This window comes from Pseudomonas fluorescens, from assembly GCF_902497855.1.
GTDB classification, from domain to species: Bacteria; Pseudomonadota; Gammaproteobacteria; order Pseudomonadales; family Pseudomonadaceae; genus Aquipseudomonas; species Aquipseudomonas fluorescens_BI.
In genome coordinates this window covers 1-57671 of record NZ_CABVHU010000025.1, presented here as the reverse complement: position 1 = coordinate 57671, position 57671 = coordinate 1, and the positions used below count along the sequence as shown (strand labels likewise).

General features: G+C 61.3%; 47 protein-coding genes and 1 pseudogene (1 of these 48 running past the window's edge). 30 read left to right on the top strand and 18 right to left on the bottom strand.

All coding sequences use genetic code 11. The features are described 5' to 3' along the window. The 3 genes from F8N96_RS32085 to tpx all read right to left on the bottom strand — a co-directional run. Positions 1-2373: the 5' portion of an MdtB/MuxB family multidrug efflux RND transporter permease subunit gene (locus F8N96_RS32085; RefSeq protein WP_150801185.1), read on the bottom strand. Its footprint begins 732 nt before the window's first position; only the first 2373 of its 3105 coding nucleotides appear in the window; it begins with the start codon at positions 2371-2373; its stop codon lies off the left edge, out of view. Continuing rightward, complete coding sequence (locus tag F8N96_RS32080; protein ID WP_150801184.1) at positions 2370-3686, bottom strand: MdtA/MuxA family multidrug efflux RND transporter periplasmic adaptor subunit; 1317 nt, start codon at positions 3684-3686, stop codon at positions 2370-2372. The genes F8N96_RS32085 and F8N96_RS32080 overlap by 4 nt, the downstream gene beginning before the upstream one ends. 178 nt (positions 3687-3864) lie before the next feature. Beyond that, a complete protein-coding gene (tpx, locus tag F8N96_RS32075) occupies positions 3865-4365 on the bottom strand; it encodes a thiol peroxidase (RefSeq protein WP_150801183.1) in 501 nt (166 codons plus the stop codon). 405 nt (positions 4366-4770) lie between these two features. On the opposite strand from tpx, the gene F8N96_RS32070 reads away from it, so the two are divergent. Continuing rightward, positions 4771-5196, top strand: coding sequence for a YciI family protein (locus F8N96_RS32070; protein ID WP_150801182.1), 426 nt, complete (start codon positions 4771-4773; stop codon positions 5194-5196). Positions 5197-5303: 107 nt separating this feature from the next. Here the strand turns inward: F8N96_RS32070 and F8N96_RS35615 are convergent, their stop codons facing one another. The 4 genes from F8N96_RS35615 to F8N96_RS32055 form a co-directional block, all read right to left on the bottom strand. Next, a complete protein-coding gene (locus tag F8N96_RS35615) occupies positions 5304-5387 on the bottom strand; it encodes an S-type pyocin domain-containing protein (RefSeq protein WP_263596468.1) in 84 nt (27 codons plus the stop codon). Between the two features lie 120 nt (positions 5388-5507). After that, complete coding sequence (locus F8N96_RS32065) at positions 5508-6851, bottom strand: bacteriocin immunity protein (RefSeq protein WP_224794155.1); 1344 nt, start codon at positions 6849-6851, stop codon at positions 5508-5510. 76 nt (positions 6852-6927) lie between these two features. Beyond that, complete coding sequence (locus F8N96_RS35955) at positions 6928-7389, bottom strand: hypothetical protein (protein WP_412071834.1); 462 nt, start codon at positions 7387-7389, stop codon at positions 6928-6930. Between the two features lie 245 nt (positions 7390-7634). Next, on the bottom strand, positions 7635-9923 hold the full coding sequence (locus F8N96_RS32055; protein WP_150801181.1) for an S-type pyocin domain-containing protein: 2289 nt from the start codon (positions 9921-9923) through the stop codon (positions 7635-7637). Positions 9924-10225: 302 nt separating this feature from the next. On the opposite strand from F8N96_RS32055, the gene F8N96_RS32050 reads away from it, so the two are divergent. The 12 genes from F8N96_RS32050 to F8N96_RS31995 all read left to right on the top strand — a co-directional run bounded on the left by F8N96_RS32050 (position 10226) and on the right by F8N96_RS31995 (position 24210). Then, positions 10226-11017, top strand: a complete 792-nt coding sequence (locus F8N96_RS32050) for a hypothetical protein (RefSeq protein ID WP_150801180.1) — start codon at positions 10226-10228, stop codon at positions 11015-11017. 11 nt (positions 11018-11028) lie between these two features. Further along, positions 11029-11295 carry a hypothetical protein gene (locus F8N96_RS32045; RefSeq protein WP_224789617.1) on the top strand — a complete coding sequence of 89 codons (267 nt, stop codon included), beginning with the start codon at positions 11029-11031 and terminating at the stop codon, positions 11293-11295. Between the two features lie 12 nt (positions 11296-11307). Continuing rightward, complete coding sequence (locus tag F8N96_RS32040; RefSeq protein ID WP_150801179.1) at positions 11308-12261, top strand: transporter; 954 nt, start codon at positions 11308-11310, stop codon at positions 12259-12261. Positions 12262-12320: 59 nt separating this feature from the next. Beyond that, positions 12321-13301, top strand: a complete 981-nt coding sequence (locus F8N96_RS32035; RefSeq protein WP_150801178.1) for an AAA family ATPase — start codon at positions 12321-12323, stop codon at positions 13299-13301. Next, positions 13298-14146: a DUF58 domain-containing protein gene (locus F8N96_RS32030; RefSeq protein ID WP_150801177.1), complete on the top strand. Its 849-nt coding sequence runs from the start codon at positions 13298-13300 to the stop codon at positions 14144-14146. The genes F8N96_RS32035 and F8N96_RS32030 overlap by 4 nt, the downstream gene beginning before the upstream one ends. Next, positions 14143-14733, top strand: a complete 591-nt coding sequence (locus tag F8N96_RS32025) for a DUF4381 domain-containing protein (protein ID WP_150801176.1) — start codon at positions 14143-14145, stop codon at positions 14731-14733. Before F8N96_RS32030 ends, F8N96_RS32025 begins: the two co-directional genes overlap by 4 nt. Next, on the top strand, positions 14720-15712 hold the full coding sequence (locus F8N96_RS32020; RefSeq protein ID WP_150801175.1) for a vWA domain-containing protein: 993 nt from the start codon (positions 14720-14722) through the stop codon (positions 15710-15712). Before F8N96_RS32025 ends, F8N96_RS32020 begins: the two co-directional genes overlap by 14 nt. A 1-nt stretch (position 15713) precedes the next feature. Next, entirely contained in the window at positions 15714-17294 is a 1581-nt protein-coding gene (locus F8N96_RS32015) for a VWA domain-containing protein (RefSeq protein WP_150801174.1), read from the top strand. Next, positions 17291-18820 (top strand): BatD family protein, encoded by a 1530-nt coding sequence (locus F8N96_RS32010; protein WP_150801173.1) that lies wholly within the window; start codon positions 17291-17293, stop codon positions 18818-18820. The genes F8N96_RS32015 and F8N96_RS32010 overlap by 4 nt, the downstream gene beginning before the upstream one ends. Then, the gene (locus F8N96_RS32005) at positions 18817-19845 is read left to right on the top strand and encodes an HAD family hydrolase (RefSeq protein ID WP_150801172.1); all 1029 of its coding nucleotides are present in this window, start codon (positions 18817-18819) and stop codon (positions 19843-19845) included. Before F8N96_RS32010 ends, F8N96_RS32005 begins: the two co-directional genes overlap by 4 nt. 70 nt (positions 19846-19915) lie before the next feature. Then, positions 19916-21496 (top strand): arylsulfatase, encoded by a 1581-nt coding sequence (locus F8N96_RS32000; RefSeq protein WP_150801171.1) that lies wholly within the window; start codon positions 19916-19918, stop codon positions 21494-21496. Between the two features lie 200 nt (positions 21497-21696). Beyond that, entirely contained in the window at positions 21697-24210 is a 2514-nt protein-coding gene (locus F8N96_RS31995) for a fused MFS/spermidine synthase (RefSeq protein ID WP_150801170.1), read from the top strand. A gap of 135 nt (positions 24211-24345) precedes the next feature. Here the strand turns inward: F8N96_RS31995 and F8N96_RS31990 are convergent, their stop codons facing one another. Then, positions 24346-25017 carry a DUF3313 domain-containing protein gene (locus F8N96_RS31990; RefSeq protein ID WP_150801169.1) on the bottom strand — a complete coding sequence of 224 codons (672 nt, stop codon included), beginning with the start codon at positions 25015-25017 and terminating at the stop codon, positions 24346-24348. Positions 25018-25230: 213 nt separating this feature from the next. On the opposite strand from F8N96_RS31990, the gene F8N96_RS31985 reads away from it, so the two are divergent. From F8N96_RS31985 to F8N96_RS31970, 3 genes are all read left to right on the top strand, one after another. Next, positions 25231-27576, top strand: a complete 2346-nt coding sequence (locus F8N96_RS31985; protein ID WP_150801168.1) for a tetratricopeptide repeat protein — start codon at positions 25231-25233, stop codon at positions 27574-27576. 230 nt (positions 27577-27806) lie between these two features. Continuing rightward, on the top strand, positions 27807-29234 hold the full coding sequence (gene ccoN / locus F8N96_RS31975) for a cytochrome-c oxidase, cbb3-type subunit I (protein ID WP_150801167.1): 1428 nt from the start codon (positions 27807-27809) through the stop codon (positions 29232-29234). A gap of 15 nt (positions 29235-29249) precedes the next feature. Beyond that, positions 29250-29471 (top strand): cbb3-type cytochrome c oxidase subunit 3, encoded by a 222-nt coding sequence (locus F8N96_RS31970; RefSeq protein WP_150801166.1) that lies wholly within the window; start codon positions 29250-29252, stop codon positions 29469-29471. A 184-nt stretch (positions 29472-29655) separates the two neighbouring features. On the opposite strand, the gene F8N96_RS31960 is transcribed toward F8N96_RS31970, so the two are convergent. The 3 genes from F8N96_RS31960 to F8N96_RS31950 form a co-directional block, all read right to left on the bottom strand. Beyond that, positions 29656-30150 (bottom strand): hypothetical protein, encoded by a 495-nt coding sequence (locus F8N96_RS31960; RefSeq protein WP_150801165.1) that lies wholly within the window; start codon positions 30148-30150, stop codon positions 29656-29658. 248 nt (positions 30151-30398) lie between these two features. Further along, entirely contained in the window at positions 30399-31379 is a 981-nt protein-coding gene (locus F8N96_RS31955; RefSeq protein ID WP_150801164.1) for a LysR family transcriptional regulator, read from the bottom strand. Between the two features lie 75 nt (positions 31380-31454). Beyond that, positions 31455-31895, bottom strand: coding sequence for a carboxymuconolactone decarboxylase family protein (locus F8N96_RS31950; RefSeq protein WP_150801163.1), 441 nt, complete (start codon positions 31893-31895; stop codon positions 31455-31457). 206 nt (positions 31896-32101) lie between these two features. Here F8N96_RS31950 and F8N96_RS31945 point away from each other — a divergent pair, with 206 nt between their 5' ends. From F8N96_RS31945 to F8N96_RS31930, 4 genes are all read left to right on the top strand, one after another. Beyond that, positions 32102-33535, top strand: a complete 1434-nt coding sequence (locus F8N96_RS31945; protein WP_150801162.1) for a PLP-dependent aminotransferase family protein — start codon at positions 32102-32104, stop codon at positions 33533-33535. A 123-nt stretch (positions 33536-33658) separates the two neighbouring features. After that, positions 33659-33952 (top strand): antibiotic biosynthesis monooxygenase family protein, encoded by a 294-nt coding sequence (locus F8N96_RS31940; RefSeq protein ID WP_150768171.1) that lies wholly within the window; start codon positions 33659-33661, stop codon positions 33950-33952. A gap of 191 nt (positions 33953-34143) precedes the next feature. Further along, entirely contained in the window at positions 34144-34563 is a 420-nt protein-coding gene (locus F8N96_RS31935; RefSeq protein ID WP_150801161.1) for a cupin domain-containing protein, read from the top strand. A gap of 229 nt (positions 34564-34792) precedes the next feature. Continuing rightward, a complete protein-coding gene (locus F8N96_RS31930) occupies positions 34793-35503 on the top strand; it encodes an ATPase (RefSeq protein ID WP_150801160.1) in 711 nt (236 codons plus the stop codon). 187 nt (positions 35504-35690) lie between these two features. Here F8N96_RS31930 and F8N96_RS31920 read toward each other — a convergent pair whose 3' ends face one another. Further along, positions 35691-40592, bottom strand: coding sequence for an NAD-glutamate dehydrogenase (locus F8N96_RS31920; protein ID WP_150801159.1), 4902 nt, complete (start codon positions 40590-40592; stop codon positions 35691-35693). A gap of 504 nt (positions 40593-41096) precedes the next feature. Between F8N96_RS31920 and F8N96_RS31915 the strand changes: the two genes are divergently transcribed. From F8N96_RS31915 to F8N96_RS31870, 10 genes are all read left to right on the top strand, one after another. Beyond that, positions 41097-41450 (top strand): hypothetical protein, encoded by a 354-nt coding sequence (locus F8N96_RS31915; RefSeq protein WP_150801158.1) that lies wholly within the window; start codon positions 41097-41099, stop codon positions 41448-41450. 284 nt (positions 41451-41734) lie between these two features. After that, positions 41735-42694: an AAA family ATPase gene (locus tag F8N96_RS31910; RefSeq protein WP_008150800.1), complete on the top strand. Its 960-nt coding sequence runs from the start codon at positions 41735-41737 to the stop codon at positions 42692-42694. A 5-nt stretch (positions 42695-42699) separates the two neighbouring features. Then, positions 42700-43644, top strand: coding sequence for a DUF58 domain-containing protein (locus F8N96_RS31905; protein WP_150801197.1), 945 nt, complete (start codon positions 42700-42702; stop codon positions 43642-43644). Next, positions 43641-44135: a DUF4381 domain-containing protein gene (locus F8N96_RS31900; RefSeq protein WP_150801157.1), complete on the top strand. Its 495-nt coding sequence runs from the start codon at positions 43641-43643 to the stop codon at positions 44133-44135. Before F8N96_RS31905 ends, F8N96_RS31900 begins: the two co-directional genes overlap by 4 nt. Beyond that, positions 44128-45207, top strand: coding sequence for a vWA domain-containing protein (locus tag F8N96_RS31895; RefSeq protein ID WP_150801156.1), 1080 nt, complete (start codon positions 44128-44130; stop codon positions 45205-45207). The genes F8N96_RS31900 and F8N96_RS31895 overlap by 8 nt, the downstream gene beginning before the upstream one ends. Beyond that, complete coding sequence (locus tag F8N96_RS31890) at positions 45204-46943, top strand: tetratricopeptide repeat protein (protein WP_150801155.1); 1740 nt, start codon at positions 45204-45206, stop codon at positions 46941-46943. Before F8N96_RS31895 ends, F8N96_RS31890 begins: the two co-directional genes overlap by 4 nt. Then, positions 46940-48574 carry a BatD family protein gene (locus F8N96_RS31885; RefSeq protein ID WP_150801154.1) on the top strand — a complete coding sequence of 545 codons (1635 nt, stop codon included), beginning with the start codon at positions 46940-46942 and terminating at the stop codon, positions 48572-48574. The genes F8N96_RS31890 and F8N96_RS31885 overlap by 4 nt, the downstream gene beginning before the upstream one ends. A gap of 158 nt (positions 48575-48732) precedes the next feature. After that, positions 48733-49977, top strand: coding sequence for an exonuclease SbcCD subunit D C-terminal domain-containing protein (locus tag F8N96_RS31880; RefSeq protein ID WP_150801153.1), 1245 nt, complete (start codon positions 48733-48735; stop codon positions 49975-49977). Next, positions 49974-53615, top strand: a complete 3642-nt coding sequence (locus tag F8N96_RS31875) for an SbcC/MukB-like Walker B domain-containing protein (protein ID WP_150801152.1) — start codon at positions 49974-49976, stop codon at positions 53613-53615. Before F8N96_RS31880 ends, F8N96_RS31875 begins: the two co-directional genes overlap by 4 nt. Further along, positions 53612-54208, top strand: coding sequence for a glutathione S-transferase (locus F8N96_RS31870; RefSeq protein ID WP_150801151.1), 597 nt, complete (start codon positions 53612-53614; stop codon positions 54206-54208). Before F8N96_RS31875 ends, F8N96_RS31870 begins: the two co-directional genes overlap by 4 nt. Positions 54209-54327: 119 nt before the next feature. On the opposite strand, the gene F8N96_RS31865 is transcribed toward F8N96_RS31870, so the two are convergent. From F8N96_RS31865 to F8N96_RS31840, 6 genes and pseudogenes are all read right to left on the bottom strand, one after another. Then, positions 54328-54585 carry a hypothetical protein gene (locus tag F8N96_RS31865; protein WP_150801150.1) on the bottom strand — a complete coding sequence of 86 codons (258 nt, stop codon included), beginning with the start codon at positions 54583-54585 and terminating at the stop codon, positions 54328-54330. Beyond that, on the bottom strand, positions 54582-54794 hold the full coding sequence (locus tag F8N96_RS31860; RefSeq protein ID WP_150801149.1) for a hypothetical protein: 213 nt from the start codon (positions 54792-54794) through the stop codon (positions 54582-54584). Before F8N96_RS31860 ends, F8N96_RS31865 begins: the two co-directional genes overlap by 4 nt. 324 nt (positions 54795-55118) lie before the next feature. Further along, positions 55119-55298 carry a hypothetical protein gene (locus F8N96_RS31855; RefSeq protein ID WP_150801148.1) on the bottom strand — a complete coding sequence of 60 codons (180 nt, stop codon included), beginning with the start codon at positions 55296-55298 and terminating at the stop codon, positions 55119-55121. A gap of 155 nt (positions 55299-55453) precedes the next feature. Beyond that, complete coding sequence (locus tag F8N96_RS31850) at positions 55454-56623, bottom strand: lactonase family protein (protein WP_150801147.1); 1170 nt, start codon at positions 56621-56623, stop codon at positions 55454-55456. Beyond that, positions 56616-56912 carry a DUF5629 family protein gene (locus tag F8N96_RS31845; protein ID WP_150801146.1) on the bottom strand — a complete coding sequence of 99 codons (297 nt, stop codon included), beginning with the start codon at positions 56910-56912 and terminating at the stop codon, positions 56616-56618. Before F8N96_RS31845 ends, F8N96_RS31850 begins: the two co-directional genes overlap by 8 nt. Before the next feature lie 199 nt (positions 56913-57111). Next, positions 57112-57671: pseudogene (locus F8N96_RS31840) on the bottom strand (aldehyde dehydrogenase (NADP(+))); the annotation flags it as partial.

Here is a 57671-nt window from a genome sequence, read left to right as displayed (position 1 = left end):
TTCAAGGCGCGCGAGGCTGGACAGGCGCACTTGCCCGCCATCGGTGGTCTTGACGTGAATCTGGTTGAGCGCGTCCGGGCCGATCTTCTCGCCGGCCTGTGATTGCAGGACCACCCGGTACTGGCTGGCCTGGGTGTAGATGGTGGAAATCTGCCGCTGGCCAAAGGCGTCGTACAGCGCGTCGGTGATGTTCGACACCGATACCCCGACCCGCGACGCCGCGTCGCGATCGATCACCAGGTACACCTGCAAGCCTTTGTCCTGCAAGTCGCTGGCGACGTCGGTCAGCTCCGGCCTTTGGGCCAGGGCGTCCACCAGGCGGCCACTCCACAGGCTCAGCAACTCCGAGTCCGGCGATGACATGCTGAATTGGTACTGGGTGCGGCTGACCCGGTCTTCGATGGTCAAATCCTGCACCGGCTGCATGAACAGGCGAATACCGGTCAGCTTGTCCAGCTCGGGTTGCAGGCGCGCAATCACTTCGGTGGCGCTCAGGTCACGGTTGTTGTGGGACTTGAGGTTGATCAGCAACCGGCCGCTGTTGAGCGTCGAGTTATCGCCGTCGACGCCGATGTAGGACGACAGGCTCTCCACTGCCGGGTCGGCAAGGATCACCTTGGCCAGTTCCTGTTGCCGCTCGCTCATGGCCGCAAAGGAAATCGACTGCGGCGCCTCGGAAATGCCCTGGATCACCCCGGTGTCCTGCACCGGGAAGAAACCCTTGGGCACCACCATGTACAGGAACACCGTCAGTGCTAAAGTGCCGATGGCCACCAGCAACGTCAGCGGTTGGTGCTTGAGAACCCACTTTAACTTGCGCCCGTAAGCCGCGATCATCCAATCAATTGTTGCGCCACTGGCCCGGTAGAAACGGCCCTGCTCTTCCTCCTTGGGTTCACGCTTGAGCAGCCGTGCGCACATCATCGGCGTCAAGGTCAGGGACACCACCAGCGAAATGAGGATGGCCACCGCCAGGGTGATCGCAAATTCGCGGAAAAGGCGCCCCACCACGTCCGCCATGAACAACAGCGGAATCAGTACCGCGATCAGCGACAGGGTCAGGGACACCAGGGTGAATCCGATCTGCTTGGCGCCCTTGAGCGCCGCGTTCAACGGGCTGTCGCCCTCTTCGATGTAGCGGGAGATGTTCTCCAGCATCACGATCGCATCGTCCACCACGAAACCGGTGGCGATGGTCAGGGCCATCAGGGTCAGGTTGTTGACCGAGAAACCGGCGAGGTACATCACGCCAAAGGTACCGATCAACGACAGCGGCACGGCCACCGACGGAATGATCGTGGCGCTGGCGCGGCGCAGGAACAGGAAGGTCACCATCACCACCAGGGCGATGGCGATCAGCAATTCGTGCTGCACGTCGGTGACGGAGGCGCGGATGGTCTGGGTGCGGTCGGTGAGCACCACCACATCGAGGCCGGCCGGCAGGTTGTCGGTGATGCTCGGCAGCAAGGCCTTGATCCGATCGACCACCTCGATGACATTGGCGCCGGGCTGGCGCTGAATGTTCAGCAAGACCGCCTGGTTTTCGTTGGCCCAGGCCGCCAGGCGCTCGTTCTCGGCACCGTCGACGATCTCTGCCACGTCCTTGAGCCGCAATGGCGCACCGTTGGCGTAGGCCAGGATCAGGTTGGCGTAATCCTTGGGCGAGGTCAGCTGGTCGTTGGCATCGAGCATCGACACCCGGGTCGGGCCGTCGAAGTTGCCCTTGGGCTGATTGACGTTGGAGGCGCCGATCAGGGTCCGCACGTCGGACAGGTTCAGGCCGTTGGCCGCGAGGGCCTCGGGGTTGACCTTGATCCGCACCGCCTGACGCTGGCCACCGGCAATGCTGACCATGCCGACGCCGCTGATCTGGGCGATCTTCTGCGCCATGCGGGTGTCGACCAGGTCGTTGAGCTTGGGCAACAGCATGGTCTTGGAGGTGATGGCCAGGGTCAACACCGGGGTATCCGCCGGGTTGACCTTGTTGTACACCGGCGGCGCCGGGAGGTCCGTGGGCAGCAAATTGGTCGCGGCATTGATCGCCGCCTGCACTTGCTGCTCGGCGACGTCCATATTGATGTCGAGACTGAACCGCAGGGTCAGCACCGACGCGCCGCCGGAACTGGTCGAGGCCATCTGGGTCAGGCCGGGCATCTGCCCGAACTGACGCTCCAGTGGCGCGGTCACCGCGCTGGTCATGACATCCGGGCTGGCGCCGGGGTACAGCGTCATGACGCGAATGGTCGGGTAATCGACCTGGGGCAAGGCCGACACCGGCAGCAAACGATAAGCGATCACCCCCGCCAGAATAATGGCCAGCATGCTCAGGGTCGTGGCGACCGGGCGAAGGATGAACAGCCGCGAGATGTTCATGCGCCGCCCTTTTTCGCCTTGTCGGTGCCGGTCGCGTCAGGCGCGGTGGCGGCCGACTTGCCTTGCAGGTGTTCGGTGGGGGTGGTCGGCACATCCTTGCTGTCGTTGACCACTTCCACTTCACTGCCTTCCTTCAGGCGGTCGGTGCCTTCCAGGACAACGCGATCCCCGGCGGCCAGGCCTTCGGTGATAACGGTGTTGTCGCCATCGCTGGCGCCCACTTTCAACTGACGGATCGTGACCTTCTTGTCGCCTTCCATCGCATACACGAAGGTGCCGTTGGTGCCGAACTGGATCGCCGCCGAGGGCACCAGCACGACGTCCTTGAGCGTGTCGGCCAGCAGGTGGACGTTGACGAACTGATTGGGGAACAACGCCTGGTCACGGTTCTCGTAGCGCGCCTTGAATTTCAAGGTGCCGGTGGTGACGTCGATCTGGTTGTCCAGGCTCTGCAATACGCCGGTGGCTTGCAGTTTGGTGTCGCCACGGTCCCAGGCTTCGGCAGGCAGTTTGGCGCCGGTGCGATAGCGGGCCAGCACGACGTCCAGGCTGTTTTCCGGCAAGGTGAAGGCAACGCTGATGGGTTGGGTCTGGGTGATGATGGCCAGCGCCGTGGTGTCATTGGCGGCGACGAGGTTGCCGACGTCCAGCTGACGCAGGCCCACACGGCCGGTGATCGGTGCGCGGATCCGGGTGAATTCGAGATTGAGCCTGGCGTCGTTGACCGCCGCCTGGTTGGTCTTGACCGTGCCCTGGTACTGGCCCACCAGCGCTTCGGCGGTGTCCAGGGTCTGCTTGGCGATACTGTCCTCGCGATACAAGCCGCGGTAGCGTTCGACATCGACCTGGGCGTTCTTCAGTTGCGCCTGGTTCTGCAGCAAGGTGCCTTCGGCCTGCAGCAAGGCGTTCTGGTAGGGACGCGGGTCGATTTCCGCCAGCAGATCGCCCGCCTTGACCATCTGCCCCTCTTCGAACGCAATCTTGATCAGTTCGCCGCCGACCCGGCTGCGCACATTGATGGTGTTCTGCGCCGTCACGGTGCCCAACGCCTTGTAGTACAGCGGGAAGTCGCCCTTCACCGCCGGCGCCACCCGCACCGGCACCGGGCCGGCCGCGCCACCGAAACCCGGACGCATCCCCCCGGACCGACCGGTCTGCCCGGTCACGGCTTTTTGCCCCGCGCCTTGTTTTGGCACATCACCGCCGGGCCAGAATTTCCAGCACAGGACGGCGATGACCAACAGCACAAGCAGGCCGAACAGCCAGCGACGAGGACTACGGGAAGCAGAGGATTGCATTGAATGATCAACCATTGGGCGCGTGGGCTTTTTCTACGGGAGGCTGAACGATAAGCACTGGGGGGCGTTTAGCAAAGCGCCTTTACCGGCAATTTACCTTTGGCTTACGTATCAGGAGGTTTGTCTAAGACACTGAAGCACAAATGAAAACGGCCTGGACAGGGCCAGGCCGTTAACAATTGTAATGCTTTACTTATTTCAGTACGGCAAGTGCAGCGTCGTAATTCGGTTCTTCAGCGATTTCCTTGACCAGTTCGCTGTGCAGGACGTTGTCGTTTTCGTCCAGCACCACGACGGCACGGGCGGTCAGGCCCTTGAGCGGACCGTCGGCAATCGCTACGCCGTAGTTCTCGATGAACTCGGCACCGCGCAGGGTCGACAGGTTCTGTACGTTTTCCAGGCCTTCGGCGCCGCAGAAACGGGCCTGGGCGAATGGCAGGTCAGCGGAGATGCACAGCACCACGGTATTGGCGATGTCATTGGCCTGAGCGTTGAACTTGCGCACGGAGGTAGCGCAGGTCGGGGTGTCGACGCTTGGGAAGATGTTCAACACTTTACGCTTGCCGGCGAAGCTTGCCAGGGTCACGTCGGACAGATTGCCCGCCACCAGGGAAAAGGCTGGCGCCTTGGAACCGGCTTGTGGCAGCTCGCCGTTGACTTGAACCGGGTTGCCTTTAAGAGTGACTTGAGCCATGAACGTAGTCCTTCTGATCGTTGATGTGGAGATTTTTGACGAGGCCGAAGTTAACCACGAAATGGCCTGACGACCTATCCACAGATACAAATTGTCATGCAGTGACTGCAAAACTGGATACAAAAACCCGCGGTTCATCTGCTTCCCACCGCAAATCCCTGCAAATCCCTGCAAATCCTTGCAAATCCCTGTAGGAGCTGTCGAGCGAAGCGAGGCTGCGATCTTTTGATCTTATCTTCACGAGATCACTGACAAGCAAGATCAAAAGATCGCAGCCTGCGGCAGCTCCACAGGGGCCCTGGGCGTCAGGAAAATTTGCAGTGATCTTTCGCGCGGCGCGTTGTCGATTCTGGACAGGGTCATTCGACTAGTCGTGAGTCACTCAAATCCAGCGGAGACAAGACCATGCGATTCATGATTTTTGTGAAAGCCAGCCCGGATTCCGAAGCCGGCATCCTGCCCAGCGAAGAACTGATGACCGCGATGGGCAATTTCAACGAGGAACTGGCCAAGGCCGGCATCCTCATCGATTGCGACGGCCTGCAGCCCAGCAGCAAAGGCGCGCGCGTGCGCTTCTCGGGTGACCAGCGCACGGTGATCGACGGTCCGTTCGCCGAAACCAAGGAACTGATCGCCGGCTATTGGTTGTGGCAGGTGAAGTCGAAACAGGAAGCAATCGACTGGGTCAAGCGCTGCCCCAACCCGATGCCGGGCACCGACGCCGAGATCGAGATTCGCCAGGTGTACGAGGCCGAGGATTTTGGTGCCGAGTTCACCACGCAACTGCGGGAGCAGGAAGAACGACTGCGCGAGCAAATGAAGAAGCCCTGACTCATTGAGCCTGAATGGTGTTGAACGATAGCGCGATCACGCCCGGACCTTTGCAGTGGCTATGGACGTGATCGAACGCTTCGTACTCCACCGGTTAAACCGAATGCTCACCGGCGATTGGTGAACATCACGTACAGCGGGTCAAGCTGTGATTCAAAAGGGAACACGACGATATAGTCGTCAATCCGCAGGTCTTTTCCTTCGCCCGTAAGGGGCTCAAGGGCAGGCAGTGGCGAGGATTGAACAAAGCCCAGGCTATTCGATGCCGTCGGTGCTGCGGGAACACTTCTTTCCAGAGTGACCGGCTCAGACTAGCGAACGGTGATCGGTGCGGTGCCGTCAGCGGTGAAACTGTAAGCGTTGAGTTGCTCGACATACTGCGCCACTCTGACCCTTACCCGGGCGCTCGGCGTATTTCGCGGCGACGGCGTAATGTAAACCTGTTCCAGCACCTTGATCTCGCGCAAGCCCTTGAACATAGTTCCGGGTTTACTGGGTACGACAGCAGTGCCCATTCTGAAAAAAACCTCGACCTCGCCCCCATCTGCCGCCAGCGCCTGCCAATCCTGTCCCTCCAGCGGCTGCAACTCGGACAAGGGAACGCTGAGGCCGAAAATCTTCGTATCCGCGCGGCTGGAGAATTCGAACTGCAATACACCGGCGCATTGGTTTTCATCACTCAGCTCGCCTGACGTATTGCGCCAGGTAAATTCTGCCACTGCCGAACGAATGGATTTTTGCAGGTCAACCTGTTGAGAAAACAGCAACGTCGATGGCGCGCGATCCAGCAGAATGTCGGGGCGTTTGTTGGCAACGAGCATTGACGCAGGCATCAAATGCGCGGTTTGCGCCGCCCCGACGCCGGCCTGGGTACGAGAACGAATCAATTGCTCCTGCGCCTGCACTAACAATGCTTCGGCCTGGTCATGAAACGCCCGATGCCGCTGAGCAATGGTGGCCAATAGCGCAAGGTAACGGTCGTGCGTGGCATTGATCTGGTGTGCGATGCCCTGCCACTGCGTTTGCTGTGACTGCGCATATTTCAGGTCGCTCTGAGCACTGTTTTTGGCGAATTGAATGCGCATTTTATGGAATTCGAACTTCCTGACGGCTATCAAGGTTTCTTGCTGGGCAAGCTCCAGGGTACGTATGCGCGCCTCCTGTTCAGGGATAGCCAACGCCGAGCTCTGGTGACTGCGCCAATGCTGGATACCCCGCTCAAAAATCCCGAATGCCGTTTCTACAGCCAGTTCTGAACCGGCCACGTCCGCGGCAATTTTTTGCACCTCCACCAGGCTGCGGTCGAGAGGGCTCGCCGGCAACGATGGACGCGGAGCGGAAACAGCCTCGTCCTGGAACGCAGCAAGACCTTGTTGTTCATGCCAGTTTCTGACGTTATCCACGACCAGATACGCGCTGTTCCTGGTGAAACTGTCGTCGGCATAAAACAGTAAGTCTGCGCCTTGGGGATGACCGACGATCCGGTCAAAATGATTGATCAGCCGGTCATGGTCCTGCTTGGGTAAATCGACGGCCCAGATCCTGTTGACCAGCGCCTGAAATTCCGATGCGGTGTATTCCTTGAGTGTTGCTTTAAGTTCCATCTTCAGTACTTCCTTGTTTTCATGGGGCGCGTCGACCGAAAGCGATGACATCTGCTCATTCCTAATGAGCAGATGTGCGCTATTCATTGATGCTTATCCAATACTCAAAATTTAATCATGACCTTTATCAATCAAGGTGAACACCAAGGTTTTGACTTCCATCGCGGCGGTATATTGAAATACTACCTTTTTTCCCGGATACATTACCGGATCCAGGGGATAGGATTCCCAGCCGCCTGTTTGCCCCATTGGTTTCGGCATTTTGATCGGGCCTCTTGATTCCATTGGTTGGCCGAAAATCGAATGGACGCCGGCTTGAGTCATTTTGGAAGAGTAAGGAGGCGGAAGTTCCCCTGTGTATACGATAATTTCTGGCATTACCTTTTCTAGAGTTATAAAAAAATGCTTCCAACTGCTTGGTCTCAGCCCAAAATGATAGATTCAGCCCGGCCTCCAAGTCGATATGCAGAAGGTCGCGCCCAGGATAGAGCTCTTGTAATTTTTTGCCTGGGATTAGACCTTGACCAATCAAATCTTCGTAATTTTCACCCAGTTTGCTAATCCAGTTCGATATTGATGCTGCGTTCATTAGTACCACCCTTGGTCATTATGAAGTTTGTGTAATGCCTCGCGCGCGGTTTCGAGCTCCGCCTCTTCAAACCCCATCTGCAGGAGCCCTTCCTTGATGGCATCGAAATTCCCATTGACTGCAGCTCGCAAATCGCGTGCGTCATTTTTTATTTTGGAAGGGGTATTTAGCCAGCCGTTCGTTTCGCTAAATTTACGATGCACTTCCGTGGGTATTGCAATACCTGGGGCGTTATTTAATAAAATTTAAATTTCATGAGCGTCAAAATGAGGGAACTCTTGTTTTATGTACATCTCCAATGCCTTTTGTGAAGGTATATGGTCAATATCCATCCCATCCTTATAGCTCCGACGACTCATCTCTTTATACGGCCCAACCTCTAGCGGCTCAACCGGCGGGCCAACGAAAACCAGGCCGGGCGAAGGAAAATCCTCATCCTCCGGATACCCCGGAATTCTCGCACCAATCTCCCCTTCGTCAACAGCCGGAAACGTCTCGTTTTCCGGTAGGACCGGGATAGCCGGTTTACCGGGATTAACCACCGGCAAGGTCGGCGTGATGGGCGATGTCGTCGACCCGAGGTGTTCGCTGCCCGGCGGCACCAAAGGTTTCCAGCTAGTGGCGGGTGGGATAGGCCAAGGAACCACTGCAGGTGCGATCCCGAGCCAGCCCTCGGCATTATTCGGTGTCTTGATACTGATTTTGTCGAGGTTGAAAGGATCAGACCAGAACTCCGACCGTTCCTGATAGCGCAACTCGAACTCACGGTGTTCACCGACCCACGTGCTTTTCGGCGCGTAGGGTGCGAAGCCTTGTTCGATGCGTTTTTTGTTCACCTCATCGAATGCAGCGGCAAGCAGACGATGCTCTCCGAGCGTTTGCCACACGGCTTTGTCGAAGGCCTCGAACGACTTGAACTCCCGACCTCGAAACTGATCGCCGATCTGAGCGGGAATGGCTGCCCCCTGCGCCTGTGGGGCCGAGTTCCACCAACCAGTCGTTGCCGGATGTCCGGTGCCGGTGACGACGCCTGCCCCCATCGGCGGCAAACTGAAGGACAGATAGGTCGGCGGCAGGCCAGGTACGCAAACGATGCAGTCCTGAATGCGTAAATCGACACCTGACGGGATGTCCAGAACCTCGGACGGTGTAACAGCCAACCGAGACGGGTTCGTCATGGCGGGCTGAAGCGTCGCATCAGGCGTGATCAGCAAGTGCCGGGGCGGCGCTCCAGGGATCTCGGCCGTGTAGAGCCCGGACAGGGGATCGAGTACCGCATTGATGACTGGAACCCGAGAATCAACGTCGCCCCCGGCACTGACGGCGATGATCGCAGCACCTTCCGGTATGGCGACGGGTTTGAGCCGGGACTCCACCTCTGCCTGACCGCCTGCGTCAGCGATCGTTTGCAGCTCTTGACGGTCGTAAAGCCCCAATGCTTGAGCCGGCACGCTGACAGCGTGGAACAAGCGCCTGCGTTGTTCCGGAGTCAACTCGCCATTGCCCAGGGTGGGTGAGTACACCATCGCCGTGACGAAAACCGGACCTGTCCTTGCTCCAATGCGCAGGACATCGATGAGCGTATCGGCGGCCGCCTGAACTGCTTTCTCCAGCGCTGCGGCAACCTCTTTTGCAACGTGTACGGCTTCCTGGGACAGGATCATCCCGCCATGGGCAAGCGCAGTGACAGGTACTGTCAGTGTGTTGGCCTGCCTGACCCGTTCTATGCGCGAATCTGCATCGGCCTGCTGTTTGAAGCGAATGTGCGCATCGCGTTGCGCGACGACGGCTTCTCTTTCGCGCCAGACAATAGTCTGTTCGGCATGATGCCTGGACAAGGCAGTGGATTTTTCGGTCAGCGCATTGATTTGTGCCGACAACAAATTCGCCTCATGGGCGGCGTTGTAGGCGTTTTCCCAAATCTGATGACCAGTACCGAGTGCTTCGCCGAACTGGTCCAGGCGCGCCAGGTAATCACTCGCAGAACGAACGAGCGCATTGTGACCATCGAACGCATGGGCAGACGCGTTCTTTGCGCTGAGTTCTGAAGTTTTACGGGCGATCAGCCCGTCAATTTCGTTTTTCTCTTTGGTGATGAGATACAGCTGCCAGCGTTCGGTCGAATCGTTGTTGGGCGTGCGTTTAGCCGCCAAAATTTCGTCCTGAAGCGATGACGTCAGTTGCGAGGCTTTGGCTGCGAAGCTTTGGTCGACAGCAGTCCTGAAGGTGTGATGACGCTGCATCCATGACTCGAGCACTTGCTGTCGCGCCTGCACTCGGACGTGTTCCTGCGCTTGTGCCTCGGCGGCCGCTGCCTCAATTCGCTGTTGTTCCTGGGCCCGCAGGTACTCTTGTTTGACCCGCCTCCTGGCCTCTATTGTGCTTTGACTGGGGCCGCTGAATGCCCCGGACGCGCCTACGCGGTTACCTCCAGAGCCGCCGCCCCCTGAACCGCCACCGCCACCCGAAGCCGGCGGGCCGGATCTGATGACTACATCTCCTGTAGATCCATCGTTGAGTGTTTGTTGTGCCATACAGTCTCTCCTTGTCTGTAGGGCGCAGCATGTCGATGGGGTAATGGTCAGGTGCGGTACATATATATGGGGTGGGATTTATTCAGCGCCCAACCCTCTGATCCGTATTAACTTTTTAGTACACCAATATTTGGTGAATCTTGTACACAAAACTCAGGATTTAAACCCCCGCAACTGGATAACCCCCGTTTAGCTGCTAAGTTTTACAGACGCGTCCTACAGGCTTGATTGGAAAAAGACTACGCGTCAAAGGCCACCAATTGCCGAGTCGTCATCTGAGCCACCAAGGAACCGGGGGAATCATGTCGAAAAATCCAGGAGCGAACGCCCTGTTGATGGCCGCTTCACTGGCGTCTGCCTTTTGCGCTCACGCCGACAACGCCGACACCGCCAATAAAAGCAACAACCCGCTGAACCTCGCGCCGGGGATGAACCTGCAGGACTACTACACCCCCAGGTACTACGACTCCAATATCCACACCAATGACCTGCTGGTGCGCGGCACATTGCCGATTGCGCCCAACGATTTCATCGGCGTCCCGCAATTGCTGCGCGTCACCGCGCCGATCAGCACCCGCCCCGATCCCAGCGGCGGCTACAGCACCGGTGAAGGTGATCTGAACCTGTTCGATATCTTCCTGCTCAAGACCGAGGGCGTGCAGTTGGGTATCGGGCCGATGATCACCGCGCCCAGCGCCGACCAGGACGAACTCGGTACGGGCAAATGGCAGGCCGGCCTGGCCGCCGTGGCGATCGATTCATCGCCCCGGGGTTTGCTCGGTGCACTGGTGCAATACCAGAGTTCCTTTGCCGGCGACAGCGACCGCCAGCATGTTGAATCGGCGACCCTGCAGCCCTTCATCATTCACAACCTGGACCAAGGCTGGTACCTGCGTTCCACCGCAACCTGGACGTTCGACCTGAAGAACGACACCCGCTACATCCCTCTCGGGTTCGGTGCCGGCAAGGTGTGGAAATCCGGCAGCAACATTCTCAACGCGTTCGTGGAACCGCAGTGGACCGTGGAGCGCAAGGGCGATGGCCTGCCGCAATTCACCCTGTTCGCCGGGCTCAATGTGACGTTCGGCAAATAAGGACTTTTTATATGCACGGTGCAATTCGCGCAGCCGGCTTCAGCCTGATGACCTTGTTTGTCAGTTGCGGCGTCGGTGCACGGGACCTGGATACCCGAATCGGCACAATCGCCATGGAAGGCGAACTGCCAGCCCATGAATCCATTGGCAAACTCTACGCCGAACTGGATTTCCAGCAGGCCACCCACAGTTTTGCGCTTGTACCTGCCAAGCCGGAACTTGCCAGCGGCCAGTGGAAAATGCCGCTGCTGACACCCGTCAACCCACAACCCCAGTAAGCGGAGTCGGTCATGGTCAGGCCTGTTTTTGTGCGTCCTTTACTGGCCCTGTGCGTGTTCGGCGCCAGCCCCGCGGTCCTCGCGGCCGAAGGCGGGGTCGGCCGGCCGATCACCGGGCAGCAGGTGTTTTCCAACGCCGGCATCGTGCCGCCGGAGCCGGGCTGGGTGATGTCCCTGACCAGCATCTGGTATGACGGCGATCTCAAGGGCGGCAAGGGCGTGCCGATTGTCGGCGAGATCGGTGCGGACCTGGACATGAAAGTCTCCTACACCATGGCCAACTTCACCCATGTCTGGGACACCGGCAAAGGTCGCTGGAACTATGCGTCGGCCATCGGCGTGCCAGTGCAGTACACCGACGTCACCATCAGCATTACCGGCCTGCGCGGTCGTACCCTGGGCACCGATGACAGCGGCACACAGTTCGCCGACATGCTGGTCGCGCCGATTGCCGCCGGTTACCACTTCGACGAGCTCAACCACCTCTCGTTGTCCCTGCCGATCTATGTGCCGACCGGCGCCTATAACGACGACCGCCTGGCCAACCCCGGCCAGAATACCTACACCTTCATGCCGACGGTCGCGTTCACTCACCTCGACGGCAAGGGCGGCGAATTCACGCTATCGAGCGGGCTGGAGTTCTATACCGAAAACGACGCCACGGATTATCGCAATGGCAACATCTTCACCCTGGATGCGCTGTGGACCCACGGTTTCGGCAATGGCTGGAGCGCCGGACTGGTCGGCGGGTACGTGCAGCAGGTCACCGACGACAAGGGTGATACCGCTGACGCCCTCAACGGCTTTCGCGGCCGCTCGGTGGGTGCCGGTCCGGTGGTGGGCTGGGCCGGCAAGTTCGCCGATGCCCAGGCCAGCGTCAGCGCCCGATGGGTGCCGGAGTTCGACACTAAAAACCGGCCTGAGGGCAATGGTTTCAGCGTCAACCTGACCTTGGCGTTTTTCTAGGTGTGAGCGAACCTGAGCGGCCTCGGGCCGGATCTTCAACTTGAGGAAGTGAGCATCCCATGACCGCACTCAACGACCTTGACGCCCTGCAGGCCAGCATCGCCGAAGCCGTGCTCGGCCAGGACCAGGTTATCCGCCAGATCCTCCTCGGCCTGTTGGCCAACGGCCATTTACTGCTGGAAAGCCTGCCCGGGCTGGCCAAGACCCGCACGGTCAAGGCCCTGGCCAAGCATCTTGACGCGAAGATGAGCCGCATCCAGTTCACCCCGGACCTGCTGCCCTCGGACATCACCGGGGCCGAGGTGCTGCATCAGGTCGAGGGCAAAAACCAGATCCAGTTCCAGCCGGGGCCCTTGTTCGGCAACCTGATTCTGGCGGATGAAATCAACCGTGCGCCGGCCAAGGTCCAGGCCGCGCTGCTGGAAGCCATGGAAGAACGGCAAATCACCGTGGCCGGCAACAGCCATGCGCTACCGGAACTGTTCATCGTGGTCGCGACCCAGAACCCCATCGAACAGGAAGGCACTTACCCGCTGCCGGAAGCGCAGATGGATCGCTTCCTGATGAAAGTCCTGCTGGATTACCCGAGTGCGGAAAACGAAAGCCAGGTGTTGCGCCTGCTGCGTGTCGAAGAACAGGCCCTCGGCGCCAGGACGGCTGCGGTCCAGGGTTTCGCGCTGTCCCAGGAGGTGATCTTCGCCGCACGGCGGGAAGTCAGCGCGGTTCATGTATCGCCGGCCATCGACCGCTACCTGATCGATCTGATCAACGCCACCCGCCATCCCGCCGATTACGACGCCGACCTCGGTCGCTGGATCGCCCTCGGCGCCAGCCCCCGCGGCGGCATTGGCCTGGACCGTTGCGCCCGGGCCGACGCCTGGTTGCAGGGGCAGGACTTCGTGTCGCCGGACAATGTGCGCGCCGTGGTGCATCCGGTGCTGCGCCATCGCCTGCAACTGAGCTATGACGCGGTAGCCGACGGCGTCACGGCCGATCAGGTGCTTGACCGTCTGCTCGACACCGTCGCGATTCCGGCATGAACCTGGACGGTCTGGTCTATGTCTCTCTGGCGCAGTTGATGGCCCTGGAGTTCAAGGCCCGTGACTTGAGTTTCCTGGCCCGCCAGCCACAAGGCAGCATCCTCGCCGGCAACCATGCGTCGCGGTTGCGAGGCCGTGGCTTGAACTTCGATGAGCTGCGCCGCTATCAGCCGGGGGACGATTTGCGGCACCTGGATTGGCGCGCCTCGCTGCGCACCGGCAAACCGGTGGTCCGTACCTTTACCGAGGAGCGCGACAGACCGGCGTTGATCCTGGTGGACCAGCGCATGTCGATGTTCTTTGGTTCACAACGCAGCTTCAAATCCGCTATCGCCGCCGAACTCGGCGCACTGGCCGCATGGATGGTGTTCAACGCCGGCGACCGGGTCGGCGGGCTGGTGTTCAACGATCAGCGCATCGACAGCATCGCCGAAGGCGAAGACCAGCTCGACAAGGTCTTGCAACATTGCCTGGCCGTCGCCGGTCACGATCACCTGATCTGCATCGTCAGCGATTTTGCCGGTGCCGGCCCGCGCACCTTGCAGCTGATGCGCCAGCTGGCGGCGCATAACGATGTGATTGCCATGCAGGTGTACGACCCGTTGGCGTTGAACCTGCCAAAACAGGGCCGACTGCTGATCACCCAGGGCCAGTTGCAAGTGGAACTGGCGGTGGAGCAACGCAGCGTTCATCAGCCACTGGGGGATTTTCTCGGCGGTCGGCTCAAGGACGTCGCCACCTTGCTGCGCCGCAGCCAGGTGCCGCTGATGATGTTCAGCACCGCCACCGATGCCCAGGAACAACTGCGGGCCGAGTTGGGCAAGCCGGGTGGAGGTCGGCGATGAATTCGAATGTGCCCGGCATCGAGCAACTCAAGGAAATCGGCCTGCCGACGCCGGTCAGTTATGCGCCCCAGACGTGGGGTTGGTGGGTGCTGTTGGCGGTGTTGCTGGGTGTGGTGTTGCTGGTGGGTGCGCGACGGTATTGGCAGTGGCGGCGGGATCGGTATCGGCGGGAGGCGTTGGTGCGGTTGGCTGAACTGCAAAACAGCGACGACCGATTAAGTGCCTTGCGCGAACTGCCGGAATTGCTCAAACGCGTGGCCCTATCGATGCCCTCCGGTTGGAACACAATCCCTGTAGGAGCTGGCTTGCCAGCGAAAGCGGTGTATCAGAAGACATCAATGTTGAACGTCCGGACGCCTTCGCTGGCAAGCCAGCTCCTACAGGGGACCGGTGCGCTTGGGGGTAAGGAATGGCAGGCCTATCTGGAAAAGCACAGCTCACAGCGATTGCCCGCCGATTTCAGCCAGCAACTGGCGCAGTTGGCCTACGCCCCGGACGCCACATTGCTCGCCCTGCCCGAAACGCAACGCCAACACCTGTTCACCACCTGCAAACACTGGGTGGAGCATCACCATGTGGCAACTTGATTACCCCTGGCTGCTGCTCCTGCTACCGCTGCCCTGGCTGGGCTACCGCTACCTGCCGGACTACCGCGAAGCCCGCAGCGCGGTACGCGTGCCATTTTTCGGCGCCATGAGCCGCGCGGTGGGTCAGGCACCCAGTAAAGCGGGACCCCATGGCAACCGATGGCAGTTGCTGTTGAATCTGCTGGTCTGGACTCTGGTACTCGTGGCGGCCGCCCGCCCGGTGTTCGTGGAAAAACCCATCGAACGCCAGCAACCGGTGCGTGACCTGATGCTGGCCATCGACATTTCCCAGTCCATGGAAACCACCGACTTCACTGACGCCAACGGCCAGAAGATCGATCGCCTGGCGGCGGTCAAGGCGGTGGTGCATGGCTTTATCGACAAGCGCAAGGACGACCGCCTGGGCCTGATCGTGTTCGGCAGCGGCGCCTATCCGCAGGCGCCATTGACCCTCGATCACGCCAGCCTGTCGCTGTTGCTGGACGACACCGGCATCGGCATGGCCGGCCCCAACACCGCCATCGGCGATGCGATCGGCTTGAGCCTGAAGTTGCTCGATCAGGCCCATGAACAGGAAAAAGTCCTGATCCTGCTCACCGACGGCAACGACACCAGCAGCGCCATCACCCCGGATCACGCCGCATCCATGGCGGCGGCCAAAGGCGTGGTGATTCACACCATCGGCATTGGCGACCCGACGGCGGAAGGCGAAGCCAAGGTCAACCTGCAAGGTTTGCAGCACATCGCCGAGGCCACCGGTGGCCGGTTCTTCCGCGCCGAAGACCGCATTGCGCTGGATCAGGTCTACGGCACCCTCGACAAGCTCACCCCGCATCAGGTGCACACCTTCAGCCATCAACCCAAAAGGGAGCTGTTCTGGTGGCCGTTGGCGGCGGCGATCGCTGTACTCGCGCTTTACCATCTGGGCGCCCTGCTCCGTTCGCACCTGACATCCGCGCGTCAGCGGCAGGAAGCCTGAGATGGAGATCAACCTCAGCGACTTCCACTTCCTGCGCCCCCTGTGGCTGTTGCTGCTGCCGTTCGGCGCCCTGCTGCCATGGCTGTGGCGTCGCAGTCGTGATGTGCAACGGCGCTTGCGCAGCAACATTGCCGAGCACCTGTTGCCGCATCTGTTGATCACGCCGCAGGATCAACAGCGCCTGCGGCCGGTGCATCTGGTCTGCGCCCTGTTGATGCTGGGTGCCATCGCCGCCGCCGGACCGACCTGGGAACAGGGCCGTCCGCCATTCCTGGAGAACCGGGCGCCGCTGATTATCGCCATCGACCTGTCGCCGTCGATGGACGCCAATGATCTGCCTCCGAGTCGCCTGGAAGCGGCCAAGCACAAGCTCCACGACCTGATCCAGCGCCGCGCCGGTGCCCGCAACGCCCTGATCGCCTATGCCGGCAGTGCCCACCTGGTGTTGCCGCCGACTGACGATCCGGCGTTGCTCGACAGCTTCATCCAGGCCCTGAGCACCGATCTGATCGGCAAACCGGGCAAGGCTGTCGGTCCGGTGATCGAGCAAGCCAAACGCCTGCTGGCCGCAGAGCAAACCCCGGGCACTTTGTTGCTGATCACCGACGGTGCCGACACCACACAACTCAGCGGTCTGGATCAACAACTCAACGATAGTGCGCTGCAAGTGCTGATTCTGGCCGTGGGCAGCGAGGATGGCGGGATCATCCACGACGCCAACGGCCAGCCGCGTACCGACAGCGACGGTCGCCCGGCGCTTGGCAGTTTTGATCAGGCCGCGCTCAAGCAACTCGCCTCAGCGCTGGACGCGCCACTGGGCAGCCTGACGCTCAATGACGACGATCTGGACTGGATTGAACTGCACGCGCAGCAGCATTTCCAGAGTGCCAGTGACGAACAGCGCGAGCTGCACTGGAAAGACGCCGGCTACTGGCTGTGCTGGCCATTGCTGCTGATCGCCTTCTTCAGCGTGCGCAAGGGCTGGAGCCTGAACTGGATGGCCGGGTTGCTGCTGGCACTGGGCATCGGATTTGGGCCGGCACCGGCCGAAGCCAGTGCCCTGACCGACGCGTTCTTCACCCGGGACCAACAAGGGCGCTGGGCATTCGAGCATGAGCAGTATCCGCAGGCGGCCGCGCTGTTTGTCGATCCGTACTGGAAAGGCATCGCCGCTTATAACGCCGCCGATTTTGACCTGGCGCTGGCCAGCTTCGCGCGCCTGGACACTGCGCAGGCGTATTTCTATCTGGGCAACATCCATGTGCGGCGTTTCAAGTTCGATGAGGCGATCGCGGCCTACACCCAGGCGCTGAAATTGCAGCCGCAGTTCCCTGAAGCCACGGCCAATCTGGCGCTCGCCATCGCCTTGCAGAAAGACACCGAAAGCGCCGAGCAGAACACGCCCGAGGTCAAGCCCGACGAAATCAAAATGGACAAGGCACCGGGCAAGGGCCAGAGCAAGGCGGTGCAGACCGAGCAGGCGACCTCGGATGAGCTGTGGCTGCAGAACCTGAGCACTTCGCCGGCGAAGTTCTTGAAGCAGAAGTTCAGTTTGCAGGATCAGGCGGGGGGCAGGCCATGAACAGTCTGGTAGACCGCGTCGCGGCCTTCGCTGGCAAGCCAGCTCCTACAGGTGATTTGTGTACGCCGCAAATTCCCTGTAGGAGCTGGCTTGCCAGCGACGGCGTCCGCCCGGTCACCGCAATACCCGTCCCCACATCGAATCTGTATGCACCGCAATCCCCCTGTAGGAGCTGGCTTGTCGGATCGCCGAACCGCAGCGAAGGCGTCCGCTCATTCAGCACAGGATTGAGCGCCTTGCTCATTTGTCTGCTCAGCACAGTTACCTCTGCAGCCGAACCCGAACTGCGCATCCAGACCCGCCTGCACCCCACCACCCCCACCATGGTCGGCGGCCTCCTCGAACTGCAACTCGATGTCCTCACCGATACCTGGTTCACCAGCGCCCCCACCCTGCCCGACCTGAAGCTGCCTGGCGCACTGGTCCTGCCCCCGGACGGCCACGCCGAGCACTTGAACCAGACCCTGGACGGCAAGTCGTTCAACGGCCTGCGCTACAGCTACCTGATCAACCCGAATCTGGCCCGGGGTTTCGACATCCCGGCGCTGATCGTGCGCGCCACACCGGGCCAGGCCAGCGCCGAGTTGAGCGCTCAAGGCCAGCCACTGCACTTCACCGCAGCGCAGCCGCCGGGGTTCGAGCCCGGGGAACCGGTGCTGGTCGCCCAAGGACTGCGGTTCACGCAACAGACCCTGACCCCGGCACACCCGCTGAAAGTCGGGGACAGCCTCACCCGGCAATTGACCCTGCAGGCCGATGGCGCCCTGGCAATGGCGTTGCCGACGCCATCACTGGGCGACATTCCGGGCCTCAGCCGCTACCCGAAGGCGCCACAGATCAGCACCCTGGACGACGGTCGTGGCCACTTCACCGGCGGCCAGCGCGTCGACACCGCGGTCTATCGTATCGACAGCGAAGGCCGCCACAACCTTCCGGCCATCGAGCTGAAATGGTGGGACGCCAGCAGCGGACAAACCCGCAAGGCGCAAGTGCCTGCCGTGACCTTCGACGCCGTGGCCAACAGTGCCTATCGGCCGGTGTTCTCGATCACCGAAGACCTGAACAACCTCGGCCGGCAAAGTCGGCTGCACTTCTCCAGGCATTGGCTGGGGCTGTCGGCGTTGCTCTTGGGCGTGACGCTGTGCGCCTGGTTTGCACGCCCTGTCATGCACCGTGCCTACCTGCAGTGGCAAGCCCGGCGCCGCGCCCGGCACGCCGTCTGGCTGGCGTCCGCCGACTGCGCCTGGCGGCTGATCCCGCCACAACTGGATGCCCGCCCCGCCCAATTGAGCGCGCTTTATCTATGGGTAAGACGCAGCCGCCTGGGCCTGAAACTCGGCAGCCTCGGCCTTCGCCTGCAAGACCTGTTACGCGCCTGTTACAGCCGTGAACCGACCGAAGATCAGGCGCTGCGCCAACTCAGGCAATCCTTGGCTACGCTGAAAAATCAGGCCAAACCCGACAACGAATCAACTGCACCCGCACTGCGACCACTCAATCCCGTTCACGAGAAGGATTTCCCATGACGAACCCGATTTCGATCCGCCAGGGCTACGGGCTGATGCTCCTGCTCACCCTGGTACTGAGCCTGCCGGCGCTGGCCCAGACCCGCGAGCCACTGCCCTCGTGGAACGACGGCCCGGCGAAAAACAACCTCATCGAGTTCGTCCGGACGGTAACCGATCAAGGCAGCAAGGACTTCGTCAAACCCGCCGATCGCATCGCCGTGTTCGACAACGACGGCACCCTGTGGAGCGAACAACCGGCGTACTTCGAATTGCTGTTCGCCTTCGACGAGGTCAAGCGCACCGCACCGCAGCATCCGGAATGGAAAACCACCCAGCCGTTCAAGGCTGTGCTGGAAAACGATCACAAGGCCCTGGGTGAGTCGGGCATGGAAGGCCTCCTGAAGATTGTCGGCGCGACCCACACCGGCATGACCACCGAGGCGTTCGATGACTATGCCAAGACCTGGCTCGCCCGGGCCCGTCATCCAAAAACCGGCAAGCCTTACACCGAGATGATCTACCAGCCGATGCTGGAAATGCTCGATTACCTGCGCAGCCAGGACTTCAAGACCTACATCGTCTCCGGTGGCGATACCGCGTTCATGCGTGCCTTCGCCGAGCAGGTTTACGGCATCCCGCCGGAACAAGTCATCGGCACCACCTTCGTCACGGCGTACCAGCTCAAGGATGGCCAGCCGTCGATTGTGCGTACGGCCAAACTGGCCCACAACGATGACGGGCCGGGCAAACCGGAAAGCATCGATGCCGTGATCGGGCGCCGACCGATCCTGGCGTTCGGCAATTCCGATGGCGACCTGCAAATGCTGCAGTGGACCGCCGCCGGTCCAGGCAAACGCTTCATGGGGCTGGTGCATCACACCGATGCCACGCGCGAATGGGCCTATGACCGCAACTCCGATATCGGCCGTCTGGACAAGGCCCTGGATGAAGCAAAAACACGTGGATGGACGATCGTCGACATGGCGTCCGAATGGCGCCGGATCTATCCGTTCGAGCCCGCCACACCCGAGCAAGTGCAATGAAAAGCGTTACGCAGGATCGCAAACAACGTTTGTCCAACCTCGCGACACTCGCTAAAAAGGAGCAGGTCAGATGACTCGCATACGCAAGTGGCTACCGCAACTCGCCCTGGTGGCGGCCTCGGTCATGGCGATTTCGGCGACTGCCGGGGCCGCTGAAAAACCCAATATCCTGGTGATCTTCGGCGACGACATCGGCCAGACCAACATCAGCGCCTATTCCATGGGCGTGGTTGGGTACAAGACACCGAACATCGATCGCATCGCCAAGGAAGGGATGATGTTCACCGACTATTACGCGGAGAACAGTTGCACCGCCGGACGATCGTCGTTCATCACTGGCCAGACGCCGTTGCGCACCGGTTTGTCGAAAGTCGGCCTTCCGGGTGCAACCGTGGGCCTGCAAAAGCGTGACATCACCATTGCCCAGGCACTCAAATCCCAGGGCTACGCCACCGGCCAGTTCGGCAAAAACCACCTCGGCGACCGGGATGAGTACTTGCCGACCAACCACGGTTTCGACGAATTCTTCGGCAACCTGTACCACCTCAACGCCGAAGAAGAACCCGAACGAGCGAACTGGCCCAAAGACAATCCGGAATTCACTAAGGCCTTTACCCCCCGTGGCGTGATCCACAGCTTCGCCGACGGCAAGATCGAGGACACCGGCTCGCTTAACACCAAGCGCATGGAAACCATTGACGACGAAACGACGGCGGCGGCCCAGGCGTTCATCGAGAAGCAGGCCAAGGCAGACAAGCCGTTCTTCGTCTGGATGAACACCACCCGCATGCACTTGTTCACCCACGTGCGCGAGTCGATGAAGGGTCAGAGCGGCATGGCTGGCAACGATTACGCCGATGGCATGCTCGAGCATGACGGCGATGTCGGCAAACTGCTGAAAACCCTCGATGACCTGAAAATCGCCGACAACACCATCGTTGTCTACACCACCGATAATGGCCCGAACCAGTTCTCCTGGCCAGACGCAGCGACCACGCCGTTCCGTAATGAGAAAAACTCGAACTGGGAAGGCGCATTTCGGGTACCGGCGATGATCCGCTGGCCAGGCAAGATAAAACCGGGGGAAGTGTCCAATGAAATGTTCTCCGGCCTTGACTGGTTCCCGACCCTATTGGCTGCCGCAGGCGACACAGAAGTGAAAGACAAGCTGCTCAAGGGCTGGGCACCAACTTCCGGGGGCACCAACTTCAAGGTGCATCTGGACGGCTACAACCAACTGCCGTACCTGACCGGCCAGCAACCGAAAAGCGATCGCAAGGAGTTCTACTACTTCAACGACGACGGTGTACTGGTCTCGATGCGCTACGACAACTGGAAAGCGGTGTTCTGTGAACAACGTGAGCCTGGCGGCTTCAAAGTGTGGAGCGAACCATTCGTGTGCCTGCGGGTACCGAAGATTTTCAATCTGCGCATGGACCCTTATGAACGCGCCGACGTGGTTTCCGATCAATACGCTGACTGGACCACCAAGAATGTTTACCTGACCGAGGTCGCGGTGGTGAAGTCGGCTGCATTCCTGCAGACCTTCGTTGACTACCCACCGAGCCAGAGACCCGCGAGCTTCAGCATCGACCAGATCCGGCAGGCGGTGGACGCCAAGATCGCAGAAAAAATGAAAGCGGCACAGTAAGACCGCTTGACCGCCGCTCGCCATCATCGGCGAGCGGCCCCTTTTCCAGATGAAAACACGTACCCCATGTAGGAGCTGGCTTGCCAGCGAAGGCGTCTGCTCAGGCGATAAATGTGGCGACTGACACACCGCCTTCGCTGGCAAGCCAGCTCCTACAGGGGGGGTGTATTGAATTCGAAACTTGTACAAGGCAATAGCCCATGTCCTCACGTGTCGCCAGCAAGTCGTCGGCCATCCCTGCCGCTCACATCAAAGCCCCGGCGCTGCTGATCCCCGCCCTGCTGCTGTTCGTCTCCGGTGCCGCGGCGCTGGTGTATCAGGTGCTGTGGATCAAGCAACTGTCGTTGGTGGTCGGTGTCGAGGTCTACGCCATCACCACCGGGATCAGCGCATTTTTTGCCGGCCTGGCATTGGGCGGCTGGCTGTTCGGCCGTTGGGCGGATCGCTTGTCGCAGCCGGTTCTGCTCTATGCGGCGCTCGAAGTGCTGGTCGCCGTGCTCGGTGTCGGCGCGACGTTCGCCATGAGCCTGGCGGCCAGTCCGTTCGCCTGGCTGGAACAACAGGTCGGCCTGCTGGCCTGGGCGTTGCCGTTTGCCTTGGTCGGGATTCCGGCGCTGCTGATGGGCGGCACCCTGCCGGTGCTGGTGCGCTCGTTGGCCGCCGACCCGCAACAATTGGGCAAGGCCGGCGGTCAGCTCTATGCAGCCAGTACTGGCGGGGCCATCGCCGGCACCCTGCTGGCCGCGTTCGTGCTGATCGCGACCCTCGGCGTGCGCGGCAGTGCCCTGGCGGCGGCGATGCTGAACTTGCTGGCCGCTGCCGGCGCCTTGTGGTTTCAACGTCACCGCTCGTTGCCGCTCGATGCCCCTGCCAAACACCCGTCCAGCAAGGCACCAGACCGTTTGGCCCTGTGGCTGTACGCCATCGCCGGCGGCGTGGCCCTGGGTTACGAAGTGGTCTGGTCGCAATCCATCGTGCAGTTCATGAGCACCCGCACCTACGCCTTCGCCGTCGTGCTGGCGACTTACCTAACCGGGCTGTTTCTGGGCAGCGCCCTGCTGGCCCGTCGGGTCGATCGCCTGCGCGATCCCTGGGGAGTGTTCGCTGTGCTGATCGCCGGCGCCGGGCTGGTCTCCTTGCTGGAAATCGCCCTGCTCGGGCGCTGGCTGGTGGTCGCCCAAAGCCTGGCCGAAAGCTGGGTGTTGTCGCTGGGCGCCAGCGAACTGCTGGGCATGAGCGCGCGGTTTGCAGTCGCGGCATTGAGCATTGTCTTCGTACCGACGCTGATGCTCGGCGCTGCTTTCCCCTTGGCCCTACGGCTGAGCGTCGGCCATGAGCGGGTCGGTCGGGATGTCGGCGCGGTGGTGGCGTTCAACACCTTGGGGGGGATTATCGGGGTCATGCTTTGCGGGTTCGTATTGATCCCGCTGCTGGGACTGGTCCATACCCTGGGGCTGTTGGCGATGGTCGCCGCCGGGATCGGTTATTGCGCAGTGCGCAAGGGCCATGGCGTGAAGAAAGGCCGGCGTCAGGCCGTGGTCGCGCTGGGCTTGCTGTCGGTGGCCGTGGCGTTGCTGACCCCGGCGGACAAACTCGCCAGCCTGCTCCCCGGCGCGCGCAACGCCACCCTGGCCTTCTATGAAGAAGGACGCGGCGGGACCGTGGCCGTGGTCACCCAGGGCAAAGGGCAAAAAGCGTTCCAGCGCCTGTACATCCAGGGCGTGTCCAACACCGGCGACGCCATGCCTTCGTTGCGCTACATGCGCATCCAGGCGCTGCTCCCGCTGTTGATCCACAACGGCGAACCGCGTTCGGCGCTGGTGATCGGCTTTGGTACCGGCATCACCGCTGGCGCCCTGACCCGTTATCCCGGGCTGGAACGCCGGGTCGTGGCCGAGTTGCTGCCCTCGGTGGTCAAAGCCGCGCCATTGTTCAAGGGCAACTTCAATGCCGCCGCGGATCCGGCCGTCGATGTCCGGTTGCGGGACGGTCGCCAGGAACTGCTGCGCAACCCGCAACGCTACGACTTGATCACCCTCGAACCCCCACCGCCCTCCGCCGCCGGGGTGGTGAACCTGTATTCCCGGGATTTCTATCAACTGGCCGCCAGTCGCCTGGAACCCCAGGGCCTGGTCGCCCAGTGGTTGCCCCTGCCCACCCAGAACATCGACGACTCGCGCTCACTGGTGCGCAGCTTTCTCGATGTCTTCCCTTACGCCACCTTGTGGACCAGCGAGTTCCACGAAATGCTGCTGGTGGGTTCGCTGGCGCCGATCGTGCTGGATGCGGCGAAAATCAGCGAGCGCTTCCAGCAAGACAGCGTACGCAGCACCTTGCAGGACGTGGGCATCGGTTCAGCCGCTGCGTTACTGGCGACCTGGGTTACCGATCGTGCCGGCCTTGAACGCTTTGCCGCTGACGCACCCGCCGTCACCGACGACCGGCCACGGATCGAATATGCGCCGTGGGTTCGTTCCAGGGAAATTACTCGCGTATTGCCGACGCTTCTGGACCTGCGCCAGCCGCCGGTGCTGGTGAGCGCGGACGCCGGCTTCCATGAGCGCATGAACGCGCATCAGCAACGGCTGATGCAGTTTTATCGGGCGAGCCTGCATGCCTATGACGGCGACCGGGATGCCTGGGCCAGGGATATTCGCGAGGTGATGCGCGAGGATGGGGGGAATCCGTATTTCCGGTGGTTTGTCGGGGAGTGATGTGGCGCCTGAACAACCGCTTTCACGAGCAAGCCCGCTCCCACATTTGATCTCTGGTGCACACAAAATGTGTGGCCGCAACAGATCAAATGTGGGAGCGGGCTTGCTCGCGAAGAGGTCCTCAGCCCCGATGAATTACTTGGCCTTGAGCTTCAGATACGACTGATGCAAATCCGAAGCCCAACCATCGATCACACCCTTCACATCGTCGGCCTTCATTACCTGCTCCTTGTTTTCCAGCGGTTTGCCGGTGCCCTTGCGCACCACCTGGGCCAGAACTTTGTTGTTGCCGCCGTCCAAGAACACCGCTTCCGTGGCCAGGTCGGTTTCCTGATCGCGAATGCCGCTGGCCGTGCTCACCGCCGCGGCCACCAGGGCGATCGGGATCACTTCATAAGGCTTCAGGCCCTCGGTCTTGCTACTGACGGCAGTAATCGCTGCACGCACTACGAGCACACCCGGGCCCGGGCCAGCCGCCAGCGGCAGGGATTTACCCACTTCGCGCTTGAGCGCCTGATCGTAATAGCTGGTGATACCGTTCAGAGTGCCCTGAGGGATCGTTGCAGTCGGTTGGGGTTTGGGGTAGAGCTGGGTCGGTTCAATGTAGACACTGCGGTACTTGTTGATGTCGAGCTTGGGATCGACCCAGCGCATCACGGTAGCACCCGAGGGTGACTGGGCTTCCTTGAGTTGACTGTAATCCTTGAGGAACCCCGAATACTGGTCCGGCTCCACGACTTTACTGGCGCAGCCCACCATTGAAATCGAGGCAACGCACAGAGTGCTCATCATTAATGCAAGCTTCATGCTGTAACTCCTGTAAGCGGTTCGACAAGGGTACGAACAAGGGTCTTACAGGTATAGCCAATGCAGCGCCTTTTGCTGTGAAAATCACAATATTCAACCGATTGCAGCCACCGGATCGCAGCCGTCATTTGACAGACACCGGCCATCCGGCAAAGCTGCATTGAGCTGTAACGCGCGCCTGACGGCAAACGCACCTGGACTATGGAAGTCGCAATGCCGAACAAAAATAAAGCGCCTGCACCGAACCCTGATTCAGCACCGACCCTGATCGCCCGTTATCTGTTTCCCGTCACCCTCGGTGTATTGCTGATGGCCGTCGCGGGCATCGGCTGGTTTTTGTTCAGCAGCCAACCGCCCCCCACGGCCGCGCTCAGGACGCCCGCCGCCGCGCCGGACAAGCCGCAACCGGTAGCCCAGGCACCGGCGAAAATGGTCGATGAGCAACAATGCCAAGGCTGCCACAGCGAGCAGGTCAAGGATTGGCAAGGCTCCCATCACCAATTGGCGATGCAAACCGCCACTGCCGAAACGATGCTGGGTGACTTCAATAACGTCACCTTCAAGGCAGAAAACGAAACCACCCGCTTCTCGCGCAACAACCAAGAATTCTGGGTCAACACCCCGGGCATCGATGGCAAGAACGCCGACTTCAAGGTGGCCTACACCTTCGGCATCGCGCCGTTGCAGCAGTACCTGATCGAGGACGGCGAAGGTCGGTTGCAAGCCTTGGGCGTGGCCTGGGATAGCGAAAAACAGCGCTGGTTTCACCTGTATCCGGGCCAGGGCGTGAACTTCAAGAATCCGCTGCACTGGAGCAAACCGAGCCAGAACGCCAATTTCATGTGTGTCGAGTGCCACACCACCGGCTACAAACGCAATTTCGATCCGGTCAAAAACACCTTCGACAGTCACTGGAACAGCCTCGGTGTCGGCTGCCAGGCCTGTCATGGCCCGGCGTCCAGTCACCTGGCGTGGACCGCCAGCAAAGGCGACCTGATCCACGCCGGTTTTGCCGTCGATCTCAAGGACAAGGACGCCACCGTCGAGCTCGAAACCTGTGCCCGCTGCCACGCCCGTCGCGCCCCCTTGGGCGATGGCTTCACCGTCGGCAAGCGCTTGATGGACGATTACCTGCCGAGCACCCTGACCCGCGAGTTGTATGCCTTGGATGGGAAGATCAAGGACGAGGTGTTCGAACACGGGTCCTTCGCCCAGAGCAAAATGTTCGACAAGGGCGTACGCTGCAGCAACTGCCACAACCCCCACAGCACTCAACTCAAGGCACCGGGCAACGGCGTCTGCCTGCAATGCCACAACAGCGCCGGCAACACCTCGGTGGCGGGCGTCGACGGCAAGGGCCTGCAGGCGAAGAATTACGATTCGATCGACCACACCCGCCACAGCATGGGCCAGCCCGGTTCACAGTGCGTGGATTGCCACATGCCGGGCAAGTTCTACATGGGCAATGACTTTCGCCATGACCACAGCTTCAGCATCCCCGACCCTGTGCGAGCGAAAAAACTCGGCACCCCGGACGCCTGCCTGACCTGTCACCAGGGCAAGGCCGGCGACAAGGTCACCGAACAGTTCAAGCTCTGGAACAGCGCCACCCCCGCCCAGGCTCCGCGCTACGACGAGAGCCTGTGGCTGATCCGCAACGGCCGTCCCGGCGCGGCGCAAGCCTTGTACGAGCAGTTGCAACGCAGCAATCTGCCAGCGATTCAGCGCGCGACCTTACTGGCCGAACTGCCGCTTTACCCTAGCGAGCAGGCGTTGAAACTGGCCACCAGGGACTTGAGCAACCCGGCGCCGCAAGTGCGCGAAAGCGCCGTGCGGGCAATCAGTGCGTTCCTGCCGCCGGCGGAGCGTGCGCCGCTGCTGACGCCATTGCTGGGGGATCCGGTGAAGGCCGTGCGCATCGCCGCGGCCCGGGACTTGCTCAGCGTGGCCCGCTCTGGTTTGGGCAGTGCCCAGGCCAACTGGAATGCGGCCATCGCCGAGTACGAAGCCGTGCAAAAAAGCCTGGCCGAGCGCGCCGAAGCCAACCTCAACCTGGCCATGCTCTATCAAGCCAGCGGGCGCGGCGGCGACGTCGAAGCGCTGCTACGTACAGCCCTCAGGCGCGATCCGGATTTCTATCCGGCGCTGGTGACCCTGGTGCAATGGCTGGAAGCCGGCGGGCGCGGTCAGGAAGCCCAGGCGCTGCTGCAACAGAGCCTGAAAGAGCATCCGGACGCCGCCCTGCTGCAACATACCCAAGGCTTGGCGTTGATTCGTGCTGGCCAGACGGACCAGGCCATGCCGGCCCTGCGTAAAGCCGCTCGACTGGAGCCACAGAACGCCCAATACGGCTATGTCCTCGCGGTGGCGTTGCACGACAGTGGCAAGGTCGATGACGCCTGCCAGGAATTGGAAAGACTGTTGAAAGAGCAGCCAGCCAACCGCAATGCCCGGCTGGCGCTGATTCAGTATTACCTGGAGAACGGGCAGGAACCGAAGGCGCAGGTGTTATTGCAAGGCTGGAAGAAGATGAACATGGGGGATCCGGCGTTGAAGTGATCGGGGGGCCAAGTCAGGACTATGGACCTGCAGCGCAGCGCGTTAAAGATTCACCTGAAGGCCAATAAACCGTATCAGCGTGGAGAAGATGACCGCAGGCTGGCTCTCATATCTGATCCGCATAAATGACGTTTTCCTGAGCCTGTTTTGTTTCCGGCGGGGTTTCTACAGTGCATGACCTGCCAGACCGGGTGGCCTGGCACCACTTTGCAACCGTGGAAGCACTGACCATGAGCACAGCAACAATCGGCCAGGCCTATAACTACAAGGTCGTCCGCCAATTCGTCGTGGCAACCATCGTCTGGGGTGTCGTGGGGATGGCGATGGGGGTGTGGATCGCCTCGCAACTGGTGTGGCCTGAGATGAATCTCGACCTGCCATGGACCACCTTCGGCCGTTTACGCCCGCTGCACACCAGTCTGGTGATTTTCGGCTTTGCCGGCAGCGCGCAGTTCGCCGCCAGTTACTACGCGGTGCAACGTACCTGCCAGGTACGGTTGTATTCGGACAAACTCGCCGCGTTCACTTTCTGGGGCTGGCAATCGGTGATCGTGGTGATGCTGGTCACCCTGCCGCTGGGCTACACCACGACCAAGGAATACGCCGAGATCGAGTTTTCCGGCGCGGTGTGGATGACGGTGGTCTGGGTTGCTTACGCCGTCGTGTTCTTTACCACCGTGGTGCAGCGCAAGACCAGCCACATCTACGTCGGCAACTGGTTCTTCGGTGCATTTATCGTGGTGATCGCGATGCTGCATGTCGTCAATCACCTGGCGATTCCAGTGGACTGGTTCAAGTCCTATCCGGTGTATTCCGGAGCGACCGACGCCATGGTCCAATGGTGGTACGGCCACAACGCCGTCGGCTTTTTCCTGACTACGGGCTTTCTCGGGATGATGTATTACTTCGTGCCGAAACAGGTCGGGCGGCCGGTGTACTCCTACCGGTTGTCGATCGTGCATTTCTGGGCGCTGATCACCCTGTACATCTGGGCTGGCCCGCATCATTTGCACTACACCGCGCTGCCGGACTGGGCCCAGTCGCTGGGCATGGCGATGTCGCTGATCCTGCTGGCACCGAGCTGGGGCGGGATGATCAACGGCATGATGACGCTCTCGGGTGCCTGGCATAAATTGCGCACCGATCCGATCCTGCGTTTCCTGGTGCTGTCCCTGGCCTTCTACGGCATGTCGACGTTCGAAGGGCCGATGATGGCGATCAAGACGGTCAACGCCCTCTCCCACTACACCGACTGGACCATCGGCCACGTGCACGCCGGTGCCCTCGGCTGGGTGGCGATGATCACCTTCGGCTCCATGTATCACATGATTCCGAAGGTTTTCGGCCGCGAGCAGATGTACAGCACGCCCCTGATCAACCTGCACTTCTGGCTGGCGACCATCGGCACCGTGCTCTACATCGCCTCGATGTGGGTCAACGGCATTACTCAGGGCCTGATGTGGCGCGCAATCAATGACGACGGCACGCTGACCTACTCCTTCGTCGAGGCGCTGCAGGCCAGCCATCCGGGGTTTGTGGTGCGCTTTGCCGGAGGGGTGTTCTTCCTCAGCGGGATGTTGCTGATGGCGTACAACACCTGGCGCACGGTGCGGGTGGCGGACGTGGCGATGGCCGGGCGTGAAGCGCAGATAGCCTGAGGCGAGGAGCTTGAGATGATCGAGGTCGTGCTGAATATAGTCGGCGTGATGGGGCTTTGGTTGGCGGTTGAATACTGCCTGAAGCATCAGACGGCTGAGAGTCTGGAGGATGCGAGCCTGATTCCGTTTGCCGATGATCCGGAGGTGGCGCGGCGGGTGGAATTGGCGACGGGGAAGACGGTTAAAGCGGTGGCGCCGGAGGTAGAAAAACCTGGGTGGGTGAATCTGCAAATGTGAGGTGCAGTCACTGACGTCTTCGCTGGCAAGCCAGCTCCTGAAGGAGCTGGCTTGCTCCGGGCGGCGTTCCGACGATGGTCGTCAACGATGACGCGGCAAATCTGACATGCCGCGTCGTTCTCCGGTTTTTCGCGAGCAAGCTCGCTCCTACAGGAGCTGGCTTGCCAGCGAAAGCGGTCTCGGATCAGCCGCGGTCGCGCGGGATCAGGCTCTGCAACTGCTGCGCCAGGAAGTTTGCATCGAACGCAAAGGTGTCCGGGTCTTTCAGGCCGTTGGTCTTGCGCCACTGCCAGCTGTTCGACGGCGGCAGGCACACCAGCGAAATGCTGCCATACCGCGCGGCAGTCAGGCCCATCACCGCCAGGGATATCTGGCCACCGGCACCCATCACATCCGGCACGAACTCCACCGGTTTGCCGGCTATGACGATGCTCAGTTTTTCGGTCTTGAAGGTCGAGGTCTCGAGCGGAACGCTGGGTCCCGATGCAACATAGGCCTCGCGGCTCACTTCCAGCAGGTTGGGCGCCTTGACCGGTTCCAGCCACTGCTGGATCTGATCGAACAGCTCACTAATGCGCGTCGCCCACACGGCCGATTGCGACTCAAACAGTTGTTTCTTGTGCGCTTCGCTTTCTGCGTAGTGGCGAAGCATCTCACCCAGTTGCTGTACGTCGTCCATTGCGGTGTTCCTTTGATTGAAGCGGTGCTGCGGACTTTGAGCATGGCAGATGCGCGCTGGCGGCGTACGACTAAAAGCGTGAGCGGTACTGACTGGGGGTGACCAGTAACGCATTCTTCCGGTATGGCGAGACCCCATGTAGGAGCTGGCTTGTCGGGTCGCCGCACCGCAGCGAAGGCGGCCTCGAGCCTTGCAATGCCCATGACGACGCCTTCGCCAGCAAGCCGGCTCCTACAGTTCAAGCGCGTTCAGCTTTCGAACCACTCCCGCCGCTCTTCGAAGGTGTTGTGGATCAACTCGACGATCATCCGCACCCCGGCCTCTTCCCGGGAATCGGCATTGACCGCCATCCACACCTGGCGCTGCATCGGTTGCCCGAACAGTCCCGGCAATGCCACCAACCCCCGGTCGAACCGGCTCATATAGTGCGGCAGCAGGCCAATGCATGCGCTGCAGCGGATCATCTCCAGCATCAGTTCATAGGAATGCAACTGCACCACCCCCGCCAGGCGTTGATCCACCACATTGTTCCATGGCCGAAAATGCTCGACCTGACGATCATGCTGCCACTGCACCAGCATGAAATCGGCCAGGTCTTCCAGGCTGTCCGGCCGGGCCGCGACCCGCGAATAGCGCTTGGCGATGTGCGGCAGGTAATCGAGCCGCGCCAGCCCTTGGGGTTCGCTGGTGAAAAAACACGGGCCTGGCAACGGTGAATCAGTGCCGGCCAGCCATACCACCACGTCGGCACTGATGGCTTGCAGGGACAATTCGCTGTCCAGGGAGATGATGTCCAGGCGTACGCTGGCATTGCGGCGCAACAGCGAGACCAGGTCGCGGCCGAGAATGTCGTGCAGGATGGTTTCGCTGACGGCCAGGCGTATCAACGGCTGTTCGATCACCGGCAATTCACGTTCATGGGCCAAGGCGATCAACTGCGCCTGCAGCTGCAAACCATCACGGCTGAGGGCAAGACCATTGTCGTTATGGCTGAACAGTGAACACTGCAATTGCGATTCAAGCTGCGCCAATTGTTTGCGCAGCAGGGTCGCCTTGATGTTGAGGCTACGGGCCGCCTGCATGAAACAGCCGCACCGGGCAATGACCCGGAACGACTGCACGAGCTCTGGATCGAGCGCCGCCGCCAGCGTGCGCCAGGACAGGGTAGTGGCTACAGGCGCGCGATAGCGGGCGACTCCTTGACGGCCTGAGGTTTCCATATAGGGCATCGATGACTCCTTGTCGATCCGTTTCCGAAGCCTCCTATCTTGAGCGTCTTTCATGAACCTGGTGTGACAGTTGCCTCACTCGCTGGGGGTCTGCCGAAAACTCACCGCCAGGCGATTCCAGCTGTTGATGGTGGTGACGGCGATGGTCAGGTCCACCATTTCGTTTTCGTTGAATTCCCTGCGGGCCTGTTCATAGACGTCATCCGGCACATGACTTTCCGACAGCAGCGTCACCGCTTCGGTCCACGCCAGCGCCGCGCGTTCCCGAGCGTTGAAAAAGCCGCTGTCGCGCCAGACCACAATCGAATACAGCCGGCGATCGGTCTCACCGAGACGCCGGGCATCCACCGAGTGCATATCGGTGCAGAAGGCGCAGCCATTGAGTTGCGAGGCGCGGATCTTGATCAGGTGCAGCAAGGCCGGCTCGATGCTGAGGTTGCTGGTCAAGGCTTCCATGGCAATCATCGCTTTCATCGCCTTGGGCGAAGCGCTGTAGTAATCCAGACGGGGGCTCATGGGGCAACCTGATTGATCGGACGTGTACATCCAAGGTAGACGCTGATGCACGGGCGTTACAGATCCAATTCAGCGAAAAACCGCTGCACCACTCAGGCAGCAGACCAATCCGCAGTTTTTCGCCCACGCAACTATTGCGCAGCCGCTCATGCAGGTAATCTGGCGCGACGCACACGCGCCACAACCGCTGCAGGAGCCTCGCCGGTATGGAACTTCATGTTGTCATCAACGGCCGCAAGGACTTGTCAGGCCAGTTGTACCAGCAGCTGCGCAGCGCCATCGAATCCGGCCGCCTGGCAGCCGGGACGCAGCTTCCGCCCAGCAGGTTGCTGGCGCAACAGCTGGGCATTTCGCGCAAGACCATTTCCGACACCTACACCCAGCTGACCTACGAAAACTTCCTGACCGGGGTGATCGGCAAAGGCACCTACGTCAACGCCCGCGCGGCGAAAGTCACCCGGAAACAGAGCCATTCGGAACTGGCCGGTTTTGATGTCATCGAGACCTGGCGCAACCTGCCGGTGTTTCTGCGCCATCCGACCCTGGAAGGCTCGTTGCGCTACGACTTCATCGGCGGCGCCACCAGCAAGGGCCAGTTTCCCCAGGACGACTGGCGGCGCTGCACCTCGCACGCCTTGCGCCAGATCGCCGGTTCCAAGGGCTTTTACAGCTTGCCCGAGGGCCTGCCGGCGTTGCGCAACGCAATTGCACGGCATATCGCGTTTTCTCGCGGGGTCAACTGCCAGGATGAGGACGTGGTGGTGTGCAACGGTGCGCAACAGGCGCTGGACCTGATTTCCCGGGTCCTGACGAGCCCGGGCAGCCTGGTGGCCATGGAAGACCCCGGGTACCCGCCGGCGCGCTTGCTGTTCGGCACCCACGGCGCCCGTGTGATCGGGGTGCCGGTAGATGCCGAAGGCCTGCAGGTCGACAAGATTCCCGAGGGCACCCGGCTGATTTACGTTACCCCGTCCCACCAGTTCCCCCTGGGCATGCCCATGAGCCAGGAGCGTCGGGTGGCGCTGCTGGAACGGGCCTACGCCCTGGGCGCGATCATCATCGAAGACGATTACGATAGCGAATTCCGCTACGAAGGCCGTCCCACCGACTCCCTGCAAAGCATGGATGAGCGTGGGATCGTCGCTTATGTCGGCACCTTTTCCAAAACCCTGTTGCCGGAATTGCGACTGGGTTATGCGATTCTGCCGCCGGCCATTCTTGAAGCGGTGATTCGCGCCAAGCAACTCACCGATCTGCACACCTCCACCCTGCCCCAATGGGCACTGGCCAAGTTCATCGCCGAAGGCTGCCTGCTCAAGCACATTCGGCGCTGCCATACGATCTATGCCGGGCGCCGCGAACGAATCCTCGCGCGCATGGCCGGCGACCTTGCGCCCTGGCTTGAGGCCGTGCCGACCACGGCCGGCTTCCACATGGTGGTTATGTGCAAAGTGCCTATCGATATTCCATTAGTGATTACGCTCGCCAGAAAGGTCGAAGTCGGCCTTTACGCCATCGACAGCTTTTTCTACCAGCAAGCACCACAGGCCGGGTTTTTCCTGGGCTTTGGCGCCATCGAAACCCTGGACATCGACATCGCCCTGGACCGTGTTCGGGACATTTTGCAGCAGGTCGCCTGACGGATTGGTCTGGGTTTTTATCCGGCGATTGGCTATTGGTGGTCCGATGGGCCAGGCCTATCCTGAATGGGCGTGATCTCTCAGTGAGCAGGATTCGTCCGGCCTGATTCAGGAGTGTGAGCAATGTCCAACGAAGTGATCAATACCGTGAAGGTGCAGGCTGCGGCCGGCCGCTCGGAAGAGCTCGGCAGGCAACTGCAAAAAATCGTCGAAACCCTGCGTGAACTACCGGGTTGCGACTCCTATATGGTGGACCGCTGCCCCGAGGACGACACCCGCTGGACAGTCAGCGCCCGCTGGCAATCGGAAGCCGCCATGCAGATGCATTTCAACAACCCTGAAGTGCAAGGCTTTATCGGCCTGATCGACAGCCGACTGGCCAACGCCGTCGACTTCAATAGTTTCCCTATCGTTTAAAAAGTTAGATCGCAGTCTCCAGCCACTCCTGCAGGGCAACGGGTACCCCTGCAGGAGCTGCCGAAGGCTGCGATCTTTTGATTCCAGCGTTGCCAATTGGTCCCCTTACCTTCGCGAAAATTGGCTGTTTGATTGCCCCGGCTGGCGAATTACCGTGGTCCCTGACAACTCACCACCGCAGGTAATGAACCATGAAAGCTTTGCGTTTCTGTGCTGCCTCCATCGCCACCCTGGCCCTGACCGTTTCAGCCGCTGCATTCGCCCATGAAACCGGCGCCCCTTCGGAAAAAGTCACGGTATTGCAGGACCAGATGCTGAAAAACGTACCGGGCAAAAAAGCCTTGATGATCGAAGTCGACTATCAGCCCGGCCAATCGTCGATCGCTCACAAGCACGAGGGAACGGCCATGGCCTACGTTCTTTCCGGTGCCGTCACTTCCCAGGTGAAGGGTGAAAAGGAGATGACCTACAAGACTGGCGAATATTGGTACGAGGCGGCTGGATCGGAACATCTGGTGTCGAAAAATGCCAGCGCTACCCAGCCTGCCAAGTTGTTGGTATTCATGGTGCTGTCGCCGGAAGAGAAAGTCTTGATCCCTCTGGAAAACTGATAGCTGTTACATCAGCCATAAATAAACAGGCAGTCATGACGAATTGGAACCTGTTTATTTCCCGAAGCAATTAGCCGGCACCTTTTAAACCAAACAAAAACTAGTGATCACCAGTCTGGGTCAAAGATGGGCTCTTACAATGAGCCGCGACAGGTTTAGTCTGGAATCACCGCCGCCCACTACGGCATCTAAAGCATTCCAACTCAAGTTGTTTCACTGGAGAAACACCATGAAACTTGCGCTTGTCAGTACCTTGACGATGACGGTTCTTCTAGCGGGCTGTTCGGTTCCCACTGCACCGAAAGCCGTTTCTTCCCTCGGCAGCCTGTTCACCGAACCGGTCGGCCGCAGCAGTGCCACGAGTGTCACCAGCGGCCGCAACGTGTCCCTGGGCCTTGTCTACAGTCACAATACCCAGGCCAACCGCGCCTACCTTCAGCGCTACCAGGCCAACGCCGGTACAGGTTTCGGTCAGAGTCTGCTGGTGCAGTCCATTCACGATGCCTATGTGGCCACCTCAAAACCGGACCTGGCCGTGGACTGGGTCAAGGCTTCCCTGCAACGTCAGTTCGGCTCGGTGACGGTGTATCCGGACCTGCAGAGTCTCAGGGCGGCGAAACCGGATGTTGTCGCGATAGTCGATACCCGCAGTCAGTTGATGACGTCGCGCAGCTCGGACATCGAGGCGGATGTCCGTGCGATGTTCTATGATTCGAACTTCAACTACATTGGTACTGCACAAGGGTATGACGCTAAAGCGCTGAGTCCGTTATGGGCGGATTATAAGCGCAGCGAGGAGATTGTTGCGGACATTAATGAACAGCAGAATGTACAAGTTCGGGCGCTGCAGAAGTTTGACCAATCGCTCAGTAATTTATTGACCGGGCCGACAGATAAAGTGTCGATGATTGATAATAAAACAGGCTGGAAGTTGTATTGAGGCAAATGGCCTTTTAAAGATCGTTCCCACGCTCTGCGTGGGAATGAATCTCGTGGCGCTCTGCGTCACAGCCTCAACAGCGGACGCAGAGCGTCCGTGGCGGCATTCCCACGCAGAGCGTGGGAATGATCAAAACAAAAAAAAGCCCCGCATCTCTCGATGCGGGGCTTTTTCGTTCAACGCCTGATCAGGCAGCCGGTTCCAGCACCTTGCTGGCCGGTGCAGCGGCAGGCACTACCGCTTGCCCGCTCAACGCCAGGTCCAACAGTTCGCGGTTGGCCACCGCGTACATGGCGTAGTCCGTGCCGCTGGCGGCTCGCAGTTCCACCAGCATGGCGCGCCAGCGCTCGACCATGCCTTCGTGCTGCTCCATCCACAGCTCCAGGCGTGTTTCCACGTCCTGGGAGCCATCGCCCTGTTGCAGGACCGAGATGGTGATCGCACGTTGTTGCCAGTCGACATCATCACGGAACGCTTCACGGGCCAGGGCCTGCCAGTTGTTTTCAACCGGCAGGGCGCTGATCTGTTGCAGGTACCAGGTGATGTCCAGCGCACTGCCCACGGCAAAGTAAGCCTTGGCCACGTCGACCGGGTTCTGGCCGGTCACGTCGGAGGCTTCGATGATCGGCAGCAAGGTGTACAGGTGAGTGGTGCCTGCAACCATCCGCGCCAGCAACTCGGGTACGCCAGCGGCAACGTAAGCCTGGTAACGAGTCTGCCAGCCGACCCGGGTCGGACCTTCCAGCAGTTCGTCGAGCTTGAGGCCCAGCGCCGCCAGGTGCGGACCGAAGTGCGCGACGTCACGGGCAGCGTTCTGCTCGTTGCGACGGCTGCGCAGGAACCAGCGCGTAGCGCGACGGCCCAGGCGCATCAGCTCATCCATCAGCTCCAGTTGCACGTCGGCCGATACCTGATAATCCAGGGCTTCGATCTGACGGAACCAATGCGGGAGGTGGAAGATGTCACGCACGATGACATAGGCACCGGCCACATTCGCCGGGCTCATGCCGGTCGACTCCTTGAGTCGCTGCACGAAGGTGATGCCCATGTGGTTCACCAGATCGTTGGCGATCTGGGTGCTGACGATTTCGCGCTTCAGGCGGTGACGGCGCATGGCGGCGGAGAACTTGCTCACCAGGCTTGGCGGGAAAGCGGTTTCCATGTCGCGCGTCAGGTAGTCGTCGTCCGGCACCAGGGAATTGAGCAGCGCCTCCTTGAGGTCGATCTTGCTGTAGGAAATCAGCACCGACAGCTCGGCACGGGTCAGGCCGTGGCCTTCCGCGACGCGCTCGTTGATGGCCTCTTCCGACGGCAGGAACTCAATGGCGCGATCCAGCTTGCCGCGGCTTTCCAGATCGTTCATCAGGCGCTTGTATTCGGCAATCCGCACGTAGGCACGACGGGCCGCCAGGGACAGGGCCTGAGTCTGCTTGTAGTTGTTGCCGAGCACCAGGTTGCCGACTTCGTCGGTCATGCTGCCGAGCAATTGGTTACGTTGCTTCTCGGTCATGTCACCGGCGTGCACGACTTCGTTGAGCAGGATCTTGATGTTCACTTCGTGGTCGGAGCAGTCCACGCCACCGGCGTTGTCGATGAAGTCGGTGTTGGAACCGCCGCCATTGAGACCGAATTCGACGCGGCCCAGTTGGGTCATGCCCAGGTTACCGCCCTCGCCCACCACCTTGCAGCGCAGTTCGTTGCCGTTCACGCGCAGTGCGTCGTTGGCCTTGTCGCCGACATCGGCGTGGCTTTCGCTGCTGGCCTTGACGTAGGTGCCGATGCCGCCGTTCCACAACAGGTCTACCGGTGCCTTGAGCAAGGCATTGAGCAGCTCGGTCGGGGTCAGCTTGTCGGCCTGGATGTCGAAGCGTTCTTTCATCTGCGGGGAAATCGCGATGCTTTTCGCGCTACGGGAGAAGATCCCGCCGCCTTCGGACATGATGCTGGTGTCGTAGTCCGACCAGGCCGAGCGCGGCAGGTCGAACAGGCGCTGACGCTCGGCGAAGCTGTTGGCCGGCTCCGGGTTCGGGTCGATGAAGATGTGCAGGTGGTTGAACGCGGCGACCAGTTGCAGCTTGTCGGACATCAACAAACCGTTGCCGAACACGTCACCGGCCATGTCGCCGACGCCCACGACGGTGATGCTGTCTTCCTGGACGTTGATGCCGCGTTCACGGAAGTGGCGTTGTACGCCGACCCACGCGCCCTTGGCGGTGATGCCCATTTTCTTGTGGTCGTAACCGGCCGAACCACCGGACGCAAAGGCATCGCCCAGCCAGAAGCCGTAATCGATGGCGATGCCATTGGCGATGTCGGAGAAGGTCGCAGTGCCTTTGTCCGCAGCGACGACCAGGTACGGGTCATCGTCGTCGTGACGCACGACGTTGACCGGCGGCACCAAGGCGCCGTCCTTGAGGTTGTCGGTAATGTCCAGCAGGCCCGAAATGAAGATGCGGTAGCAGGCGATGCCCTCGGCCGCGATCTCGTCACGGCTGCCGCCCAACGGCAGGCGCCGCGGCAGGAAGCCGCCCTTCGCCCCCACCGGCACGATGACCGAGTTCTTCACTTGCTGGGCTTTTACCAGGCCCAGCACTTCGGTACGGAAGTCTTCTTCACGGTCGGACCAGCGCAGGCCGCCGCGAGCGACGTTGCCGAAGCGCAGGTGCACGCCTTCGACGCGTGGCGAGTAAACGAAGATTTCGAACTTCGGAACCGGCTTCGGCAGCTCCGGAATCTGGTGCGGGTTGAACTTGAAGCTGAAGTACGACTTGTTCTGGCCCCGGGCATCGGTCTGGTAGAAGTTGGTGCGCAGGGTGGCCTTGATCAGGTCCAGGTAGCGACGCAGGATGCGGTCTTCGTTCAGCACCTGGACGTCGTCCAGAGCGCTCAGGATCGCGTGTTCCAGGCGTTGCTGCTTGTCTTCCAGGTCGTCGCTGGCGAGTTTGCGCGCAAGGTAGAAACGGGTCTTGAACAACCGGGTCAACTCGCGAGCGATGTCGGTGTGGTTGGTCAGGGTGCTGGCGATGTAGCCCAGGTCGAAGCCCAGACGGATCTGTTTCATGTAGCGGGCGTAAGCGCGCAGCAGCGCCACGTCACGCCACGGCAGGCCGGCGGTCAGTACCAGGCGGTTGAACGCATCGTTCTCGGCATCGCCGCGCACGATGTGGACGAAGGCGTCCTGCAGGGTGTCGTTGAGCTGCTGGATGTCGAGTTCCAGGCCTTCGGCGGCGGTGAACGCGAAATCATGAATCCAGAACTCGCGGCCATTGTTGTGACGCAGGCGATACGGGAACTCGCCCAGCACGCGCAGGCCGAGGTTTTCCAGGATCGGCAATACGTCCGACAGCGCCAGCGGCGTATCGGCGTGATACAGCTTGCAGTGCAGCATGCGCTGACCGGACACCTGGGCCAGCGGCTGGTAAAAGCTCATCACCAGCGGATTTTTTTCGCTCAGGCTCAGCAGATGCTGCATGTCGACCACCGCCGAGTGGGCGGCGAAACGCTCGCGGTAACCGGCCGGGAAGCCTTTGGGGAAGTCGGCCAGCACGTTGGTGCCATGGGCTTCGCCGAAGCTTTCGACGACCAGCGTGGCGTAGTCGTCCTGCCAGCTGCGGCAGGCTTGCACCACTTCTTTTTCCAGCTGGACCGGGTCGATGTCCAGGCGGTTCTTCGGATCGACGCGCAGAATCAACTGCACACGGGCCAGCACCGATTCGGAGAAGAAGGTCCAGAACTCGCAATCCGAGGCTTTCAGGCGATCCATCAGCACTTGCTGGATCTTCTGCCGCACTTCGGTGGAGTAGATGTCGCGCGGCACGTAGGCCAGGCAGTAGCAGAAGCGGCCGTACGGGTCTTTGCGCAGGAACACGCGGATCTTGTTGCGCTCCTGGATCTGCACGATCGACATTACGGTGTTGAACAGCTCGTCCACCGGGGTCTGGAACAGATCGTCGCGGGGCAGCACTTCCACCACCTGCGCCAGTTCCTTGCCCAGGTGGGCCTTGGCCTGGAAGCCGGAGCGGCGTTCGATTTCCTCGACCTTGCGGCGGATGTACGGGATGACCCGCACGCTCTCGCCATACACCGCCGAGGTGTACAGACCCATGAAACGGCATTCCTTGATGACCTTGCCGTCGGCATCGATTTCACGGATCGATACATAGTCCGGGTAGGCCGGACGGTGCACACGGCTTGGGTGCGCGGCCTTGGCGAACGACAGCAGGGTCGGTTCGCGCAGGTAGTTCACGGCGTAGTCTTCGATGCGCAGGTCATCGTAGGTCAGGCCGGTGCGCAGCAGCTTGGTCAGGCCGAGGAAGGAATCCTGGTCGTAGACGATATGACCACCGTCGGCTTCATCGCGGACCACGAATTCTTCATAGCCGAGGAAGGTGAAGTGGTTGCCCACCAGCCATTCCAGGAAGCTTTTGATTTCGGCTTTTTCTTCAGGGTCGACAGCGAACCGGCTGTTGTCCAGGCCGGTGAGGATTTCCTGGACCTTGGCTTTCATCGGCTCGAAATCGGCGACCGCGACGCGGACTTCGCCAAGCACCTGTTCCAGCTCTTTGCTCAGGACATTCAGTTCGGCCGTGTTGGCACAGCGATCGATTTCCAGGTACATCAGGGATTCTTGCAGGATCCCTTCGCCCTGGGTGCCCTTCGGCAGGATTTCCAGCAACTCGCCCTTGCTGCCGCGACGCACGCTCAGCACAGTGGTCTGCAAGGTATGGATGCTGTAGCCGCGGCGGTTCAGCTCGGTACGCACCGAGTCGACCAAAAACGGCAGGTCGTGGTGCAGCACTTCGACCGCGGTGTGGGTCGACTGCCAGCCGTGGCGTTCGTAATCGGGGTTGTAGACGCGCACTTGCGGTTGCGCGTGATCGAAGCGCTCAAGCAGGCGCCACGCGGAAAGGGTACAGCCGGCGAGGTCGGACAACCGACGCTGGGTCAGCTCGTCCAGGGAAATGATGCCGAAAAATTGTTCAGCGAACAGCGCCACTTGTGGCAGTGCCTGTTCACTGATGTGCTGCGCCAGTGCCGCTTGCAGTTGGTGCTGGAAGTCGGCTTTGCTGGCTGCGGTGAAGAACGCCATCTGTGGTACTCCGCTTGGGCTTGTTATTGATGGAAGCGTCGCGTGCAAAACCCCTTTCGGGGCGATCCGTCACCCTGTTCCTGATTCTCGGGCAGAGGAAACAGGATGACAGGTGGGTGAAGCTGGACGAGACACTCGGGTCACATTCACCTTCCATGAATGGGCATCTGTAAAAACGACTCTGCGATCGATTGCACAATGTCTTTACAGGTATCCATTCGATGCGCAGCTTAACCAGTGCGGCAAGGCCCGTGCTTGCGGTGCTGCGACATATTCGGTCATCGGTACGCAGTGCGTGGCCGATGCCTCGAACAACACTAGCAGGCACACAGGAAACCGGGCGTTATATGCCCGGCTTTACGGCACTTGCGTACTAAAAATGACCAGCAACACTCCAGATGACCACGACATGGACTCTGACACTCAGCCGAGCAGAAATTCCCGCGGGCTGGCAGAATTGGTTTTTTGTTGCGCCCACAACGCTCGCCGAGCCAGGATTTCCCCATGCAAATGACCACCCCCCTCTTGATCGTCAACCCCTGCGATGACGAGGAAGACAACATGGCGATGCTGTGCTGCCACAGTGAACGGGGCGATATGTTCCTGATGACTCGCTACCCGGACGAAGACGAACTGGAAATCACCCTCGACGGCGAGCCTTCGACCCTGGACGGCGTGAAAGTCACTCTCAGCCCTACTCGCCTGCTGATCGAAATTGCGGCGGCTGATGCCGATGCGTTGAATGGGGATGATTCTCTGGAGATCATTCACAACACTGATGCGAGCGATCTGGCGGAGGTGGAAGAAACCTTGCAGAATATTCTCAAGGGGACCGGGACCTATATCAGCGAGCTCTGATTCAGGCGCCTGTGCCGGCCCCTTCGCGAGCAGGCTCGCTCCCACAATGATCGCGTTTCAATCAACCGATTCGGTCACCTGTGGGAGCGAGCCTGCTCGCGAAGAGGTCCGAGAGCTCACCACCGAGCTCCCCGCCCTGCAAATTTCAAAGAGTTTCCTCAAGCATTTCCCACCTTTTAAGCAAAATGCCGTTAGTCGCCACCCCCCGCGATGCTTTAAAGTAACGCCCCCAGCCCTGGCGTTACCGGAACGTCTGCGGTCACCCTTTCCAGGAACAGTCATCGATGGAACATCGTGAAGCGCTGCTTGCGCTGCGAACCTTTCTTTCAACGCAGATTCTCGGCCAGGAAAAACTCATCGAGCGCTTGCTCATCGCCTTGCTTGCCGACGGCCACATGCTGGTCGAGGGCGCGCCGGGCCTGGCCAAGACCAAGGCCATCAAAGAACTCGCCGAAGGCATCGAAGCCCAGTTCCACCGCATCCAGTTCACCCCCGACCTGTTGCCGGCCGACATCACCGGCACGGAAATCTATCGCCCGGAGACCGGCAGTTTCGTGTTCCAGCAAGGGCCGATCTTCCACAACCTGGTGCTGGCGGACGAAATCAACCGGGCACCGGCCAAGGTCCAGTCGGCACTGCTCGAAGCCATGGGCGAGCGTCAGGTCAGTGTCGGGCGCAGCACCTATGAGTTGTCGCCGTTGTTCCTGGTGATGGCCACGCAGAACCCGATCGAGCAGGAAGGCACCTACCCGTTGCCCGAAGCGCAGCTGGACCGTTTCCTGATGCACGTGAAAATCGGCTTTCCGGACGCTGCCGTCGAACGCCGCATCCTGCAGCAAGCCCGCGGCGAAGCCTTGAACGGCGAAACCAAGCCCGAGCGACGGGTCAGCCAGCAGGCAATCTTCGCCGCGCGCAAGGAGATTCTCGGCCTGTACATGGCCGACGCCGTGGAGGAATACCTGGTGCAACTGGTCATGGCCACGCGCACCCCGGCCAAGTTCGACCCGGAGATGGCCGAATGGATCGCCTATGGCGCCAGCCCTCGCGGCTCGATTGCCCTGGACCGTTGCGCCCGGGCCCACGCCTGGCTCGCCGGGCGAGATTTCGTCAGCCCCGAAGACATTCAAGCCGTGCTGTTCGACGTACTGCGCCACCGCATCATTCTTTCCTTTGAAGCCGAAGCCGCCGGTATCGACCAGGACCGGGTGGTCCAGCGGATTCTCGACGTCGTAGCCGTCGCTTGACCCCGATGACCGCCATCCTGCCGTCCGAACCGGGCATCCGTGTCAGCCTCGCCGAACTGATCGAGATGCGCCATCGCGTGCGTGAAGTGCAATTGTTCTCCACGCCGAGCCAGCGCAGCCCGCTGATCGGCCTGCACCATTCGAAACTGCGAGGCCGTGGCGTGGATTTCGATCAGGTGCGGGTCTATCAGGCCGGCGACGACGTGCGCAGCATCGATTGGCGCGTCACCGCCCGCACCCAGGAGCCTCACACCAAGCTGTTCCACGAAGAACGCGAGCGCCCGATTTTCATCATGGTCGAGCAAAGCTGTCGACTGTTTTTCGGTTCGGGGCTGATGTTCAAATCGGTGCTCGCCGCCCAGGCCGCCAGTCTGATTGGCTGGGCGGCGCTGGGCCATAACGACCGGGTCGGCGGCCTGGTGTTCGGCGACAAGGAGCATTACGAGATCAAGCCACGGCGCAGCAAGCAAAGCCTGTTGCAGTTGCTCAACCGCCTGGTGCGGGTCAATCAGTCGTTGCACACCGAAACCGAGCCGGACCGCGACGCGTTCAACATGGCGCTGCGCCGTGCCCGGGAAGTCCTGCGTCCTGGCAGCCTGGTGATCGTGATCTGCGACGAACGCGCCCTGACCGAGGGCGCCGAACAGCAGCTGAGCCTATTGTCGCGCCATTGCGACCTGTTGCTGCTGCCGGTGTCCGATCCGCTTGATCATGCCCTGCCCGCCGCCGGGCTGTTGCGCTTCGCGGAACGGGGGGCGCAACTGGAACTCGACACCCTCAATTTCGACCTGCGCCAGACTTACCGCGCCCAGGCCGAGGCACGCGTCGCTCGCTGGGAACTGCTGGCGCAGAAACTGCGGGTACTGTTGATGCCGTTAAGCACCCAGAGCGAGATGGTCGAACAACTGCGCGAGTACCTGAACCCGGAACGTCCTGGGAAAAGCCGATGAGCAGCCTCGAGCAACTGCAACCGCTGATTTCGCCGCCACCGATCGAATTCTGGCCACCGGCGCCGGGCTGGTGGTTATTGCTGCTATTACTGCCTGCGGTCGGTCTCGGCCTCTGGCGGTTGCGGCGTTTGCTTTGCGACAAGCGCCCTGTGGTGCGCGCCGAACAGCCGCTGGACCCGGTGCGCATCGCGGCCCTGGCCGAGCTGGCACGGATGCCCAAGCCTTACGACGGCGCACCGGCCGGTGCCTGGCTGCAGCAACTCAACGGTTTGCTCAAGCGCCTGTGCCGCAACCACTATCCGTACAGCCAGAGCCATACCTTGAACGGGCGCAAATGGCTGGCCTTTCTCGACAACCGCTGCCCGGCCGCGGGGCTGACCCGCTGGATGGTGCTGGTCGAAGGCGCCTACAAACCGGAATGCAAGCTCGACGACAAGGCCATCGCCGGCCTGACCCAAGCCATCGAAACCTGGATTCGCAAGCATGTTTGAATTCGCCTGGCCGTGGATGTTCGCCCTGCTGCCGCTGCCCTGGCTGTTACGCCTGGTGCTGCCGGTGGCGGACAGTGGCGAGCCGGCGCTCAAGGTCAGCTTCCTCAGTGACCTCGAAGGCCTGGCCCGGCGCCGCGCCCGAGCCAACCTGCCGGCCTGGCGCCAACAAGCGCCGTTCATTCTCCTGTGGTTGTTGCTGCTGATCGCCGCGGCGCGCCCGCAATGGCTTGGCGAGCCGCTGCCGATTGCCGCCAGCGGCCGCGACCTGCTGGTCGCGGTGGACGTGTCCGGTTCCATGGACTTTCCCGACATGCGCTGGCAGGACGACGAGGTCAGCCGCCTGACATTGGTCCAGCATTTGCTCGGCGACTTCCTCGAACGTCGCGAAGGCGACCGGGTCGGGCTGATCCTGTTTGGCAGCCAGGCTTACCTGCAGGCACCGCTGACCTTTGACCGGCACACCGTGCGGGTCTGGCTCGACGAAGCGCGAATCGGCATCGCCGGCAAGAACACCGCGATCGGCGATGCCATCGGCCTGGCCCTGAAGCGGCTGCGCATGCGCCCGGCGCAAAGTCGCGTGCTGATTCTGGTCACCGACGGCGCCAATAACGGCGGCGAAATCAACCCGCTGACGGCGGCGCGACTGGCGGCACTCGAAGGGGTGAAAATCTACCCCATCGGCATCGGTGCCGATCCGGAGGACAGTGGCACCCTGGGCTTTCTGGGGATCAACCCGAGCCTGGACCTCGACGAGCCGTCCTTGAAAGCCATCGCCGACGCCACAGGCGGCAAGTACTTCCGCGCCCGCGATGGCCAGGAGCTGCAGGCGATCAAGGACATGCTCGACACACTCGAACCGGTGACGCAACAACCCACCCAGGCGCGTCCGGCCCAGGCCTTGTATCACTGGCCTCTGGCAATGGCGTTGCTGCTGAGCATGCTGCTGGTGGTCCGCGAACTCTGGCCGGACAACCCCTTGCAACGCCTCTTCACCAAGGATCTGTTCTTGCAATCGCAACTGCCCGGCTGGCGCCGGCGCCTCAACCGCCTGCGCCTGCGGAGACGCCGATGAGTGCGCTCTGGCCCTTCTTGTTTCGCCCCTGGTGGCTGCTGCTGTTGCCGCTGCTCGGCTGGCTGCTGTGGCAACTCTGGCACCGACAGAAACGTGCGGGGCGCTGGCAGATGATCCTGCCGCCGGCCTTTCATGCGGCGTTGCTCAGTGGTGGCAGCGGTCGCGCCAGCAAACTGCCATGGATCGCCCTGGGCGTGGCGTGGGTGCTGACCATCCTGGCGTTGCTGGGGCCGGGTTGGGAACGTGTCGAGCAAGCCAGTCAGAAACCGGCCGATCCGCTGGTGGTGATCCTGGAGCTGACCCCGGAAATGCTCGCCACCGACGTGACCCCGAACCGCCTGGAACAGGCGCGGCGCAAGCTGTTCGACTTGCTGCACTACCGCAGCGACGCCCAGACCGCCATCGTCGTCTACGCCGGCAGCGCCCACACCCTGGTACCGCTGTCGGATGACCTGTCCACCAGCCGTAATCTGCTGGATGCGCTCAAGCCGTCGCTGATGCCCCAGGCCGGCCATCGCGCCGACCTGGCCGTGGGCAAGGCCCTTGCCCTGCTGAATCAGGGCGCCCTCGGCGCGGGGCGGATCCTGCTCATCGGTTCGACCCTGACCGAACAGGAGCGTCAAGGGATCCGTCAGGCGTTGGAGGGCAAACCGACGCAATTGCTGATGCTCGGCATCGGCACTGCCGAAGGAGCGCCGATCACGCAGGAGGACGGCAGTTTCCTCAAGGATGGCCAGGGCGCGATCCTGGTGCCGCATCTGGACGAACCCGGCCTGAAAGCCTTTGCCAGTGCACTGGACGGGCGCTATCGCCACGCGCGCCTGGACGATGCCGATCTGCGTGCGTTAGGCCTGCTCGACGGCCCGCGCACACTGATCAATGACGGCCAGACCGTGCGCCTCGACAGCTGGGCCGATCAGGGTTACTGGCTATTGTTGCCGCTGTTGCTGCTGGCAGCCTGCGCCGGTCGCCGCGGCTGGCTGTTCTGCCTGCCGCTGCTGTTGCTGCTGCCGCAAGCCGGCTACGCCTTCGACTTCCAGGACCTGTGGCTGCGACCGGATCAGCAAGGTATGCACTTGCTCAACCAGAAGCGCCCGGCGGAGGCCGCAGAGCATTTCGCCGACCCGCAATGGCAAGGCGTGGCGCTGTATGAAGCCGGCGACTACAGTGGCGCCGCTCAGCGGTTCGCCGCAGGCAACGACGCCCACGCCCACTACAATCGAGGCAACGCCCTGGCCAGGAGCGGTGAGCTGGAAGCAGCGCTGGACGCTTACGAACAGGCGCTCGAACGTCAGCCGGATTTACGCCCGGCGTTGACCAACAAGGCACTGGTGGAAAATCTGATCAAGCAGAAAAACACCCCGCCGCAGGTCAAGCCGGAGCAAAACCCGGGCGACCAAAACCAGGCCAGCCAGCAGCAACCACCGCCCGGCGCGGCCACTCAATCATCGGGCAACGGCGAACCGCAAACCGACGCCCAACAGTCCACGGCAGATGCCGGGCAGCCGTCGGCGACGCCGCCAAAACCGGGGGCCAACGAAGTCCCCGGCAGTGAGCTGGGGGATGAACAGCACACCAGGCCGCCGATGCGCCCGACAACTGACAGCATCGATGGCGAACAGCGCCAGGCGTTGGAGCAATGGCTGCGCAAGATCCCGGATGACCCGGGCGAATTGCTCAGGCGCAAATTCTGGTACGAACAGCAACAACATCAGGATCAGGGAAAAACTCGATGACCCGCTTCACCCTCTCCATGCTGGCGCTGCCGCCTGCTCTGTTGCTCTGCACCGTTCAGGCCCAGGCCGCGGAGCTGGTCGCCAGTGTGGATCGCAGTCGCCTGAACTCCGGCGAGACGGTCGAACTGACCCTGGAAACCTCAGACATGACGCAGTTCGGCAAACCTGACCTGACGCCGCTGGAGCCAATGTTCGAAGTGCGCGGCACCCGGCAGGTCAACCAGTTGACCACCCTTGAAGGTGACAACCGTGCGACCACCCGGTGGATCATCACCCTGCTGCCTCGGCAGACCGGCAGCGTGGAGATTGCGTCGCTGCAACTGGGTGAGGCGCAGAGCCAGCCGATCACCCTGCAAGTGGTCCAGAGCGAAACCCAGGACAGCCGCCACCAACTGGCCCCGGTGTTCATCGACGCCAGCCTCGATCAAAACAGCGTGTACGTCCAGGCCCAGGCGATCCTGACCCTGCGGATCTACCATTCGGTGTCGCTGTACGATGACAGCAGCCTGCCGCCCCCGCAGATCGCCGATGTACGCATCGAGCAACTGGGCGAGTCGCGCACCTATGAGAAAGACATCAATGGCCTGCGCCACGGCGTGATCGAAATGCGCTACGCGATCTACCCGCAGCACAGCGGTGAGGTGATCATTCCGGCGCAGATCTTCAATGCCGCCTTGGTGGACGCCACCTCCCAGGTACCGAAATCCGGCAAGCTGATGCGCGTCAGCTCCTCTGAGATCATGCTGGTGGTCAAGGCCAAACCGAGCGCTTATCCGGCCGATTTGCCCTGGCTGCCGGCTCGAAGCCTGAGCCTGAGCGAAAGCTGGAACCCGCAACCGGATCATGCGCAGGTGGGCGACTCCCTGACCCGTCGCCTGATCGTGAAGGCCGAGGGCCTGGCCAGTTCGCAATTGCCACCGTTGCCCGCCACCGACGTCAACGGCTTGCGGCGCTACCCGGATCAACCGGTGCTGGGCAACCAGAACAGCGAACGCGGCCTGATCGGCAGTCGCGAAGACCGCGAGGCCCTGGTGCCGACCCGTAGCGGCGCCATCGAGTTGCCTGCGGTGGAAGTGACCTGGTGGAACACGTTCGAGGATCACCTGGAACATAGCAGCCTGCCGGCCCAGACCCTGCACGTGGCGAACAATCCGAGCCTGATGGTCGACACGGCGGCCGGCGCACCCACCGCCATTTCCGCCGTCGCCGGCGAAACCCTCTGGCGCTGGAAACTCAGCACCCTGGTCCTGGCCTGCACCACCCTCCTGGGCTTCGGTCTCTGGTGGCGCGCCCGCTGGCAACCGGCGATCCTGCGAACCGCGCAGACCGGCCCGAGCCCGCGCACGGTGCTCGACGAACTCAAGCGTGCCTGTCAGGCCAATTCCCCCCACGCCACTCGCCAGGCCCTCGACGCCTGGGCCCGACAACAACCGGAAACCCTGGCCGACATGGCCGCTCGCTTCGTACCGCTGTCTAACGCCCTCGACGGGCTGAACGGCGCGCTCTACAGCGAAACCGGCCAATACTGGCAAGGCGAGGAACTGTGGCGCGCGATCAAGGCGATCCCGATTGCCGATCGGGTACATGACCCGGTGGGCGACAGCGGGTTGCCGCCGCTTTATCCGAAATAAGAGCAAAAGATCTTCCGGTTGTACCGGACCCGTGTAGGCGCTGCCGAGGGTTCGGATCGCCTTCGGACGATCTTTTGGCTGTTTGCCAGTAAACTCTCTCCCCTTTCGCCGCCATCATTTTCCTCGCGGCCATTACCTTATTTCCCACGGAGTTCGCCTTGCGTCTGTTTCACACCTCCGACTGGCACCTCGGGCAGAACTTGCACGGCCAGGATCGCGATTTCGAGCACGGTTGTTTCCTCGACTGGCTGCTGCGCCAGCTCAAGCAGGACCTGCCCGACGTCCTGCTGATCGCCGGCGATATCTTTGACACGGTCAACCCGCCGGTCAAAGCCCAGGAACGCCTTTACGACTTTATCGTCAGCGCCCACGAGCAGCAGCCCAAGCTGACGATCGTGATGATCGCCGGCAACCACGATTCCGGCTCGCGCATTGAGCTGCCCGCGCCGTTGATGCGCCGTTTGCGCACCCATGCCCTGGGGCGGGTGCTGTGGCTGGACGACGGTCAACTCGACGCCGAGCGGCTGCTTTTGCCATTACCGAATGCCAAGGGCAAGACCGTCGCCTGGTGCCTGGCGCTGCCGTTCCTGCGCCCGGCCGAAGTCACCGGCGCGCACCTGGGCGACAACTACCTGCGCGGTATCGGCCAGGTTCACGAATGGCTGATCGCAGCCGCCAATGCCAAGCGCAAACCCGGCCAGGCGCTGATCGCCATCAGTCACGCGCACATGGCCGGCGGTTCGGTGTCGGAAGACTCCGAGCGCAGCCTGATCATCGGCAATGCCGAAGCCCTGCCCGCCAGCCTGTTCGGGCCGAGCATCAGCTACGTCGCCCTCGGGCATTTGCACAAGCCGCAGAAGGTCAACGCCGAAGACCGCATCCGTTACAGCGGTTCGCCGATTCCGCTGTCGTTTTCCGAGATCGGTTATCAGCATCAGATTCTCGACGTCATCCTCGACGGTGAAACCCTGGTCAGCGTCGAACCCAAGCTGATTCCCCGCGCGGTGAATCTGCAGCGCATCGGGCCGGCGCCTTTGGCCGAGATTCTGCTGCAACTGGCCGACCTGCCAAACATCGACTTGCTGGCCGACATTCAGCGCCAGCCTTGGCTGGAAGTCCGGGTGCGCCTGGATGAGCCGCAACCCGACCTGCGCCATCAAGTCGAAAGCGCCCTGCAAGGCAAAGCCGTGCGTCTGGTGCGCATCGCCGCGGAATATGCCGGCAACGGCAACCGCGATGGCGTCGATGACGGCACGACGCTGGTCGAACTGGACCAGCTCACGCCCCAGGAATTGTTCAGCCGCGCGTGGCAGGACAGCTACGGCAGCGAGGTCGATGAGCAAACGCTGAAGGATTTTGCAGAGTTGTTGCATGACGTGCAGATGGAGAGCGAACAACCATGAAGATCCTCGCGATCCGCCTGAAGAACCTCGCCTCGCTGGCTGGGCCGTTCGAGATCGACTTCACCGCTGAACCGCTGGCCAGCGCCGGTCTGTTCGCGATTACCGGCCCCACCGGCGCGGGTAAAAGTACCCTGCTCGATGCCTTGTGCCTGGCGTTGTTCGGCGCCGTGCCACGCTTGAGCAATGCGCAGACGTCGGCCAAGGCGCCGGACGCCGATGGCGAAATCGGCACCGGCGACCCGCGCACCCTGCTGCGTCGCGGCACCGGGGAAGGTTATGCCGAAGTGGATTTCGTCGGCATTGACGGCCGTCGTTACCGTGCACGCTGGGAAGCCAATCGCGCTCGGGAAAAGGCCGGCGGCAAACTGCAGGCCAGCCGCCAAAGCTTGCGCGACATCGATCAGGATCAGCTGCTGGCCAGCCAGAAAGTCGAATTCAAGAACCAGCTTGAAGCGGTGCTGGGCCTGAACTTCGAGCAGTTCACCCGGGCGGTGCTGCTCGCCCAAAGCGAGTTCAGTGCCTTCCTCAAGGCGAACGACAACGAACGCAGCGAGCTTCTGGAAAAACTCACCGACACCGCGCTCTACACCCGCCTGGGTCGCCGCGCCTTCGACAAAACCAAGGAAGCCCGCGAAACCCACAAGCTGCTGCAGGACCAGGCCACCGGCGTCACGCCGCTGGCGCCGCAAGCCCGGGCGGAACTGGATGAGCGATTCAACCAGGCGCAACAGCAACTCAAGACGCAACAGGCGCAGCTCAAACAGCTTGAGTTGCAACACACCTGGCTCAAGGACCTGCGCCAGTTGCAGGACGCGCAACTCAGCGCCACCGAACAACTGACCGGCGCCCAACAGCATTGGCACAGCCTGGCTGGCCAACGCCTGACATTGTCCCGGCTGGAGCAACTGGCGCCGCAACGGCACCAGTTCGCGCGCAAGGCCGAACTCAGCGCCCAGCTCACGCCGCTGGCTGCGCAGATTGAACAGCACACCCGCCAGCAAGCCGAGCTGAGCGAACGTCAGGCGCAACTCGAACTCGGCCTGGCGGCGGCGCAAACCGCGCTGATCGAAGCCCAACACCAGCACAGCGCCTGCGCGCCGCTGCTGCGCCAGGCTTTTGAAGAGCAAAGCGCCCTCGCCCGCCTGGACAGGGAAGCCGCTCAGCGTGCAGACCTCAAGCAACAGGCAGAACTGGCCTGCACCCAAGGGCAGCAACGGATCCAGGGCTTGCTCGAGCAACAACAGCAGGTAGCCGCACGTCTGCAGCGAATCGCCGGGGAGCTTGAACAAAGCACCCACCTGGCACCGCTGAGCGAAGCCTGGAACGCCTGGCGCGACCGTTTGCAGCAGCTGATGCTGGTGGGCAATCGCCTGATCCAGGGCCAGGCCGAACTGGCCGCCCTGGAACAGAGCGCCACCCGCGCCGCCGAGGCGCTGGCGGCGCAAAAGCAGCATCTGGAAGTGCTGTACAAAGAAGCCGGCGCCGAGCCGGAAGCCGTGGCGGAGCAGATTCAGCTGCTGGGCAACCTGCTGCAGGACAACCGCAAGCAACTGCGGGCATTTGAAGAGCTGACACGGCTGTGGGCCAGCCAGCAGGAACTCGACAAGCGTGCCGCCGAGCTGCAACAGCGCCAGTCAACCGCGCAGCAAGAACGCGAGCGCCTGACCCAGGACGGCGTGCACACCAAAAACCAATTGACGGTCGCCGAACAGACCCTGACCGTCACCCGCGAACTGCTGGAACGCCAGCGTCTGGCCCGCAGTGCCAGCGTTGAAGAATTGCGCGAGCAACTGCAGGACGATCAGCCTTGCCCGGTGTGCGGCAGCCCTGATCATCCTTACCATCAGCCCGAAGCCTTGTTGCAAAGTCTCGGTCGGCACGATGACAGTGAACAGGCCAACGCCCAGAAAGCGGTCGACCTGCTCAAGGAAAAACTCACCGACCTGCGCGCTGAAGTCGGTGGCCTGATCGCCCAGCAACGGGAGTTTCTGCAACAGCAGGAGCAGCTCGGCGCGCAGCAACAGAGCCTGACGCCCAGCCTCGAAGCGCATCCGCTCTCAGCACAGTTGCTGGCTCAGGACAGGCTCAAACGCGATGCCTGGCTGGCCCAGCAAAACAGTCAGCTGAACCAAAGCATCAGCCAGGACGAACAGCGCCAATCCGCCCTGCTCACCCTGCAACAGGATGCCGCGCGCCTGCAACAGCAGTTGCGCAGCGCCGAAACGGCGAGCCAGCAGGCGACCCAGCACCTGAGTCATCAGCAACAGGCATTGCGCAGTGATCGCCAGCGTCTGGACGAAGAGCTGGCGGCATTCAGCACCCTGCTCCCGGCCGAAACGCTGGAAGCCTTGCGCAACGAGCCCGCTGCGACCTTCATGCAGCTCGACCAGCAGATCGCCCAGCGCCTGGCACAACTCGATCAGCAGCGCGACGAACTTGGCGAACAGCAACTGCGCCAGCAGACGCTGGAAAAAGAGCAAGATCGCCAGCTCACCCGCGTCCAGCAACTGGAAACCGCGCAGCAGCAATTCACGGTCATCAAAGAGCAGCAACAGGCTTGCCAGCAGAAACTGGCGCAATTGCTCGGCCAACATACCAGCGCCGAGCAGTGGCAACAGCAACTCGACCAGGCTGTGGAACAGGCGCGCACTGGCGAAGCAACGGCCAGCCAGGAACTGCAAGGCGTGCGCACGGGACTGGTGCAACTGGCCGCCGAGCTCAAGGCACAGCAGCAACGCCTGCTCGCGCTGCAAACCGAAGATCGCGATCTGGGCGGCAAGATCGCCGACTGGCGCGCCTTGCACCCGGAACTGGATGATGGCGGCCTGGAAAACCTGTTGAACGTCGATGACCTGCAGGTCAGCGAACTGCGCCAGCAGTTACAACAAAGCGAAAAAGCCATCGAGCAGGCCAATGTCCTGCTGCAGGAGCGCAATCAGCGGCTGCTGGCCCATCAGGCGCAGCACAATGGCAATCTCGACGCCGAGCAACTGGCCACGGCGCTTGCCGAACTGCAAAGCCTGGCGGCCGCCAGCGAACAGCAGTGCGCCGAACTGCGCGCCGAACAGGCCGAGGATCAACGCCGGCAGAACGCCAATCAGGCCCTGGCCCAGCAGATCGCCGACGCCTATACCGAATATCAGCGCTGGGCCCGCTTGAATGCCCTGATCGGCTCGGCCACCGGCGACACCTTCCGCAAGATCGCCCAGGCCTACAACCTCGACCTGCTGGTGCATCATGCCAACGTCCAATTGCGCCAACTGGTGCGCCGCTATCGCCTGAAACGCGGCGGCAGCATGTTGGGATTGCTGGTGATGGACACCGAGATGGGTGACGAACTGCGTTCGGTGCATTCGTTGTCCGGCGGCGAGACGTTCCTGGTTTCGCTGGCATTGGCATTGGGCCTGGCATCGATGGCCTCGAGCACGCTGAAAATCGAATCGCTGTTCATCGATGAAGGCTTCGGCAGTCTCGATCCGGAATCCCTGCAACTGGCCATGGACGCCCTCGACGGCTTGCAGGCCCAGGGGCGCAAGGTCGCGGTGATCTCCCACGTCCAGGAAATGCACGAGCGCATTCCGGTGCAGATTCAGGTCCGCCGCCAGGGCAACGGCTTGAGCACCCTGGAGGTGAAATGAATACCCTGTATTCGTTCCGCCGCTGTCCCTATGCCATGCGGGCGCGCATGGCCCTGCGCTATAGCGGGGTTGTCGTGGACATTGTCGAGGTCAGCCTGAAGGCCAAACCCGCCGAGATGCTCGCGTTGTCGAGCAAGGGCACGGTGCCGGTGTTGAGCGTCGACGGCCAGGTGATCGATGAAAGCCTGTCGATCATGCGCTGGGCCCTGGCGCAGAACGATCCGCAGGATTGGTTGCTCAAGGATGACCCTGTCGGGCAGCAACGCATCGCCGAGCTGATCGAAGCGAACGATCAGGTATTCAAGCTGCAGCTCGATCGCTACAAATACGCCGAGCGTTATCCCGAGCAGCCGATGGCGATCTATCGCGCCGAGGGTGAAGTGTTTTTGCGTCAGCTCGATGAGCTGCTGCAGGGCCGTGAGTATTTGCTGGCGAACCATCCCAGTCTGGCGGATGTGGCGCTGATGCCCTTCGTGCGGCAATTCGCCCATGTCGATCGGGAGTGGTTTGCGCAGACGCCCTACTTGCGTTTGCAGGGCTGGTTGCAGCGGTTTCTGGAGTCAGACCTGTTCACATCAGTGATGGCAAAGTAAACACGGACCCTGTAGGAGCCGGCTTGCCGGCGAAGGCGTCTGCAAGGGTGATGCAAGGCTTGAGGCCGCCTTCGCCGGCAAGCCGGCTCCTACAGGGGATGGGGGGTTGTCTGGAATTTTCAGGCCAACACTTCGCACATCTCAATCACCGAGCAATCCACGTGAAAGGGTCCGAAAAATCCTTCCTGGCGCTTGATCGGCGGATTGCCGGCCAGCAGCCCCAGGGCTTTTGCGGTCTCGATGTTGCGTGCAAGATTGTGATTGGCTTCGATGGCCCGCGCCACCGATCCCGCCGAAGCATGCCCGATCCCCAGCAGGGATGATCCATTGGTCATGAACGCCAGGAAGGCGATGACCCAAAGTCTGTACCCTTTCATGCGCCAGCGATCCCCGCGATCTGAGCCTGATCGACCGCCGCGTTTTGCGCACGGTGTTCAAACTGGATGCCGGGATGAGCGACTTGAATCGGCGCTTCGATGGTTTGAAGCGACTGAGGAGAAAGGCTGAACACCAGGACCATGGCCAGGTAGAGACCGATCGCCACATAGGCGCCGCGCTTGGCAGAAGTGAGGATTGTGCTGGCCATGATGTTCTCCGCAGGCATGTTTCGATGCCCACAGAATCGATCAAAAAAGTCGTGACAACCACTCAGGGTTATCCATAGTGAACATCAGCTTCGTTGATCATTAAGCCCGTCTATCCCGGTCTTCAATAAAACCTATCAAGCGTCCGCGCGCAGCGCTGCAGCGCTTGTTCATGGGCTGGGCAGCAAAGGAATGGGGATGGAGAAATGGACAATGATGCGGCGTAAACGCGTTATGCAGGAGCGACATCACTTCATGGCCTTTCGACCCGGGCGGTCGAGCGGCAAGTGATTTCGCTCCTGCATAAAGTGTGCAGGGTTCAGCTTTCAGTGTTGGCTTTTGTGATCCAGGGCGGCGTAGAAATTGGCGCTCTGCTGCAGGTATTTCTGGGTGTAGCTCTGGGCATGGGATTTTTTGTCGCTGATTTCAACGTTGGCGCTGACTGGCAGCGCCACGGTGGCGGAGATGGCGGATGCGGCGATCACGGAGAAGAGATTGAAGTTCATGGCGGTAGTCCTCGAAGTCAGTAGGCTTGCTTGCCCGGTGGGGCCGTGGAGCAAACTTAACCTTCGAGGTTGGCACCTTGAAATCTTTTGTAGCAGTAGCAGATATCAGCGTCATTAATAGAAGGGTGCAGGCCCCATCAACCGGGGCCTGCGGCCTATTGACGCACCAGGAACCTGAGGTCGCTCGGGGCATCCATCGGCAGTTTCTGCACGGTTTTACCCAGCAGGCCGGTCTTGGCATCGCGCTCGAGGACCACAATCTGGTTGCTCTTCTGGTTGGCGATCAACAGGAACTTGCCACTCGGATCGAGGCTGAATTCGCGCGGATGATCGCCTTCCACGGAGCGCCGCTGCAGCTCCTTGAGGTGGCCCGTCGCAGGGTCGATGGCGAACACCAGCAACTGATTGGCGGTGCCACGGTTGCTGACGTAGAGGAACTTGCCATCGGCCGAAGCATGCAGCGCCGCCGCTGCCTTGTCCGACACGGGCTGGCCCGCCGCCAGGTCGACCATTTGCGTCTGTTCCAGCCGGCCGTCCCGGTAATCGAACACCGCCACCTGCGCGCTCATTTCCATGGTCAGCCACGCGTGTTGGCCATCGGCGCTGAACAGCAGGTGCCGTGGCCCGCTGCCGGGAGGCAACTGGACCGAGGCCGGTTTGGCCGCAGTCAATGGCAGGTCCGGATTGGCCTTGGGGTCGAAGCGATAGACAAAAATCCGGTCCGCTCCCAGGTCATTGGAAAACACGTAGCGGCCGTCTGGCGATGAGAGGGTCGAATGCACATGGGCCGACATCTGCCGCTCGGGATTGACCCGGCTGGCGGGATGACTGCTCATTTGCACCACGGGCTGGAGCTTGCCGTCGGCACCCACCGGCAACACCGCCAGGGTGCCGCCCGGATCTTCGGCCACCGAGTAGTTGCTGACAAACAGGTGACTGGCCTCGCCGCTGAGGCTCGAGTGCGTCGGCTCGTTGCCCAGGCTCTGCACCTGATTGATCAGGCTCAGTTCATGGGTTTCGGGATCGATCGCATAACTGCTGACGCGCCCTACCGGATCAGCCTGCCCCGGGCCGTTTTCGTTGACCACGAACAATCGGCGCTGATCCCTGGACAGGGTCAGCCAGGACGGGTTTTCGCTGTTGACCACTTGCAAGGGTCTGGCGTCGATCTGCCCGGTGGAACTGTCGAACTTCAGGCGATAAATCCCTTGGCTCTGGCCGGCGGTGTAAGAACCGACCAGCAGCTGATAATCATCAGCCGTCGCGGTCTGTACGCCCATCGCGCCAACGCTGCCGGCGATCAACAGCGGCCAGAGATTACGCATCCTCATTGGTCTCGTCCTGGTCGTCTCCGCCGCCGAACGCGTCCATCGGTACCAACCGGTGCTCGCCGGAATCACCGGTAATGATCCAGCTCTTCAAATCCGGGTCGAACGTCGCTGCCGCGATCTGCGCCATGCTGAACGCCCAGCGTTTGAGCGCGCGGCCGTCCATGCATTCGATGTGCAGGTTGTCATCTTCATCGAGGGAGAAATCGAAGGCGTGCAGCCCGTCGATTTCCAGCATGTCGCAGTGTTCGAGGGCGCTGAGCAAGGTGTCGGTTGAGGCAGTCATGGCAGTCGATCTTTGAATAGGAAAGACGCAATGATAGCTCAATGTGGGCACGGGCCTGCGCCGACCCAAAAACTCCCACACAATGCCCCCCCTGTAGGAGCCGGCTTGCTGGCGAAGGCGGTGGATCAGTCGACATCGTTGTCACTGAACGGACGCTTTCGCTGGCAAGCCAGCTCCTACAGGGGGGTGTGTTTAGCGGTTAGAGGGCCTCGCGGGAGGGTTGGCCGTCGACCAGTCGCTGGATCTGCAGCGGATTGGCATTCTTCAACGCTTCAGGCAGCAGGCTGTCGGGGTAGTTCTGGAAACACACCGGCCGCAGGAAGCGGTCGATCGCCAAGGTACCCACCGACGTTCCGCGGGCATCGGACGTCGCCGGATACGGCCCGCCGTGGACCATCGAATCGCAGACCTCCACACCGGTCGGATAACCGTTGAGCAGGATCCGCCCGACCTTCTGTTCCAGCAACGCCGTCAGCTCGCCGAACTGTTCGAAGTCCGCCGATTCGCCGATGATGGTCGCCGTCAACTGCCCATGCAGGCCATTCAACGCGGCACTCAGTTGCGCCTGGTCCGCGACCTCGACGAACACCGTGGTCGGGCCGAACACTTCTTCCTGCAGCACTTCGTCGCCATCGAGCAACAGGCTGACATCCGCCTTGAACAATTGCGGCTGGGCCTGATTCCCTGCCTGCGGGCTACCGGCCAGGTGTTCGATGCCCGAATGAGAAAGCAACTTCTGCAGACCTTGGCCATAGCTGC

Bases quoted from the DNA above. Each gene is read 5' to 3' on its own strand.
- F8N96_RS31905 (WP_150801197.1), top strand. From the start codon at position 42,700: ATGACCGCCATCCTGCCGTCCGAACCGGGCATCCGTGTCAGCCTCGCC.
- F8N96_RS32035 (WP_150801178.1), top strand. From the start codon at position 12,321: ATGACCGCACTCAACGACCTTGACGCCCTGCAGGCCAGCATCGCCGAA.
- F8N96_RS31995 (WP_150801170.1), top strand. From the start codon at position 21,697: ATGTCCTCACGTGTCGCCAGCAAGTCGTCGGCCATCCCTGCCGCTCAC.
- F8N96_RS32070 (WP_150801182.1), top strand. From the start codon at position 4,771: ATGCGATTCATGATTTTTGTGAAAGCCAGCCCGGATTCCGAAGCCGGC.
- F8N96_RS32050 (WP_150801180.1), top strand. From the start codon at position 10,226: ATGTCGAAAAATCCAGGAGCGAACGCCCTGTTGATGGCCGCTTCACTG.
- F8N96_RS31885 (WP_150801154.1), top strand. From the start codon at position 46,940: ATGACCCGCTTCACCCTCTCCATGCTGGCGCTGCCGCCTGCTCTGTTG.
- F8N96_RS31950 (WP_150801163.1), bottom strand. From the start codon at position 31,895: ATGAGCCCCCGTCTGGATTACTACAGCGCTTCGCCCAAGGCGATGAAA.
- F8N96_RS31990 (WP_150801169.1), bottom strand. From the start codon at position 25,017: ATGAAGCTTGCATTAATGATGAGCACTCTGTGCGTTGCCTCGATTTCA.
- F8N96_RS31855 (WP_150801148.1), bottom strand. From the start codon at position 55,298: ATGAACTTCAATCTCTTCTCCGTGATCGCCGCATCCGCCATCTCCGCC.
- F8N96_RS31920 (WP_150801159.1), bottom strand. From the start codon at position 40,592: ATGGCGTTCTTCACCGCAGCCAGCAAAGCCGACTTCCAGCACCAACTG.
- F8N96_RS31860 (WP_150801149.1), bottom strand. From the start codon at position 54,794: ATGGCCAGCACAATCCTCACTTCTGCCAAGCGCGGCGCCTATGTGGCG.
- F8N96_RS32030 (WP_150801177.1), top strand. From the start codon at position 13,298: ATGAACCTGGACGGTCTGGTCTATGTCTCTCTGGCGCAGTTGATGGCC.
- F8N96_RS32010 (WP_150801173.1), top strand. From the start codon at position 17,291: ATGAACAGTCTGGTAGACCGCGTCGCGGCCTTCGCTGGCAAGCCAGCT.
- F8N96_RS31935 (WP_150801161.1), top strand. From the start codon at position 34,144: ATGAAAGCTTTGCGTTTCTGTGCTGCCTCCATCGCCACCCTGGCCCTG.
- F8N96_RS32045 (WP_224789617.1), top strand. From the start codon at position 11,029: ATGCACGGTGCAATTCGCGCAGCCGGCTTCAGCCTGATGACCTTGTTT.
- F8N96_RS32025 (WP_150801176.1), top strand. From the start codon at position 14,143: ATGAATTCGAATGTGCCCGGCATCGAGCAACTCAAGGAAATCGGCCTG.
- F8N96_RS32005 (WP_150801172.1), top strand. From the start codon at position 18,817: ATGACGAACCCGATTTCGATCCGCCAGGGCTACGGGCTGATGCTCCTG.
- F8N96_RS32020 (WP_150801175.1), top strand. From the start codon at position 14,720: ATGTGGCAACTTGATTACCCCTGGCTGCTGCTCCTGCTACCGCTGCCC.
- F8N96_RS31850 (WP_150801147.1), bottom strand. From the start codon at position 56,623: ATGCGTAATCTCTGGCCGCTGTTGATCGCCGGCAGCGTTGGCGCGATG.
- F8N96_RS31890 (WP_150801155.1), top strand. From the start codon at position 45,204: ATGAGTGCGCTCTGGCCCTTCTTGTTTCGCCCCTGGTGGCTGCTGCTG.
- F8N96_RS31900 (WP_150801157.1), top strand. From the start codon at position 43,641: ATGAGCAGCCTCGAGCAACTGCAACCGCTGATTTCGCCGCCACCGATC.
- F8N96_RS35955 (WP_412071834.1), bottom strand. From the start codon at position 7,389: ATGAACGCAGCATCAATATCGAACTGGATTAGCAAACTGGGTGAAAAT.
- F8N96_RS31910 (WP_008150800.1), top strand. From the start codon at position 41,735: ATGGAACATCGTGAAGCGCTGCTTGCGCTGCGAACCTTTCTTTCAACG.
- F8N96_RS31985 (WP_150801168.1), top strand. From the start codon at position 25,231: ATGCCGAACAAAAATAAAGCGCCTGCACCGAACCCTGATTCAGCACCG.
- F8N96_RS31915 (WP_150801158.1), top strand. From the start codon at position 41,097: ATGCAAATGACCACCCCCCTCTTGATCGTCAACCCCTGCGATGACGAG.
- F8N96_RS31945 (WP_150801162.1), top strand. From the start codon at position 32,102: ATGGAACTTCATGTTGTCATCAACGGCCGCAAGGACTTGTCAGGCCAG.
- F8N96_RS31930 (WP_150801160.1), top strand. From the start codon at position 34,793: ATGAAACTTGCGCTTGTCAGTACCTTGACGATGACGGTTCTTCTAGCG.
- F8N96_RS31970 (WP_150801166.1), top strand. From the start codon at position 29,250: ATGATCGAGGTCGTGCTGAATATAGTCGGCGTGATGGGGCTTTGGTTG.
- F8N96_RS31960 (WP_150801165.1), bottom strand. From the start codon at position 30,150: ATGGACGACGTACAGCAACTGGGTGAGATGCTTCGCCACTACGCAGAA.
- F8N96_RS31955 (WP_150801164.1), bottom strand. From the start codon at position 31,379: ATGCCCTATATGGAAACCTCAGGCCGTCAAGGAGTCGCCCGCTATCGC.
- tpx (WP_150801183.1), bottom strand. From the start codon at position 4,365: ATGGCTCAAGTCACTCTTAAAGGCAACCCGGTTCAAGTCAACGGCGAG.
- ccoN (WP_150801167.1), top strand. From the start codon at position 27,807: ATGAGCACAGCAACAATCGGCCAGGCCTATAACTACAAGGTCGTCCGC.
- F8N96_RS32015 (WP_150801174.1), top strand. From the start codon at position 15,714: ATGGAGATCAACCTCAGCGACTTCCACTTCCTGCGCCCCCTGTGGCTG.
- F8N96_RS31870 (WP_150801151.1), top strand. From the start codon at position 53,612: ATGAATACCCTGTATTCGTTCCGCCGCTGTCCCTATGCCATGCGGGCG.
- F8N96_RS31845 (WP_150801146.1), bottom strand. From the start codon at position 56,912: ATGACTGCCTCAACCGACACCTTGCTCAGCGCCCTCGAACACTGCGAC.
- F8N96_RS31865 (WP_150801150.1), bottom strand. From the start codon at position 54,585: ATGAAAGGGTACAGACTTTGGGTCATCGCCTTCCTGGCGTTCATGACC.
- F8N96_RS31895 (WP_150801156.1), top strand. From the start codon at position 44,128: ATGTTTGAATTCGCCTGGCCGTGGATGTTCGCCCTGCTGCCGCTGCCC.
- F8N96_RS32000 (WP_150801171.1), top strand. From the start codon at position 19,916: ATGACTCGCATACGCAAGTGGCTACCGCAACTCGCCCTGGTGGCGGCC.
- F8N96_RS31875 (WP_150801152.1), top strand. From the start codon at position 49,974: ATGAAGATCCTCGCGATCCGCCTGAAGAACCTCGCCTCGCTGGCTGGG.
- F8N96_RS32055 (WP_150801181.1), bottom strand. From the start codon at position 9,923: ATGGCACAACAAACACTCAACGATGGATCTACAGGAGATGTAGTCATC.
- F8N96_RS32080 (WP_150801184.1), bottom strand. From the start codon at position 3,686: ATGGTTGATCATTCAATGCAATCCTCTGCTTCCCGTAGTCCTCGTCGC.
- F8N96_RS31940 (WP_150768171.1), top strand. From the start codon at position 33,659: ATGTCCAACGAAGTGATCAATACCGTGAAGGTGCAGGCTGCGGCCGGC.
- F8N96_RS32065 (WP_224794155.1), bottom strand. From the start codon at position 6,851: ATGTCATCGCTTTCGGTCGACGCGCCCCATGAAAACAAGGAAGTACTG.
- F8N96_RS32040 (WP_150801179.1), top strand. From the start codon at position 11,308: ATGGTCAGGCCTGTTTTTGTGCGTCCTTTACTGGCCCTGTGCGTGTTC.